This window comes from Nocardia sp. NBC_00511 (assembly GCF_045161165.1).
Lineage (GTDB): Bacteria > Actinomycetota > Actinomycetes > Mycobacteriales > Mycobacteriaceae > Nocardia.
In genome coordinates this window covers 4,709,070-4,766,740 of the sequence record NZ_CP107849.1, presented here as the reverse complement: position 1 = coordinate 4,766,740, position 57,671 = coordinate 4,709,070, and the positions used below count along the sequence as shown (strand labels likewise).

Here is a 57,671-nt window from a genome sequence, read left to right as displayed (position 1 = left end):
GCCGCTGCGCACCTGCTATCCGGCGACCGCCGAGGGGCCGGTTCAGATGGTGATGGATGCCGACGTCGCACGCGTCGAGGTCCAGGTGGTCGACTGCTTCCCCGGTGAGGTGACCGACAAGATCGCCGAATTCGGCGGTCGCGCTTTCGATCTCGCCGCCGACCTGCCGATCCGCGCGCGCATCTACCGGCTGGGCGCGCGCGATGTGGTGCTGGCGCTGGTGGTGCACCACATTTCCCTGGACGGTCAGTCGATCGGCCCGCTCATGCGCGATCTGGTCGGCGCGTACCTGGCCCGCTGCGCCCGCCGCGCCCCCGTCTTCACGCCGCTGCCGGTCGACTACATCGACTACACGCTGTGGAAGCACGAATTCCTGGGCGCCTACGACGACCCGTGCAGCCCCGCCAGCACCCAGCTGCGGTACTGGGCCAACAACCTCGTGGGCCGGCCCGCGCCGCTCGAATTGCCTTACGGCAGAATGTGTTCGGCGCGAGTCGACGCCGCCGGTGCGATGATCCAGCTCGGCTTCGACGCCGACCTGCACGAGGCGCTGCTGTTGCGCGCCCGTCAGGCGGGGGCCAGCCTGTTCATGGTGTTGCAGACCGCGTTCGCGGTGAGCCTCGCGGCCTTCGCGCAGTCGCCCGACGTGACCGTCGCGACCGCGGTGTCCGGTCGTGACGATCCGCAGCTCGCCGATCTGGTCGGCAATCTCGCCGACGACGTGCTCATGCGCATCCGCCTCGACCGCGCCACCGATATGAACGACCTGATCGACCAGGTCCGGCGGGTCGCGCTGGCCGCCTTCGCGCACCCCGACACCCCGAATCCCCGTCTGCAGCGCTGCCTTCCGCAGGATCCGGGCCATCCGCTGTTCCAGGCCACCCTGATCCTGCAGCGCGCCACCGTCGAACCACCCGCCCCCGTGGTGCCGGGCGGCCTGAGCATCGTCGAGATGCCCACCGGCATCGTGCGCGCCAAACACGATCTGGAATTCGGCCTCACCGAGCACTACGACCACACCGGCGCACCGCAGGGCGTCTCCGGCCCGTTCCTGTATCCGACCGCCCGCTTCGACCCGGCCACCGCGCAGCGCTTCGTCGAATCCTTCACCGCCACCGTCGAACTCATCGCCTCCGGCTACACGGGCCCGATCGCCCCGCTGCTCGGCGAACAGCGGCGGCGGGCGCGTCGCGCACTGCGCATGCGCTGAGTGACGGTTCGAATCCTGGCGAGTCCGACCCTTACGGTCGCGGTGCGAGCGGAGTAGGTTCGGTGCCGTGTATGAGGGGTTGGCGCGGGAACCGGGGGATCCGTCCGAACGGGTCGAGTTGCTGCGCAAGGTTGTTCACTGGACCACCGATCCGGTGGTGGACGTGCTCCACCCGATGATCGGCACGGCCACCGTGCCGGTGCTGATCGTCGCGCCGCTGCTGGTGGTGACCAGCGCCTGGGGAATCCGACGGCGACTGCGGGTCTGATCCGGTCCGTTGCGGCGCGTCCACCATGATGGGGGCGTGCCACACATTCCGGACTGGTCGCGACCCTCACGCTGGGGGTTGCGGATTCGCTCGGCCATCGCGGCCGCGCTGACCGTCGGCGCGGTACTGCTGATCGCGGCCGGGGCGCTGCTGGCGCTGCTGAACCGATCACTGCTGCGCGAGGTGGATGCCGCGGCCTCGACCCGAGCCGACGCGATCGCCGGTGAACTGACCCGGACCACGGTGGCCGAGTTGCCCACTTCGCTGTTCGACGCCTCCGGTCAGGTCGCCGTCGTGCAGGTGCTCGACGTCCGCGGCGGCCTGGTGCGCGAATCGAATTCGAACCCGCAACCACTGCTGGACCCGGCGACCGTCGAGGACGGGGTGTCGGGTGTGCGGGCCGTGTCCGGCTACGACGACGACCTGCGGGTGGCCGCGCGCACGGTGACCGCCGGCCCGGACCGCTACACGGTGCTGGTCGCCGCGGACAGCGAATCGGCCGAGCACGCGGTGACCCGGGTGGCCGCGCTGGTGGGATTCGGTGGACCGCTGGTGGTGGCCGCCGCGGCCCTGGCCACCTACCTGCTGGTGGGCCGATCGCTGCGCTCGGTGGAGGAGATCCGCAGCCGGGTGGCGGGCATCGGCGCGGCGGGACTCGCCGAGCGGGTGCCGGTGCCGGTGGCCCGCGACGAGATCGCGCGCCTGGCCGAGACCATGAACGACATGCTCGCCCGCGTCGAAGCCGGGCACGTGGCGCAGCGCCGCTTCGTCGGCGACGCCTCACACGAACTGCGCAGCCCGCTGGCCGCCATCACCGCCGCACTGGAACTGGCCCGGGACCGGCCGCAGGTGCTCGACGCCGAACTGATCGGCGACACCCTGCTGCCCGAGGCCGAACGCATGCGGTACCTGATCGAGGACCTGCTGACGCTGGCCGCCGCCGACGAGAACGGTCTCGAATTGCGCACCGGCGAAGTCGATCTCGACGACCTCGCCGCCGAACAGGCGACCGCGCTGCGCACCCGCGGCGGACTCACCGTGCGCACCGAGATCCATCCGGTCCGGGTGATCGGTGATCGCCCCAAACTGGCTCGGGCACTGCGCAATATCGTCGACAACGCGGCCGCGCACGCCCGCACCGAAGTGTCCGTCACCGTGGTCGCGGCCGGTGAACGCGCCCTGGTCACGGTCGACGACGACGGCCCGGGCATCCCGGTCGCCGACCGCGAGCGGGTCTTCGGCCGCTTCGTGCGGCTCGAGGCCGATCGGGCCCGCGCCACCGGCGGATCCGGTCTGGGGCTGGCCATCGTCGCGGAAATCGCTGGCGCGCACGCCGGTTCGGTGACGATCGGCGAATCACCCCGGGGCGGAGCCAGATTCGTCCTGGACCTGCCCCTCGCCGGTCCCGGCCGGGTCGACCAGCCGATAGCCGACGCCCCGTAGCGTCTCGATGCTGGTGCGCCCGAACGGCACATCGATCTTCTTGCGCAGATACCCGACGTAGACCTCGACCACGTTCTCCGGCCCGTCGTAGTGCGCGTCCCACACATTGCGCAGGATCTCCGACTTGGTGAGCGCGAACCCCTTGTGCCGCAACAGGAATTCCAGCAGCCCGAACTCGCGCGGGGTGAGGGTCAGCACGGCCTCCCCGCGCCGCACCGTGCGCCGGGCCGGGTCCAGCGCCAGATCACCCGACGACAGCAGCACCGGCTGCTGCGGCGCGCGCCGCCGCACCAGCGCCCGCAGCCGCGCGATCAGCACCACGAACGAGAACGGTTTGGTCAGATAGTCGTCCGCGCCCAGATCGAGGGCGTCGGCCTGCTCGTAGTCCCCGTCCTTGGCGGTCAGCATGAGCACCGGCGTCGCCACGTCCCGCGCCCGCAGCCGTCGCAACACCTCGTACCCGCTGAGTTCCGGCAGCATGATGTCCAGCACGATCACGTCGAAGCTGTCCTCGGTCGCCGCCCACAGCCCGTCGGCCCCGGTGTGCGCCAGCTGCACCACGAATCCCTCGAGCTCGAGCCCGCGCCGAATCGTCTGCGCCAGCCGCACCTCGTCCTCGACCACCAGCACCCGCACGGGCACCAGCATGCCACGGCCGCCACGACCGCTCTCAACGTTCTCTCAGCGACGTCGTGGCAATCTCTTTGTCATGCTGTTCTCACCGCTACGACAGGAAGCAGCCACCACGACGAAACGGCCGATCAGGTTCCCCGACCAGATGCTGGCCGGGGTGCTCGTTACCGCCGTGCTGGCCGCGGCGATGCTCGTCCTCACCTGCGTGGTGGCCTGGTATTCCGGCCCGGTGGGACCGGATTCGCCCTGGTTGCAGTGGTTCGTCGAGCATCGCACCGGCCCGCTCACCGCCATCGCGAAGGTGGTCAGCGCCCTCGGCGACACCGTCACGGTGGCGATCTACACGCTGGTGGCCTGCGCCCTGCTGGCCTGGCGCAGGCACTGGGAGCCGGCGGTGCTGATCGCCACCGCGGCGATCGGCGCGGGGCTGCTGGTCTACTTCGGCAAACTGATGATCGGCCGCGACCGGCCACCGGTCGGCTACCGCCTGGTGACCGAGACCAACCACTCGTATCCGTCCGGCCACGCGCTCGGCTCGACCGTCGTGATCGGCGTGCTGGTCGCGGCCGCGCTGCCCGTGCTGTCGCGGGCAGCCCGGATCGCCGCCATCACGTTCGCGGTGGTTTTCGCTCTCGCAGTGGGTGTTTCGCGCCTGTACCTGGGTGTGCACTGGACCACCGACGTGCTCGCGGGCTGGCTGCTCGGAGCCTGCTGGCTCACCCTCTGCCTCACCTTCCGTCCATACCTCCCCCTGGTGACCGCTCGAATCCCACAGCGGCTACTTAGGGCATCTGACGGATAGTGCGCGCAGGCATTTGCTCCGTACCGTCGCTGTGACGGTCGGGCAGCGGTCCCGCAGCCGTCCCGAACCCGGCACGGGTCCTGCTGTATGAAGTGGAATCGGCTATCGGAGCCTGGGAGACGGCAGACCGACAGGAGAACATCGTGAAATTTCGATCCCACGTCGAACCGCCCGAGCCCATGCGGGGATTGGAAGTTCCGCCCGAGGTGGTGGCAGCGCTCGGTGAAGGGGCACGGCCGCCGGTGACGATCACGATCAACGGACACACCTGGCGAAGCCGCGTCGCCCTCATGCGCGGCCGCTACCTGCTGGGCCTCAGCAACGCCAACCGTCAGGCCGCACGCGTCGAGATCGGTGAGGACGTCGAGGTCGAGGTGGAGCTCGATACCCAGCCGCGCGTCATCGTCGAACCCCCGGACTTCGCCGACGCCCTGGACAAGGAACCCCTCGCCCGCGCCGAGTACGACAAACTCGCCCAAAGCCGCAAGCGCGAACACGTGCACGCCATCGAGAGCGCGAAGAAACCCGAAACGCGCCAACAGCGCATCGAGAAGGCCATCGTTACCCTCCGGGGCCAACATCCGTAACACGAAGCGCCGCCCGCGAACTCACCACACGGAGACCCTGGCGACGCGTCCGGACTTCTGGGATGCGCGCCGAGTCATCGACAAGGCGTGAACTCAGAGGTCTGCGCTACTCGACCGAATTCTGACCACGACACCGGCCGCACGAAGCGGGCGTGCCAGAGATTCCATCTCCACCAGAGTCCCTCGAAGTCCAATGCGCGCAAGGTCATCGGCCATGGCTCGCGCCTGTGGAAGCGAGAGCGCCCGAACCTGGCGCAGCACGCGCATCACCGTAACCGGTGTGGTGCTCCCGGCCGCGAGGTCGAGCACGCGGGTGCCGTTGGCAGCCAGAATCGCTGCGCGAACGCCCGATGGCGGCGGCCCGAAATCACACTCGTACCACTCACTTCCACAGTTCTGGCAGGTTCCGTGGAGGTCCCACTCATGTCTGCCACCTGTGAGAACCTCGACCACCGTGGCATCGGCCGGTATTCCACACGTGACGCAGTCCTTCGTGTAGGGAGCAGACTCGATCACGGTGTCCATGTGCCGAACCTAGATCGGGAGCCGACAGGACGCCAACCATCCGGAAATGCCACATGGCGCGCGGTTCGAATGTCGTGGCTTCCGGAGGGCGAGGGATCTACTCTCGCGAGACGACCTGACCTGAGGCAGAAGCGTCGATCACGCACAGTGAAGGTCCGCTTCTGCCTGTGGGTTCAGGCGGCGACTGGATGTTCGATGCCGCCGCACCAGACCCGGGTGACGGCGCGGGTGGCGCCGATATCGGCGATCGGATCACCGTCGAGCAGCACCAGATCCGCGCGCAGCCCCGGCGCGATCACACCGCGGTCGGTGAGCCCGAAGTGCTTGGCGGGCACGACTGTCGCGGAGTTCAGCGCATCCACGGTGGACAGCCCGGAGGCCACCAGCAGTGCCAGCTCGTCGTGCAGGGACGCACCGAAGACCGGGTTCACCGGGATATTGGGATTGGCGTTGGCGTCGGTCCCGGCGATGATCGGGATCCCGGCCGCGTGCATCGCCCCGATGGTGGCGGTCGCGGCGGCGAAGGCATCGGCGAAGCCGCGGGCGGCGGCCATGCCCTCCATCATGACGAGAGTCGGTACCACCACCCGGTTCTCGGCGGCGATGCGCGCGATATCGTGCGGCGGCAACGGCGCTCCCACCGGCACGTGCGTGATGACATCGGCTCCCGCGTCCAGCGCCATGGCGTACCCGCCCGGGCTGGCCGCGTGCGCGATCACCAGCAGATTGTGCGCATGCGCCTCCGCCACAACGGCTTTGGCGGCGTCCGCGTCCGGTCCGCCGTCGCCCGGGGCCTCCATGATCAGCTTGAGGTAGTCCGCGCCCTGCGCGATGCGGTCGGCGACCACCGCCTCGGCCTGTTCGGCGCCGCGAATGATCCAGGTCTCGCCCAGGAAGCTGCCGTGCATGCCGTCCGGCCCGGCGACCGCCCGGCTCGCACTGCGAATATCGGTGGCGCCGAGCGTATTACGCAGTCGGCCCACCACGTCGGGCTCGCAGCCCATGTCGAGGGCGGTGGTGACGCCGTGCTCGGCGAAGCGGGTCAGCACGTCGCCGTCTTCCAGGTGCACATGGGCGTCGATGAGGCCGGGCAACAGGATCGCGCCGCCGCCGTCGATATGCCGTGCGCCGGTGGCGTCGGATCCGATGGTCGGTCCGTCGATCACGACGGTGGTGGGTTCGGTGAGGCGGAGGCCGTCGAAGACCCGGACATGGTCGAGCGCGATCCGGCCTTCGGGTGTACTTGAAGAGGTCACCGCCCCAGCTTCCTCCGTTTGCCGATGTGCGGCAGCACAACTCGCGTCATCGACGGCGTGGCAGCAGTTTGCGCGGTACGTGTTCGGTCATGGCGTCGGCGATCGGCGGGACCACCGGGATGGGCCGGCTCGGCGGTGGCGGGGCCGAGCGGGCGTCGGCGGAGATGCGGATCAGCAGGGCCAGGATCACGTAGTTGGCCAGCAGCGAGGAACCGCCGTAGGACATGAACGGCGTGGTGAGACCGGTCAGCGGAATCAGCTTGGTGACACCGCCGACCACCACGAACAGCTGCCAGCCGATGGAGAACGCGAGCCCGCCGCCGAGCAGCTTGCCGAACGCGTCGCGGGTGGTCAGGGCCGCGCTGAAGCCGCGGATACACAGGATTGAGAACAGGGCCAGCACCGCGGCCAGCCCGATCAGCCCGAGTTCCTCGCCGATGGTGGAGATGATGAAGTCGGTCTTGGAGAACGGCACGTCCTGCGGTCGCCCACTGCCCAATCCGGTGCCCGCCAGCCCGCCGGTGCCCATGCCGAACAGGCCCTGCGAGATCTGATAGCCGTTCGTGTAATAGGTGGCGAACGGATCGCGCCACACCTGCACGCGCACTCGCACGTGCCCGAACAGCTGGTAGGCGATGATCGCGCCGACCGAGAACATGCCCAGGCCGATCAGCAGCCACGACGCCCGACCGGTGGCGATGTACATCATGGCCAGCACGGTCCCGAACACCAGCAGCGAGAAGCCCAGGTTCTTCTCGTAGACCAGCACGATCACCGATACGAACGTCACGCCCAGCAGCGGCGCGAGGTCGCGCAGGCGCGGCAGCGTCATGCCCAGGAAGTTCTTCCCGGCGATGGTGAACAGGTCGCGGTGGGCGACCAGGTAGGCGGCCACGAAGATGATCAGCAGCACCTTGGCGAACTCACCGGGCTGAATCGAGAATCCGCTGAACAGGATCCAGCTCTTACCGCCGTTGACCTCGCTGAAGCGGGACGGCAGCAGTGCCGGGATGAGCAGTGCGACCAGACCGGCCAGCCCGCAGGTGTAGCCGTAGCGGGCGGGCTTGGTGTGGTCGGGCACCAGGATCAGCACCGCCACGAACAGCAGCATGCCCAGCCCGGTCCAGATCAGCTGATGTGACGAGTCCGAGGACGGGATGGCCTTGCCGGCATTGCGGGCGGCCTGCATCTCGGCCCGGTCGATGCGGTCGATGAGCACCAGCCCGATGCCGTTGAGCAGCACCACGCACGGCAGCAGCACCGGATCGGCGGCGGGCGCCCAGCGCCGCACCGCGATATGGGTGACCAGCACGAACACCGTGAAAACGCCGAGGGTGCGGGAGCTTTCACCGTCGAATCCGGTGCCGGTGGCCGACGTCATCGCGAGATAGGCGAAGGCGATCAGGGCCAGGGCGGCCACGCACAGCAGCAGTTCGGCGTTGCGCGGGACCCCTCCTCTCGACTTGGCCTGGGGAGGGCGGTGCCGAAATGCGCTCACACTGCACAGTATCGCGTGCGATACCGGATGAGGAGCCAAAGCAGGATGGCCTCGGCGATGGCTGTGAACACGGTCAAGAATTGGCTGAAGTAACTGGCCAGCACATTCACCATGGTCAGCGACAGGATGTCGGACCAGATGCCCGGCCGGACACCCATATCGACGTGCCCACCAGGCTGGCGATCACCAGCAGCAGACCGCCGAACAGCGCGTGCGCGATGTGATCTTGGGATAGCCGGTGGACATCAGGACACGCCCTCCACCGTGACACATGATCGAATCGGGTGGGTGGCGAACGGTTCCCGATCTTCACGTAATCAGTAGGGCTGGGCCGCGGGCACCTTGGCCGGGGCCAGGGTGGGGGCCAGGGCGCGGGGGAAGGAGATGCGGGTGGGGTCGCCGTCGGAGGTGTAGCGCTCGTCCGGGTGTGCGGCGAGGTAGTCGAGCCAGTAGGTGGAATCGAACTGGACGGGGCTGCGGCCGGAGCGGATTCGGGGAATCGCGGCCGGGTCCACTGCCGTGTAGGGGGAGGACGCCGGGTTCGCGCCGACCAGCAGTACCGAATCGAAGGTGTAGGGCGTGCCGTCCCAGCTGCCGCCGGTGGCGAGCGCGTGGTCGCGGGGGTACACCCCGAGTGGCAGGGCCATCGAGCGGACGGGTGCGTCGGGCACCGCGGTTTTGATGGCACGCAGGTTCTGCACGAATTCGCGTTGCACACCGGCCGCGTCGAGGGTCGAGAGGTTGGCGTGGGTGGCGGTGTGCGCGCCGATCTCGTAGCCGTGCCGGGCCAGCCACGGCAGTGCGCGAGGATCGTCGGCGAACGGATCGTTGTTGACGTAGAAGGTCGCGGTGGCGGTGAAACCCGGGTGCTGCGTGGCGAAGTCCTCGAGCAGCGCCACCGCACAGCCTGGGGCTGGATCGCCGGTGGCGGTCAGGGCGAGCTGGGTGGTGGTGGAATCGTCGAAGGTGAGTACCACCGGGTGCGTGCCCGCGGCCAGATCCATGGTGCCGGTGATGTAGTGCGCCAGCGTGGTGGGCCGGTAGCCCTCCCGATACAGCCGATCGAGCTCGGCGGTGAATTTCGCTGGCGTCTGGTCGTATTCGCTCGCCGGATCGTTCTCGACGCGGTGGTACATGAGGATCGGCACCGAACCGAGTTCATTGGCGGCGACGCTCGCGGGGTCCGGCGGGCGGATCGTGGCCGGCGGGGGAGCGGTGGTGGAGGAGGGGGTGGTCGCCGTCGTGCTCGCACAGGCGGTGGCGGTCGTGCCGAGCAGCAGTGCCGCCATGACCGAACGCATCATGGTCCGCGCCTTCATCGCCGCAACGCTACGCTGCGACAACGGTTTTGAGGTGATCTCCGCGAAACGTGGCGGACATCCGCGACGACCGGCGATAGTGTTGTCGTCGGCTGCGGAGTGGAAGTTGGTGTGTAGGTTGCTCATGCGACTGCGGTCGTTCCGTCGTCAGCGGCTCACCCTGCTGGTGATCGGCGCGGCGGCGCTGGTGATCCTGCTCGTGGTGGTGTTCGTCAGCACCGGCAAGGGGCGCTCGTCCTCGGCGGCCGCCGGACCGCCGGTGCTGGACCTGGTGCAGCCGCCGCCCGCCACCTCCTATCACGACCCGGTCGTGGTGCGCGGCAAGGCAACCGGGGCCGTGCAGGTGGCCATCGGGGCGCTGTCGGTCGCGCCTGCCCCCGACGGGTCCTTCGAGATCAAACTGCCGCGCGGACCGGTCGATACGGCAGTGGTGGCGACCAGCAAGAGCGGCGTCCAGACCACCCATCCGCTGACCGTCGGCCTCGCCCTGCCCCGGATCCGGGCCGTGCACGTCACCGCCTACGCCTGGGCCTACGACCCGATGCGCGACGCCGTCCTGGACCTGGCCCGGCAGGGCCGCATCGACACCGTCGAACTCGATATCAAGGACGAGGACGGCATGGTCGGCTACGACTCGCAGGTGCCGCTCGCCCGCCAAACCGGCGCCGCCACAGCCATTTACGATGCCCCGGCCGCCTTGAAGCAGCTGCACGACATGGGTGTGCGAGTGATCGGCCGGATCGTGGCCTTCCGTGATCCCACCATGGCCGGGTGGGCCTGGCACAACGGGCACCCGGACTGGGTGATCCAGAATCCGTCCGGTCAGCCGTACTCCAGCGGGTACGGCGCGATCGCGTTCACCAACTTCGCGAGCCCCGAAATCCGCGGCTACAACCGGGATCTCGCGGTCGAGGCCGGGCATCTCGGCTTCGACGGCGTCATGTACGACTACATCCGCCGCCCCGACGGGCCGCTGTCGAGCATGCAGTTCCCGGGACTCACCATCTCCCCGTCGGATTCGGTGTCCGGCTTCCTGCACGAGATCCGCGACCCGATCCATGACGCGGGCGCTTCGCTGAGCGCGGCCGTGTTCGGTATCGCGGCCACCCGTCCCGACGAGATCGCCCAGGATATTCCGGCCATGGCGCGCAGCGTCGACGTGCTCGCACCCATGCTCTACCCGTCGCACTGGAACCCCGGCGAGTACGGCGTGGATAGTCCGAACTCTCAGCCGTACGACATCATCTTCCGGTCACTGCAGGACTTCCGGGCCCGCACCGAGGGCACCGGCGTGCAGATCGTCCCGTGGCTGCAGGACTTCAGCCTCGGTGTCTCCTACGGGGACGCGCAGGTGCGCGCCCAGATCGACGCCACCCATGCGGCGGGCTACGACGGGTTCCTACTGTGGAACGCCGCCGTCAGCTACCACGGCGGCGCACTCGACCCGAGCTAACGCCAGAACTGCCAGCCGCGGCGCGACTCCGTCTCGAAGGCAACGGTTTTCAGGGTGGCGGGGTCCGCCTCGGTGGCGTCCAGGACGAGCAGCTTCGTGACCACCTGGGGTACATCGAGACGGGTGCGCAGCCACGGCCAGCCGCCGCCGAGCACCTCGACGAGCGGACCGGGTTCGAGGTCGAGGGCGGCGACGGCACGCAGCAGGGCGAACGGCTCCAGCTCCCAGTGCCGCGCGCACGCGGTGACCAGGGCGGGCAGCTGATCCGCCGGGGTGGTGGCGAGAACGCGCTTCAGCACCGTATCGCCGGAACGGGAGTGCTCGGCCAGGCAGGTGGCCACATAGTCGGGGTCGGAGTGGATTGCGGCGGAGAGGATTTCGCGGGTGTCCTCGAGAACGTGGCGGTCGTCGACAGCCATCCGGAGAATCGCGGCGACTTCCTCTCGGTCCCAGCCGATTCGGCCCCGGTTGCGGCCGAAAGTCTTGCGGCGCGCACCATTGCGGGAGCCGTCATCGCCCGCGGCGTCCAGCACCACCAGGGTTTCGATGGTCTCCGGGAGTCCCAGTGACTTGCGCAGTCGAGGCCAGGCCGGGCGCAGCGCCGCCGCCAGATCGGCGGGTTCGGCCACGGTGAGGGTGAGCGCCTTCATCAGTTCACCCCCGGCGAGCGCCGGATAGCGCGCGCATTCGGCGATCAGCGCTGGCAGCCGGTCGGCGGGCGCGCAGCCCAGGATCTGTTCCAGCGCATAGCGATCCCGCCCACTCGTGCTGACATTGACCACCAGTTGCGCGACGATCCCGAGCTGCGACTGCATGGCGGTGCGCAGCAACCGGCTGTTGCCGGTGTGCACGGCCGGATCGTCGACCTCGGCGCTGAGCGTGTCGTACACCAGCGCCCGATCCCGCGAGCCGATCGCCTGCTCGCGCAGGGTCTGATGCCGCAGCAGGTATTCGCTGACCCGCCGTCGCCGCCCGGGATTGCCTGACACCCAGTACTTTCGGAGCTTCGGCCACACCGCTTTGGCGTCGGCGGCCGTCAGCGGGCCGCTGCCGGATTCCAGGCGCTGCCAGGCCGCGTCGGCCACCACGCCGTCGAGGTCGAAACCGAGCTGCCGGGCGACCTCGATGACACGGGACTGCTCGCGGGTATCGCCCCGGATGGTCTCGGTGAGTGCCGATTCGAACTTCCTTCGAACGTCGGGCCGATGGTCGATGCGGGCGAGAGACTTTGCGACGGTGGGTCTTCCGACGGCCAGATGTACGGCACGGGTGGCGACCGCCGGGTCGGCGAACCAGTCGGGGCTAAGCTCCGGGTCGGCGATCACCTCGGCCATCCGGTCATCGTCCAGCTCGGCGGGGCCGAGGGTGCGCAGGTGGCGGCGGAAGCACCACTGACCGATTTCATCTGCCGCGGCGAGGGTTTCGGGAAGTTCGACGCCCGCGCGGCGCAGCTCGGTGATCTGCTGTCCGAGGCGCACGAATGTGTCGGATTCGTCGCCGCGATCGCCGGGTGTCACGACGCGCCGCGCGCCGGATCCGGTGGCCGGTGACTGACGGGTGACGGCGGTGATCGCCACGGACTCCAGCGAGGGCCCGCTGGAGGTACAGAATGTCAAGTCGCGCAGTGCTTTACGCGGCAGCATGCCGTAGAGGGCGCGCAGCATGGCGAGCGCGTCGTGCGCGCCTTCCACATGCAGTTCGATGGCGGGCCCGCGACCGGCCAGATGCGCGAGGGTGTAGCCGAGCAACGCGGGCAGCCACTCCAGGTCGAGGTAGGCGTCGACGGCGGCGATGAGCGCGGCTTCACTGTCGACCTGATCGGTGAGCGGGGTCCACTGATCGGTGGGAAATCCGGGATCGTCGAGATGGGTGCGGAACAGTCCGGAGTCGAACAGTCCGAGAGCCGTCGCGCCGTCGAAATCCCTTGGCTCACCGGCGATCAGGTGTGCGACGCAGGTGCCGGGCCGGGCATTGGAGGGTGTCTTCATGACGGCGACGGCGAGATTCCGGGCCCGGATGAACTCCAGCGCGAACGCCTCCGGCGGTGCGGGTACCCCGTTCCAGGTGACCAGCGCACCCAGCTCCCGGGTGGTGGATCCCAGTGCGGGGGGCCAGTTTCCGGAGCGTGCGACCACGCCCACCCCGGTGCCGGAGGATTCCAGGTTCACCACGGCCCAGCCGCACAGCAGCTGCGCGAAAGCGGTCATCGATCGGCCCGCCGCCCATCGACCACGTCGAGCAGGGAGATGATCGGGTCGACGGCCGCGAACGGTTTGAACACCGGATAGGTGTTGTCGCCGCGCTTTCCGCAGCCGACCGCCGAGACCGGGAAGTACCGGTTGTGCGGGAAGTGGATGGACAGGGTGGCGTCCACGGCCGGAAACAGTTTGCGCACCAGGCTTCTGGTGGCGTCGGAGCGGTAGGCGATCTGGCCGGGCTGGTACAGGTTGCCCGCGCCGTTGAGGCTGTAGGGGCTGTCGGCCCAGTCCGCGGGCGGGGCGACGATGCCGACCTCGGGCAGGTTGATCAGCGACAGCAGATCGGATTTCGCGATGATGGTCGAAACATGCAGGCGCGGTGGCTCGATCGGCAGATCCATCGGATAGCTGTTGGCGGTGCGCCACAGCTTCGCGATCTGGTCGATCATCATCTTGGTGCGGCCGACGGTCTGCGAATGCTCGACATTGTTGTTTAGGCTGTCCTCGTTGGCCGGCCCCGCGTGCTCGCGCATGATCGCCAAGTACTGCTTGTTGAGTGTGGACGGCACCACGAACCAGATGAAGTCGGCGATCGCCAGGTGCGGGCTGACCTTTGCGGCGATCTCGGCGTCGGCCACGTCCTCCCCGGCCACGTCGATGAACGCCAGGTTGATGGTGCGCCGGGTGGTGAGCGAGGTGAACTTGACGATGATCGGGGTGCGGGCCTGCCAGCCGCTCCAGGCGTGCGACTGCATTTGCTGCTGTGCGAGTGCGGGACCCAGCGGGCGGGGCGGCTGCGGTGCTTGCGGTCCGCCGAGTGGCCGGATGCCGTTCTCGGGGCGCTGCATCTGCTGCCCGTTGTAGCCGCGCTTCTGCGTGTAGCCGATGGCCTGCCGGTTGATGAGTGTGTTCTCCAGTGCGGCAAGCAGTTTGGTGGATTTGCGGGACGGCACGATCGACCATTCGCTGGCCAGCACCGGATCGTTCATCACCGAGTAGATCATCGAGGCGATGAGATGAGTTTTGGACGAGGCGGACTCGCCGACGAAGCCGATCACCGTGGTCGGGTGGTCGAGCTGCTCCTCGTCGATCTCGCAGCCGTTGGGGCAACGCCGGTCCAGGCGGCGCGAATAGTCGCCGACCCGGGTGGCGAAGCCGCCGTTGGGTTGGCGCAGCACCCAGATCCAGGAGCGCCGGGAACTGTCGAACTTGAACTCCGCCAGGCAGTTCAGGCACACGATTCTCATCGCAACACCGTGTACGTCAGCCACAGCACGGTGATCAGGAAGAAGCCCGAGCCGACCCTGGTCGCCACCCGCAACCAATGCCAGGCGCGCGAACCGGCGTACACGTATTGCTGCCAGGCCAGCCCGGCCCGCTGGTGTTTCATAGCCCGACCTCACACAAGACTCGCGACCTCCAGTACCAACCAGGTGAGCAGCAGAAAGACGAGAAATCCCAGCACGATGCCGAGCAGTGCCGCACCGGCGATCACGCCGCCGATGTAGCGCGGATCATCGCGGGTGAGGCCCTGCAGTACGCGTTGCCGGAATTCCAGGCCCGGCCGGACGAAGATGCCCCACAGGCCGCCCGCGGGCAGTTCGACCCCGGGCCGCGGTTCGTGGGGCGGGCCCGGCTGGGCGGTGGTGAGCAGTTGGGTGTGGGCGCGCACCGGCGCTGTCGCGGGTTCCGGCCGCCGCTGCTTGACGGTCGTCGGTTCCTGGTGCGGTTCCGGCTGGGCGACGTGTGCGGTCGCGTGGTGAACGGCGTCGCGGAAGTAGTGCTGGAACTCGGCGGCGGACTGGAACCGCAGCGCCGGATCCTGCGAAAGTGCCTGATCCAGCACCGATCTCAGTGGCGGTGGCAGGGGAGCTGGCGCGTAGACGGTCTCGAGCACCTCGGTGCACACCACCGCGAACGAGTACACGTCGCTGAGGTGGGTGATCCGCCCGTGTCTGAGATATTCAGGGGCCGAATAGTTCTGCGTCCCCACCGCCTGATGCGCGCGCGTCAACCGCTGCATGTTCTCCCGCATCTCCACAGCGATCCCGAAGTCGGCCAGCTTCGCGGTCCCGTCTCGGCAGATCATGATGTTCTCGGGCTTGATATCCCGATGCACCACCTGCTTGGAGTGCGCGTACACCAACCCGCTCAGCGCATCGGTGAGGATCCGCGCGAGCTGCGGCAACACCCAGTTGTCCGGCTCCCGCATGTACTGCCGCAGGTTCTCCCCGTGAATGAACTCCATCACCAAAAACGGTGACCGCCCGCCATTCTCGACGAAAACCCCCGAATCATGCAGCATCACGATATTCGCGCAGTTCATCTGCGCCGCGATCCGAGCCTCCCGCTCGAACCGCTGCCAAGAAACTCTCGCGTCTTCCTCGGCCCCGGCCAAGCTGCCCGCATCGAGCACCTTCACCGCAACCTGCCTGCCCAGCTGTCGATCCCAGCCGTCCCAGACCTCGGCCATCCCGCCTTTACCGACCAGCCCCCGCAGCTCATATCGGCCATTGATCAGCCTCGACAACGCCAGACCTTCCCCCACGGGCAGCCCGCTCTCCCGCCGACCACCCTGGACGACAACGAATCACCGCCGAGTCTACGCGCGCCCCCCACCCCCCGCCCGCGACTTTCCAGTGCCCCACAACACATCCCGCCTGCGATAACGTTCGCCGCCTACCAGGCGATTTGCCCCCACCGGGGTCCCATGGTGTAACTTTTCCCAGGCACTAGGGAAACCGAAGGCAACCATCCGGGGCTATGGCGCAGCTGGTAGCGCACCTCACTGGCAGTGAGGGGGTCAGGGGTTCGAATCCCCTTAGCTCCACCAATCGTGCTGTTGCACGAGCCAAGGCCGGTGATGAACCGACCGTTTCGCGCATAGCGTGCGCCGCATCCTCGCCCGGACTGAGTCAAACGCTACGCACCGTCTGCCGAAGCGAGTAGACTGTGGGCCAGGGCTGATACAGCCCTACACTCCTTATTCCTTATGTCTTAATTTCTATTCCTGAATCGGCTGCCTTACTCGATATTCCTTTCACGGATACTCATTACGCGCCTCGCAACCAGCCTTTGGCGAACTGCACCACGCAATCGCGCCTTTTCCGTAATTCACCCATACAGCCTTACATCATATCCTCTCGCCCCTATGTTTTCTGCGTTCCCGAACTGCCACCTGGCAGTCGATGTCACGGAGACATTCAATGGCCGAGAAATTGAAGGCGCTGTTACTCGTACTAGCGCTGATCTGTGCGGCATTCGCTGCACAGGAGTACCCGCACGAAACGATCACCTTTTTGATCCACGCTGCGTTCGTACTCGCCCTCGAGCTCGTCGTCTCGTACGTCGCCCGGTTATCGAAACCGAAGTCGACGAAAGACTAGACCGAACAGAGGTTGGATGGCTAGTGTGGTCGAAAAGAGTGACCACACTAGCCTTTTCCGATTTCTGGGGGTGCCCCTTGTTCTGCTTTGCAGATCTCACATCCACGGTCGATGGCCGCGAGCGGGATCTCTTCAATCTACTTATCGAACACCGGCCAGATATTCGCGCAGCGGATCACACTTTGCTCCTGGTCCGCCAACCCGCCTCTTTTTCGGAACTTCGCGCGGAGGTCGTACAACTATCCGATGGGGAAATCGCCGAACAAGATCACCACGTCATCGAACGAGCACAGTCTTTCATTGAATCAGCGCCACCGGGAACGCCGCTCGTTGTCGCCTCCTTTCGAACGGTACTTCAGTATCACATCGTGCAAACCCTCGCTGATTGCAAGGTCGAGTACATTGACTTCAGAAATATCTTGCGGGCACAAACTCAAGCCAAGTCCATGGCGGCACTCAAATCGTGGCCAGCTAATTTCCTTTCGTTGCCGGAGGCGATATCGCAGGTCTCGACCGCCCTGCAGAATCGTGGTGGTAGCGTCAAGCAAACCCAGTTGAGACCGGCGCTCACACGCGTTGACACGCGATGGATCAGGGTTCAGGGCCGGAATGCGCCGCAGGATAACCCCAAAATAATTTCGTACCTGGTGTCCGAGGCTGTGGGCAAGGGGATCATCACCGCGACAGGTGACCCTGGAGACCCATTGCTGACACTTGTTTCGAATACATACGCCGCGCCCCTGCAAGCCAAGCCGTCGGTGAATGTAGTCGATGCGTCTCCCTCCATCAACGCAGTGGCGACCTTGGCTCCTCGGAGCAGTAATGATGCTGTGGACAAACGCCTCAGCGATCAGTACATCGACAGGCTGAAGGCGAATAGCCTGGGGCCATTTCAGGAGGTTCGTCTGGCAATTTATGACGAGATCGATAGCCTGATCAGTGCGCATTCCGGAAAGATTGCGGTTCGGGATCTCATTTCTAAGTCGGTCGATAAAGTCCGGGGAGACATCGAAGAGGCCCGAGCCGTCGATACCCAATATTTGATAAGGAGCCTCACCAGGAATCTCCCGTGGGGCGCGGTCCGCGGGTTCATTACGCTGCTCATGACTCGCCAGGCCGTTCTCAACACTGACGACGGCGTCGTGCCCGCGATGTGGACCAATCTTGACAAGATTGTCCTCAAGATGGAGGCCGACTGGCGAGTTCGTCTCGACGCGGACCTTATCACGTTTCTCGTGGATTCCGGATTCAAGATTACTACTTACACCGAAGAGGATCTCAGCGGCGCATTGTTTGACAACCGTCGCATGGTCGAGAATGTCCAAGAATGCATTAGCTTTTTGATCAGATCGGAGATATGTGAAATGGCGGATGACTATTCGTTGCAACGTAAGCGAGATGCCTCCGTCTGAGCGCCGAACACACAGGCTCAGCTGTCGGTAATTGACGGCTGGATTTGTCGCGATTGTCCAACCGTGCTGAGCTCGGAGGCATGGTTGACGATATTGCTCCCGATGACGCAAGGGACCGGTAGCAGCAGCAAGGTCGCCGAAGCCCAGATGAAAAGCCAGGTGCGAGTGATCGCAGCGATGATCACGCAGACCGATCCAGCTACCAGGACCGCGAGCATCCCGAGCAGATAGACGTTGATGCCACGGCCGACTTCGCCCATGCACGGGCTGTCGGGCGCACACGGATCGCAGCCCATCGCTAAGAAGCCGCTGAGCATTGCGAACCAGATCGCGGCGAAGAAGGTCAGGGTGAGGCACACACCAGTGATCCATTTGTCCCACAATGGGATTCGCCGACCAGCGGTCCGTGAGGTCGGTGCTGGGGGGCCTGTGATCGTCATGCGAAGCAGCATTGCCGCTTGACAGTTCCCGCCGGATCCGTAGGACTACCCAGCCCGCAGTAGGTACTGGGGCACCGAGTTATGTTGAGACGCTGGTCAGCAGTGAATGGACGCGTTGCCATGCGTCGGCCGCTATTGCGGGGTCGGTGGTGAGGAACCCGTGTCCGACAGCGGGATAGACGACGACCTCGTGGTCGATGCCGGATTCGGTTAGCGCCGAGGCGATTTCGCGTTGATGGTCGGGTGGGACGACGTGGTCGTGCTCGCCGACGAGGAAGAGGAGCTTGGCGGTGATTGCCGGGGTCAGGGACAGGGTGGGGGTGGGTCGGCTCAGTGAGATGTCGGTTGTCGGGAGCCAGCCGCCGTAGAAGATGGCTACTGCGGCGAGGTCGAACTCGGTTGCCGCGAGGTAGGCGATGTGGCCGCCTACGCTCAGTCCGATCATGCTGATGTGTTCGCTGCCAGACACTTTCAGGTGGTCGATGCAGGCGCGGATGTCGTGGAGGACGGTGGTCCGGGTCATCGACTCCAGGAGTTCGAAGCCGCGTTCTCGGCCGGCTGCGTCTCGGGCGAGCTCTTCGCCTGGCGCGGTCCGATGATGCAGGTCCGGCGCTAGTGCTGTGAATCCGAGTCCGGCCAGCCGGTCGCAGACGTCGCGGACGGCGGCATCGACGCCGAAGAGTTCCATGGCCACCACGACACCGGGGAACGGGCCACCGGCTGCGGGGCGGGCGCGGTAAGCGCCCATCGGTGCACCTTCACCGACCTCGATATCGACTCGTTCGGAGCGGATGGCATACGAGCCGTTCTCGGTCCGGTCCGGCCGGTGTTGGGTGCTGGGTGTGCGCATGAATCCACGCTAATCCCGCCCTAAACTGGTATCCACAGGACAGTTTTCCTAGTAATAGGTACCAGGATGACTCGATCCGCGATCGCGGCCCGAGAGTTGGGGGAGTTGCTGCGTTCGCGGCGTGAACGGCTTCAGCCCGCCGATGTCGGTCTGCCACCGGGTGTTCGGCGCCGCACCCGCGGCCTGCGTCGTGAGGAGGTGGCCCAGCTCGCGGCCATTTCCTCGACGTATTACACGGTGCTGGAACAAGGTCGCGACGTGCGGCCCTCACACCAGGTGCTCGACGCGCTGGCGGTGGCGTTGCGACTCGACGCAACCGAACGTGCCCACATCCACGAGCTGATCCACGGTGCCCCGCCCGCCCGGACCCACTCGATCACCGAATCACTCCCGCCCACTGTCCAGGCGCTCCTCGACCGACTCGACCCGTGCCCGAGCTATGTCACCGGCAGACGCTGGGACGTACTGGCCTCCAACCGATCAGCCCGAGCCCTGTGGGCCGATTGGCCCGCCCGCCCGGTCGAGGACCGCAACCTTCTCTGGTGGATGTTCGCCGACCCCCAGGCCCGAGACGTCATGGTCGACTGGCCCGCCGAAGCCTCCGCGCTACTGGGCCGATTCCGTGCCGCCGCAGCCCGCCACCCAGGCGAGCCGAGCTTCGACGAATTGCTTGAACGCCTTCTCGCCGTGAGCCCGGAAGTGCGGGATTGGTGGCCGAAACACACAAGTCACACCGTTGGGTTCGGGCACCAAACGGCTCCGCCATCCGGTTCTGGGAGAACTCGAATTCCAGCACCTCGTACTGCAACTCGCCGACAATCCCGACCAGAAGCTCGTCACCTTCACAGCCATCGACTCGGACCAGGCCCGCATCACCACACTGCCGAGATGAGGATGAAGCGCTCGAGTAGCGGCAAAACCTTTGGCCCACAGTCTGGGTCGTGTACTCGGGATCGGGATCTCTTGTGGGCCGACAACACTCGTCGAATCAGGTACCGAGCGGGAGCTCTGCGTATTCCGGCATGCGCCGCGGAGTGTGCTGATGATCACTCGGGTAAATTTGCTGGGCCGGATTCGGCGTGCTATTAATCAGCGGTTGTCGCTTGTGAGCGGTTGTTCGTTGAATGGTATTGGATTTTCGGGGGCTTGCTGTCATGACCGTTGTTGGTGCTGTTGCGCCTTCGATCGCGCCGGTGGAACGAGTCGCACGGGGTGGCAGGTTCGAGTTTCTCGATGCGCTGCGTGGGCTCGCGGCCTTGGCGGTGGTGGTTCAGCACTGTTCGGAGCGGTTGTTCCCGGCGTATTTCCGCTTCTCGCAGGCGCATTTCGGGCTGGGGGAGTTCGGGGTGTTCCTGTTCTTCCTGGTGAGTGGGTTCATCATCCCGGCTTCGCTGGAGCGGGGGCGGTCGCTGGGGGCGTTCTGGGTGGGGCGGTTCTTTCGGCTGTATCCGCTGTTCTGGGCCTGTTTGATCGCGGGGATGATCCTGCATTCGGTGGGGCAGTTCGGGCTGACGGCGAGTTTTCTGGAACACCCGGTTCGCAACTTCTTCTTGAACCTGACGATGGTGCATTACTTCATCGGTGGCCCCGACATTCAGGCGATCGGCGCTTCCTGGTCGCTGTCATACGAATTGGCGTTCTACCTGATGTTGTCGTTGCTGCTGATCGGTCGGCTCAATCGGCGATCGGCGCCGCTGGCGGTCCTCGCGCTCGTGCTGATCGTGCCGGGTGCGTTCCTGCCGCCGTCGATGCTCAACGGACATGACGCCAACGCTCTCACCCGCGTGATCGTCGCGGTCGTGACGATCGTGATCGCTGTGGTGTTCGCCGCGATGGCGGCCGACCGGCGTGCGACCGTCGCCGCCGTGGTGATCGCATTCATCACTGTCCCACTGGTTCTCAACCAGCCGGGGGCGTCGGCGATGACCTTCGCGTATTTCGCCACCATGTTCGTCGGCACGGTGATGTATCGGGTCACCTCGGGCGAGATCAGTGCGCTGCGGGGATGGGCCGTGTTCGGGTTCGCGATGTGCATGATTTTCGGGGTCAGCCTGTTCGTCCCGACCATCACGGACCCGTTGACAGGGGTCCTGATCACCTGGGTGAAGCAGCCGGTCACCATCCTGCCCGCCTACCTGCTGTTCGCGGTGGCATTGCTACTGCGCCGCTACTCTTTTCCGCGTCCGCTGCTGTTCCTCGGGCGAATCAGCTACTCGCTCTACCTTGTTCACACGCTGGTGCTCGACAGCCCGCGTTGGACCGTGTCGGTCGCCGGTATCCCCGCGGCCTGGCTCACCCTGTGTACGTGGGTGATCGGTGCGGTGGTGATCGCCGCGGTGACCTACCGGCTGATCGAGAAACCGTGTCACAACCTCGGTCACCGGGTGATGACCGCGATGCGGTGACATAACGTGCGTGCGGCGATGACATCAGTTGTCGGGGCTTCCGCTGGCTGACGTTTCATGCGTCGGAGCAGGTCGCTGAAACCTGTTCTAGCTTGGTGCAATTCATTACCCAGGTCACACCGCTTTCCGGGAAGTTGTTGCGAATTGACAGCAACTCGCTATCGCGACTTCGTGGTCGGGGGCTATCGCTGTGCGGCGCAGACCGTTTGCGAACACTGGTGTTCCAAACTAACGTTGCGCGAAATTGCACGATCCGAGCACGACCGCGAGCACTGTCGCTCAGATAGTTCGCTGCCGGGGAGGAATCGGTTCACCAGCGAGCAGATGTGACGCCACTCGACCGAGTAGGCGTCATGCGAGTCTGTCGGAAAGCTCTTGGGGGCAGTAAATGACAGCGGTTGTCGAAATTCGGACCGCGCCGGAAACTATTCCGGATACCCATCCATCGTTCGCATTTCGCGGCATCGCATTGCTTGCTTCGCTAGTGGGGATAGCGCTCACCGTGACGGCGGGCCGATACGACTACTTCGGCGACGAACTCTATTTCCTTTCCTCCGGACGACGACTCGACTTCACGTACGCGGATCAGGGTGTGGTGGTACCGCTTTCGGCCCACCTGTCCGATCTGGTCGCGCACGGATCGCTGATCGCCCTGCGTTTTCCGGCCGCCATGATGGGCGTCGGCGCGATGGTGGTGGCGGCGCTGATCGCCTACGAACTGCGCGGCGGCCGCCGAGCCCAGCTGCTGGCGGCGGGCACCTACGGCACCTCCGAACTGGTGGCGACCCAGGTGCAGTTGAGCACCTTCGCCTTCGACGCCACGCTGACCGCGGTGATCACCTGGCTGTTCGTACGGTGGGTGCGCACTCGCCAGGACCGGCTCATCATCGTGGCGGGACTTGTTGCGGCACTGGACATGCAGGTCAAGTGGATGATCCCGCTGGTCTGGGCCTGCCTGGGGCTGGCGGTCATCCTGTGTGGTCCGCGCGAGATCCTGCGCCGCCCCGCGCTGTGGGTGGCGACCGGCATCTTGGCGTTGTCGGTGGTGCCGATCCTGTACTGGCAGTCCCAGCACAACTGGCCGCAGCTGGCCATGGGCACCATCATCGGCGCGGAACAAGACGCCACCGGATACGGTCCGATCGGATTCGTGCCGCAGTGGCTCGGCCTCGCCGGTGTGGTGGGCGGCCCGCTGATCGCCATCGGATTCTGGGCGGTGCTGAAGCGGGAATCGTTGCGCCCCTACCGTTTCATTCCGGTCGCGCTGGTGCTGATGACGCTGTTCGTCATCGTCACGCACGGTCGCCCGTACTATCCGACCGGCTTCTTCCCGGCCATGTTCGCGCTCGGTGCGGTCGGCTTCGCGCGGTATCCGCGCAGGCGCTGGATGAACCTGGCGGTGTATCCGCTGGTCGGGGCCACGGTGCTGCTGTTCACCGCCATGCTCACCCTGCTGCCGATGCCGCAGCACTGGCGCACCCAGTCCCACAGCGCCATCGACCTCGGCTTCCAGTCGGCCGCCTTCGGCACCACCAACTGGTCGAAAATGGTCGAGGCGGTCGATACCGGTTACAACACACTGACTCCCGAGGAGAAGTCGCACTCCGCCGTTGTGGCCCAGGGCTATTGGCAGGCGGGCGCGGTCGAACAGCTCGGCGACCGCTACCACCTGCCCCCGGTCTACAGCCCGAGCCGTGGCTTCGGCTTCTTCGGTCCGCCGCCGAACAACGCGACCACGATCGTCTACGTCGGCCTGGACACCGCCGAACCCGACCTGCGCACCCATTTCACCGACGTGCAACGCGTCACCCAGCTCGACGATCCGGTCGGCACGCCCGGCATCGATCGCATGGTCGCCGTCTGGAAATGCAAGGGCCCGAAACAACCCTGGTCGACCATGTGGGATTCGATGACCACCCTGTACTTCGACCTCGGGCTCTGGCGCGACTCCCGCGCCACCACCCGGCCCACGCATTGAGCAGGCACAAGGCGCGAACCGGGAATACCCCCGACCGCGCGGATAATAGGCAAACCCGCTTTGTGATAGACGCGACGAAACACGAATACTGATGGAGCGTAAGGGGTCCGGGATCGGCGAATGATATATCCGGCTCCAGCGTTTGCGGAGCGCCGGATTCCTGCACACACTGGTCGGTGAGTCGGGAATCGGCGAACAGGTCAGAGATCGGAGTACGGCCGTGCGGCGCATCGACGGCACCGGGATGTCGAGTTCCGTGTGATGACGATCTATCTACTGGCCGTGGTCGCGGGACTCGCCGGCCTCGCGCGATTGATCACCGGCAGGTCCGCGTCGCGGGAAAGCCCCTGGGGCGATATCGCTCTGGCGGATATCGCGATGGTGTCCGCGGTCCTGCTCGGATTCGGAGCCGGTGGGCTGGCTGGAACCGCGGCGGGCGCGCCCGGCCTGGTTACCGTGGCGGCCGGGATCGGCGTCGCGGCCGGTGGCCTCTCGGCCGCCCGGGCCTGGATGGTGCCGTACCTGGCTCGGCAGCAAGCATTTTCGTTCTCCGGCCATGATTCCGTGATCGGCCGACTGGCGATGGTGACGGCCCCGATCGAGGTCGGCGGCCGTGGCGAGGTCGTCCTCGAAGGCGTCGACGGCGGCCGGGAAAGCCGTCCGGCGGTGTCCGGTGGATCCCGGCCACTGCCGGTGGGCACGGTCGTCTACGTCGGTGCCCGGTCCGGGCGGGAGTTGCGAGTGATCGCGGTACCCCGGGTGCCCGGACCGAGTTGTGTTCAGCCCGACGGTAATTGACGGAATTTCGGTACGGCACGATCAGAAGTAATGACCGCGGCCTCCGACGGGCCTGCCCACCGCGCCGAGCAGCGCGAGGATCGCGCCGACGACCAGCAGGATGATCCCGATGGTGGTGAGGATCGGAATGCCGAAAATGACTCCGGCAATGAGCAGGATGAGCCCCAATACGATCATGACAGCTCCTCTGTGCGGGCGGTTCCTGACGGTCACGCCGTTCCCTGACCTGTCACGTTCAAACCGCTGACACCGGAATGGTGTCCGCGGCATCAGTTGGGGCGCTGCACCGTTACCAGGTTGATGGCCGCCGGATGGAACCCTCCAGTGTCCTCCCCGACGGGCACGGCGTGACCGTGCGCGCGCAGGTAGTCGTCGAGTTCGGTGCGTTCGGCGTTCCAGCCGTGGCCGGGAAACCATTGCGCCGCATCGGATCGCGGGTCGTTGTAGATGAGGCGGGCCCAGTTGCCGTCCTCCGGCTCGTCCTCGTTCACGGTGGTGATCGCCTCGTACACGTCGGCCGGGAACGGGGTCATCTGCTCGATCCCGACCCGGCTGCCCGGGGCGCTGGCCTTGGCGACGATCTCGAACAGTTCGTCCTGGGCGGCCGGTGAGATGTAGATGAGCAGCCCCTCGATCAGCCAGGCGGTCGGCCTTTCGGCGTCGAAACCGCTGTCCTGCAAGGTGTTCAGCCAGTCCGTGCGCAGGTCGACGGCGACCTCGCGACGGTCGGCGAGGGGGGAGTAGCCCGCGGCGGCGAGCGTCTCGCGCTTGAAGTCCAGCACGGTCGCGCGATCCAGCTCGTACACGGTGACGCCCTCGAAGAAGGGCAGCCGGTAGGCGCGGGAGTCCAGACCGGCGGCCAGGATCACCACCTGCCGGATCCCGCTGTCGCATGCCGCGTGGAAGTAGTCGTCGAAGTACCGGGTGCGCCCGGCCTGATGCTCCCGGAACGGCCGCCCGAACTCCTCGGTGCGCAACGGATGATCCTTCGACAGCTCCGGATCCCCGTCGATCAGCACCGCGAGTTCCCCGCCCGCCGCCCGCACGAAAACCTCCGCCAGCGGATCGACGGCCAGCGCGTCCGGCTCTCGCCCCGCCAGTGTGCGCGCCGCCGCCACGAACAACGCCGTGGAACCCACCCCGGTATCGATTTCCCAGTTGTCATTGTCGCTTCGCATGTCAGCCACGCTATCCACGCCCCACCGGACATCGACACCACCGCGCCCGAGCCCCGCCCGGATCCTCCAAAACAACCCCCACCAGCGATCGATTCCACCGTCGCGCCGAGGTAGTCGGAGCCGGCACCGCACGATTCTTTTCATATCCGATCGGGGGTGCCGGTCCAGGGTGCGGACGGTGTTGCCGAGTATGGCGCGGGACTCTCCGACAGCGGTCCGATGGCAAACACGCCTGAGTGACAGTGGAATTCGGCGGAAATCGGTAATCTACCCAGATCACATCTGGGAGGCGGGCGGATGGCTACCACAGTGGGAACGCGAACGGTTCGAGGCCGGTTACGCAAGGTGTTCGGGGTGCTCACGGCGGTCGCGCTGGTCACGGCGGGCGGCGGCGCGGTCGCCACCGCGGCGCCGGCGTATCAGCCGCTGAAGCGCACGCAGGCAGGCGGTTTCGAGAATCTCTCGGTGCCCTCCAGCATGGGCCCGATTCAGGTCCAGGTGCAGTGGGCGGCGCACGGTGGCAGTTCGGCGCTGTATCTGCTCGACGGTCTGCGCGCGCCCGGCGATCACAGTCAGTGGACCACCGACACCGACGTGCTGCGTCAATTCGTCGGTGACGACGTCACTCTGGTGTTTCCGGTCGGTGGGCACTCCGGGTTCTACAGCGACTGGTATCGGCCCAGTAGCACCAACCATCAGGGGACCACCTACAGGTGGGAGACCTTCCTGACTCGGGAGCTGCCGAACTACCTTGCCGGATACGGTGTTTCGCGCCGCAACAATGCCATCGTCGGGGCGTCGATGGGCGGTGACGCGGCGCTGACCCTGGCGGCGCACCATCGCGATCAGTTCCGCTTCGCCGGATCCTTCTCCGGCTTCGTGCATCCGGACGTCCCGCTCTGGAACGAGGCCATGCGCGCTGCCATGCAGAACGAGGGCAACTTCGACGTCGACGACATGTGGGGTCCCGCGGGCGATGCCGCCTGGAAGTACAACGACGCCACCGATCAGGCCGAGCTGCTGCGCGGTCTGCCGATCTACGTCTCGACCGGCAACGGCGTCCCGGGCCTGCTCGACATCCCGTTCGGGCTCGGCAACACCATCAACGCCATGGGCCTGGAGGCGATGGCGCAGACCGCCACCGCCATGTTCCGCGATCGGGTAGCGGCCCTTGGCATTCCGGCCCGTGTCGACTTCGGTCAGGGCACGCACACCTGGCCGTACTGGCAGCGCGCCATCGGCGTGGCCCGGCCGATGATCCTCGCCGCCCTGGGCACCTCCTGACCGGAGCTGCCCGGGCGGCCCCCGGTGCTATCCGAGGCTGAAGGGCTGACCCCACAGCGTCTGCGTGATGTCCATGACGTTGTCCTGAACGAGAACGGTTGTGTAGGAACGCGCTTCGGCGTATCCCGCGCAACCGTCCAGGGCGATGGTGTGATTCACGTACTGGGTGATGCCCGAGGTGCCGGTGAAGTTGTAGGTCTGAATGGCCTTGGTGGCGACCTTGCCGGGCTTGAGGGTCAGCGACATATTGGGGTCCACGTACGGGCTGAACCCCGAGGAGTTCAGGGTGCCGCCGAAATCGCCGGTGCCGACGGACAATCCGCCACCGCCGCCACCATCTCCGTAGCCGCCGCCACCGCCGCCACCACCCGCTCCGCCGCCGCCTCCACCGCCGCCGTCACCGGTGTCCGGGGTCGCCGGAGCACCGCCGCCGCCGTTGTTGGGCGTGGTCGGTTTGGAGGGCTGACCGCCCGCGTTGCCGCTGCCCTCGGTGGTCACCTTGGAGCCGAGGTCGACCTGGCAGCCGACCATGTATCCGGTCTCGATGCGGCCACCGGTGACGGTCACTCCGGCCGGGGTGGTCACGGTCACCGAGGTCACCGCGGACACCATGGCATTGCGCGAAAGCGGGCTGGCGGCCATCGATCCCGACAGCACGGCCTGCTCGCCACTGCGATTGACCTGCACGACCACGCCGTCGGGACCGGTGAACTGGCCCTGGCCGTCGGGCAGCGCCACCTGGGTGTCGGCCGCCGCCGCGCCCGCTCCGATCGTCGCCGCCGGGGCGGCCGCGATCAGCAGGGTGGGCAGGAAACCGCACGCCGCGACCGCGGCGCTTCTCGAATTACGCACTGTGGCTGTCCTTCTCACCCGACGCTGAACGGCTGGCCGTACAGCGTCACCTCGGTCGAACCCTGCTGATTGGCCACCGTCAAGGTGCTGTAGGCGCGAGCCTGCGCGAAGCCGCCGCATCCGGAGACCTGGATGCCGCGCCCCGCGTACGCGATACCGACGGCGCCCGCCGCGGGATCGAGCTGCTTGGTGTCGAGGGGCACCGCGGTCACGCCGCCGGGCACCAGCTTGATGCTGGGCGCGATCTCGGGCGAGACGGAGTTGGGGGAGACCCACACGTCGCCGCCGAGGGTCAGGCCGCCGCTCAGATCGACCTGGCAGCCCACCAGGTATCCGGTGGTCAGCATGCCCTTGGTGGCATTGCCGATCTTGGCGAAGACGACGCCGGTGACGCTGGCCGTGCGCGACAGACCGTTTCCGGCGATCGAGGGCGCGACGACGGCCTGCTCGCCGGTGCGGGTCAGATCCACCTGCACCCCGCTCGCCGTGGTGAGCGCTTGTTCACCGTCCGGTAGCTGGACGGTTGTATCGGCGTGTGCCACTCCGGATCCGAGCATCAGCGCGGTCAGACCGACACCCGCCCCGGTGATCCATCGGCCAGTTTTCGAAACCACCTGCGGTCGACCCTTCGAAACTCGTACGACTTCCGACTGCAGATGATATTGGTGAGGGTTGATCTCTGCACCCGGCGACGGGTGAGGTCACTGCCGATGCGTCTCAGCTGCGTAAATTCCGGGTATCACCCGGTCGGAAGGGGTGTGCCCGCGATCGGCGGGCGACCGGGCCGCGGAAACCCCTCCATGTATGTCTGAAATGTCCAATTTAAGAGGTTCCTAGGAACTTCCTGTGTGGTGGTTTACCCCGCAATTGCCCTGCATCTGAATGGATTAGACCAATCGCGGGCGGACCCACCTCTCGGACTCAGTGCTGCTGTGTTCCGCCCTGGTATTCGCGCCAGGCCTTCTGGGTGTCGGTCAGCTTGGGCTGCGGCGTCCGATTGCGGAAGTAGTTGGCCACCATCACCAACGGCAGGATGAACGCCTGGAAGAAGATCAGGTACGAACCGCCGTCGAAGAGGAACGCGAGGTAGAACGCGTAGCCCAGGTATACGGCGCCGAAGATGCCGTTGATCGACCGTGACGCGGCGCTCTGGCCGGTGCGGATCAGTGCGAGCCCAACCATGATGGCCCCGCTGAGCGCGAGCAGGCCGACATACCAATTGAACATGGAAATCCCCCCGAAGATAATTGGCCGTACCCCTCCGGTCTGGCCGGGTCGTACCGTAGCACCACCCTCGCGGGTGCGCCCAGCGACTTTTCGGGCCACCAATCATGTCCGATGCGAACCGTTTACGTAGTTTGTTCGGTTGTGGGTGATGGGTGGGTGATGCGGCGGCCGGGTTCGACGGCGCTGCTGCTGAGTGTGAGTGCGATCGTGGCGACGGTACTGGTGTGCACCAGCGTCAGCCCCTGGCTCGAAGAGTCCGGAATCCTGGCCGGGGGATTGGATGTGCACATCTACCGGGAGGGAGCCTGGCAGGCGATGCACGGCAATCCGCTCTACCGCGAACCCATTCTGGGCGGACTGCTCTACACCTACACGCCGTTCTCCGCGCTGGTCTTCGTGCCCGCGCTGGTGGTGCCGGCGCACCGGCTGACCGAGTGCTGGCTGGCGGTGAACATCGGCGTGCTCTACGCGTGTGTGCTGTTGTGCTGGAAGCTGATCGGCTATCGGATCACCACCGCGCTCGCGGGCATCAGCGCGCTGCTGACCCTCACCTGCGTGTTCCTCGAGCCGGTGCGCACCACGCTGTTCTACGGGCAGATCAATCTGGTGCTGATGCTGCTGGTGCTCTGGGATTTCGCGCGGCCGACCGGCAGCCGGATCCGGGGGCTGGGCGTGGGCCTGGCGACCGGCGTCAAGCTGGTGCCGGGCTACTTCATCGCGCAGTATCTGATACTGCGGCAATGGCGTTCGGCCGCGGTCGCGACGGCGGCGCTGCTGGCCTCGGTGGGGCTGGCCTGGCTGGTACTGCCCGGTGATTCGCGGGAGTACTGGCTGTCCACCTTCTTCCACTCCGAGCGCATCGCACCCGATACCGATCCGGCGAACCAGTCCATTCGGGGCGTGCTGGCCCACCTGTCCGGCGGTGCGTCGCCGCTGTGGCTGTGGGTGGTGCTCGCGGGTTCGGTTGCCGCCGTGAGTTTCACGCTCGTCTCCAGGCTCTCGGCGCGCGGCGAACGACTGCTCGCGGTGACCGTCGCGGGCATGACCGCCTGTGCGGTGTCGCCGTTCTCGTGGGGACACCACTGGGTCTGGTTCGTACCGCTGCTGGTGCATTTCGTGCATCGCGCGCAGTCGCATCCGGCGTGGTGGGGTGCGGCGGCGGCGCTGTTCGTGGCGACCGGGGCGTGGACCTATCGGTGGACGGAAAGCTTTGCCTCCGTGGGTATTTTCCTGCTACCCAAGCCCTGGCACAGTGAGCCGCTGCTGGAGAACTCACATGTCGTGGTCTACGGCGTGGCGATGCTGTACGCGATGCTGCGCGCCCGGAGCCGTCGGGTGGTCGCGGAAATCGGGTTGCTCGCGGATGTATAGTTGGCATCAGCAAGTAGTTGTAAGGGCTAAATATATGCGCTGAGAAGGAAACCGATCATGGCAGTCATTGCCCGTGATCCCAACCCCGGCGCCGATCTGGAAAGCGCCGATCTACTCGGCGCGCAACTGGTTCGGCTGCTCCGGGCGATCGGTCGAGCCAAGCACCGGGTGATCAAACACGGTCCCGAAGGACTCGAGCAGCTGGCCTACGCCATGCTGTTCTGCCTCGTCCACGACGGACCGCAACGCACCGGCAAGCTCGCCGAGCAGTTGCACGCCGAGATCTCCACGATCAGCCGCCAGAGTCGAACTCTGGTGCGGCACGGGCTGGTCGAGCGTGGCGCCGATCCCATCGACGGCCGCGCGTGCGTGCTGAAAGCCACGGCCGAAGGCGAACGGGTCTTCGCCGACAATCGCCGACAGCGCAATCTCTGGCTGGCCGGCCTGCTCGCCGATTGGTCCGCGGCCGATCGCGTCACCCTCACCACGCTGCTGCAGCGGCTCTCCGACGACATCGAAAGCGCGGCTGCGGCAACCGATTCGACGAAATAAGGCTTCCAGATGACTACAGCGACACTCGAGGAGTCGCCGGGCGGGCAGGCGGTCGCACCGCCGAAGCTCACCCATCGGCAGATCCTCACCATCCTGTCCGGCCTGCTGCTCGGGATGTTCCTGGCCGCGCTGGACCAGAACATCGTGAGCGTGGCGATCGTCAAGATCGCCAACAGCCTGCACGGGTTCGACCAGCAGGCCTGGGCCACCACCGCGTACCTGATCACGGCCACCATCAGCACCCCGCTCTACGGGAAGCTGGCCGACATCTACGGGCGAAAGACGTTCTACCTCACCGCGATCGCGCTGTTCGTCATCGGCTCCGCGGCCTGCACCTTCGCCACCTCGATGTACGAGCTGGCCGGGTTCCGGGCCTTCCAGGGCCTGGGTGCCGGTGGTCTGATGTCGCTGGCCATGACCATCATCGGCGATATCGTGCCACCGCGTGAAAGGTCCCGCTACCAGGGCTATTTCATGATGGTCTTCGGCATCGCGACGGTGCTCGGGCCGGTGCTCGGCGGCTGGTTCTCCGGCTACGACCACCTCTGGGGCGTCGACGGGTGGCGCTGGGTGTTCCTGGTGAACGTGCCGATCGGCGTGCTCGCGTTGATCGTCGTCGCGCGAGTGCTCAACATGCCGCATCAACGGCAGCAGGTACGGGTCGACTGGGGTGGCGCGGTCGCGCTGGCGATCTGCGTGGTGCCTCTGCTCATCGTCGCCGAACAGGGACGCGGCTGGGGCTGGGGCTCCGGGCGGGCGATCCTCTGCTACGTCATCGGGCTCATCGGCCTGGCGCTGTTCCTGGCCATCGAGTACGTGATGAAGGACGCCGCGCTGATTCCCTTGCGGCTGTTCAAGAATTCCACCTTCACGGTGTGCATCATCGGCGGCTTCATCGTCGGCATCGCCATGTTCGGCGCGATCTCCATGGTGCCGCTGTACATGCAGGTGGTGCGCGGGTTCTCGCCGACCAAGGCGGGTCTGCTGATGCTGCCCATGGTCATGGGGATCATGGTCGGATCGCTGGTGTCCGGGCAGGTCACCAAGCGCACCGGGCGCTACAAGATCCTGCCGGTCGCGGGCACTTTCATCATCGCTGTCGGCGCGGCGCTGTACGCGACCGTGCACTACAACAGTGCGCTGTGGCAGCCACTGGTCTACGGCGGCATCATCGGGCTCGGCCTGGGTGGCTGCATGCAGACGCTGATCATCGCGGTGCAGAATGCCGGGCCGCGTTCGGATATGGGTGTGTCGACGGCGTCGGCGACCTTCTTCCGGCAGGTCGGCGGCACCCTGGGTGTCGCGGTATTCCTGACAATTCTGTTCAACCTGTTGCCGCACAAGATCATCGACGCGTTCGGCGGGCATCTGCCGCCGGGGTTCGACGCCTCCAAACTCTCCAGCGTGCAATCGAATACGGCGGGCATCGCGGCACTGCCCGCGGCCGTGCGCGATCCCATCCTGATCGGGTTCACCAACGCCATGCACGGAGTGTTCTGGGCGGCGGCGGGAGTCGCGGCGGTGGCCTTCGTGGTGCTCGGGTTCATGAAGGAGATCCCGTTGCAGGAGGCGAGCACACCGGCCGGACCGCCTGTCGCACCGGCTGATCCGGAGCAGGTCGCCGAGGCGAAGTGGGCCGAGGATCAGGTGTGGGAGGGGGCCGCGCAGGTCGTCTCCCAGCCGGAACCGGTGCTCGCGGCGGCCGCAGTCGGGCGGCACGGGGCGGAATCGGCGGTCGAGAGTGTCGGCGCGGTGGGTAACGGGCATCTCGCAACTGCCAACGGGCGCATCGCGGTTGCCAATGGTTCCACATCGCACGGCGCTGTCGCCGCCACCGCGAACGGCGCTGTCGCCACCGTTGCCGCAGTCGCCGGTGAGAGTGCCGCGAATGGTTCCGGTGGACACCAGGTCACGGCGGTCGCCGAGCCGTCCGGGCCACGGGCCTCGGTCGGTGGCTGGGTGCAACGCGAGGACGGCACCTCGGTACCGGGTGCGGCATTGACCCTGATCGATCAACGCGGGCACCAGGTTTCGCGCGCCACCGGCGGTGACGACGGGTCCTACCGCATCGACACGCCCGCGCAGGGTGGATATGTGCTGATCGCCTCGGCACCCGGGCATATGCCCGCGGCGCTGAACATTTCGGTCAACGGCGGTGACACCCGGCTGGATCTGACCTTGCAGGGGTCCGGTGAGCTTTCGGGCTCGGTGCGGTCGGCCGGTCGCGGCGAACCGCTGCCGAATGTCACCATCACGCTGACCGATCCGCGTGGTGAGGTGGTCGGCGCGGCCATCTCCGGGGTCGACGGCGGGTACCTCTGCCACGGAATCGGTGCGGGCACCTACACTTTGGTCGCTTCGGGCACGAACCTGCGTCCGGCCGCTTCGGTGCTGGTCATCCCCGGCACCGGGGTGCTGCGCCACGATATCGAGCTCACCCAGATGGTGGCGCTCATCGGCACGGTGTGGGCCGACGGCGCTGTGGTGCCGAACGCGCAGGTCACCCTGCTCGATGAGACCGGTGTCGCGATCGGCGACGTTCGCACCGGGGCCGACGGGCGCTACGAGCTGCCGGATCTGGTGCAGGGCGAGTACACCGTGATCGCTCGCGGATACCCGCCGGTGAGCAGCCGGGTCACCCTGAACGGCGGCGAGGTCGATCATTCGGTGGAGTTGGGCTACCACCTCGACACCGGTGATCGCGAAAACGCCGATGGCGCAACCGATCCGGAACCACCCGCGGAGCGGTCATGACCGGGCTGACAGTCGATATCCGCGGCGCGGAAGGCTGGCCGGTACCCGAGGCGGTGTTGACCGTGACCGATATGGCGGGCCGTCAGCTGGCCCGCGCCGTGGCGGACGTGACGGGGGTGGCGGCCACCGAGCCGCTGCCCCCGGGCACCCACACCGCGGTCGTGACCGCGCCGGGCCACCAGCCAGTGGCCCGGGTCGCCCGCATCTCGGCGGCCGGCACGGGCGCGCTCGGTGAGATCCGTCTGGACCGCGCCCAGGACGCGGTGACCACCCCGCCGCCCGGCCGCTGGACCATCGACCCCGCGCACTCCACCGTCATCGCCACCGCCCGCCACCTCGGCATCGCCGGTATCAAGGCCCGCTTCGCCGAGGTGAGCGGCCACCTCGACGTGGCCCCCGCCTTCGAAGCCACCACCGGCCACGCCGAGATCAAGGCGGCCACCGTCGACACCGGCATCGGCATGCGCGACGACCACCTGCGCTCCGCCGACTTCCTCGACGTCGACCACTTCCCCCTGATCACCTTCCAGGGCAACGGTTTCCGTCGCACCGGCAGCGACACCTGGGTGATGTCGGGCACCCTCGCCCTGCACGGCCGCACCCGCCCCGTGGACCTCGCCATCACCTACGGCGGCTACGGCCCCGACCCCTGGGGTGGCGTCCGCACCGCCTTCCACGGCGAAACCCTGCTGCACCGTGAGGATTTCGCCATCGACTACAACGCCATGGTCCGAGCCGGCATCTCCGCCGTCGGCACCACCGTCCGCATCGAATTGGACATGGAACTGGTCCAGGGCGACCAACTACCCGCCATGTAGCCCGTCGAACGGGCACCGCCCGCACCCACGAGGACCTCACCCCGTGCCCCGGCCCGGCAGCCATTAGGATGCTGGTCGGTTGCTGATGGGTTGTTCGGAAGGTTCTTGGTGGGTGCGCGTGTCTACGCATGAGTTGGTGCTGCCGGTGCCGTCGCTGGGCGATTACATCGAATTCCATCGCAAACGGCTCGGGTTGACCCGGGAGGTGCTGGGGCAGCGGGCATTCCTGTCGGCCCGCCGAGACCTCCTGCACCTCTGCGTCGGTGTGGTCCGGCCCTACCTCCCAGCCTGACCGGTGGTCCGGATCCGGCCATACCGGTCCCGGGCGCGCTATGACGCGGGCAACACAGACCCCATTTAGGGTCAGTTTCCCGGCTTGTCCCAGCTCACGGCATGCGCTTCACTCGTTGACGGCAGAGCCCGGGAGGGATTCGCGGATCATCCTCCGGGATCGACCTCACCGCGGTCATGTGCTTTGACGATGCCGTGGCGGGGACGGCATCGCCATGGCGTATGAGCGCGGGACGACTCGGTGCAGGGGCGTCGATGAAAAATTCGGCACGGTTTCCATCTTTCCGGTCGGCGGCAACAAATATGTCATCACCATGCTTGTCGGTTCGAAATACGGGCCGCAGGCGAATCGAGTTGATCTGCAACGCATTCTCGCGAAGGAGGAAGTAAGTGATTCCGCATTTCATCGGTCATCTGATTTGGGCAGTGAACAACCTCCTGGGCAGGTTGTTCCTTCCGTAGCCCGCCGCCCGGGGCGGCGCTGGCCGCCGCCCCGGGCCGGGTTCGGCGCACGGTGCTAGCGTGCTCGGTAGACCGATCGGTCACCTGGGAGGAGTACGCGCATGGCGCTGAAAGACATTGTGGGCGGGGTCAACAGCGGCATCGTCGCATTGACCAAGCTGCCCGTCATCGGCCCGATCGTGGGTCGTGGACTGGTCGAGATCACCTACGTCGGCCGCAAGTCCGGCAAGACGTTCACCACCCCTGTCGGCTACCGACGCTCCGGCGACAAGATCCTCATCGGGGTCGCCATGCCGGACAAGAAGAGCTGGTGGCGCAACTTCCTGGGCGCGGGCGGCCCGATCACCCTGCGCCTCAACGGAGTTGACCGCACCGGCCACGCCGTCACCAATCGTGACGGCAGCAAGGTGACCGTCGTCGTCACCCTCGACGCGGCCTGAAAAATCCCCGGCCTGCCCCTCGCGGCGGACGCTGCTCCGGCGAGGTGCGTTGCCTAGCGGCTCCGGGCGTGCCAGCCTGGATTGCGAGACGCAACATGCCTGCTGAGCCGCGCCGTTCGAGGCGCGAGCGGTTCGGCCCTTCGAGGAGGTAGCCGTGAGGTTTCGTTCGGGGATCACCGGTGAGCTGGCACTGTGGGTCGGCGTCGAATTCACCGACGCCGACCGGCGGTCCCTGGATGTCGCCTGGCGGCTCGCGGACCCGGCCGCGCACAAGAAGTTCGAGTACGCGCGCCTGTTCCTGGTGACGTTCACCCCGCAGCCGCAGCGCGCCTACCTCGAACTCATCGACGGCCGCGCGGGCACCTCGCTGCGGCTGCCCGAAGATCTGCCCGCGGGCGACTACGCCATCGATGTCGACGCCTACGGCAGCGCGAGCTGGGGCGACGGTAAACTCGACGCCCGCGGTCGCAGCGTGGTCTTCGGCGTCGCGGCCCCGCAAGGCATTCCGGTCGCCACGGATTTGTAGCGCTTCCGCCCCGAGCCTCCCGGATTCGAGGCGACCCACGATTCGGCAGCGGATATGCTGCACGGCGAACCGTCGCGCGGGTACGCGATTCAGGCGGGGGAACGCGTGGGGAAGCGGCCCGGTGGGCCGCACAACGGAAGGGCATAACAGGATATGGGTGGCGTGGCTGTGCGAGGGGCGCAGGAGCGCCGACACAGATCCCGGGGTGGATGGGCCAAGCGCGGAGTCATCGGAGCCGTGGTCGCATTGCTGCCGTTCGGGGTGTCGGTGGTAGCGGCCGGACCCGTTGCGGCGGATACGAATCCGTCCGCGTTCGACTTCTATGTGGACTCCAGCATGGGGTCGGTCAAATCCCGGATCGTGCGGGCGGCGGACGGCAATACCGATCGGGTGGTCTACCTGCTCGACGGCGAGCGCGCCCAGAACGACTACAACGGCTGGGAGATCCACTCCGCCATCCCGGCGGCACTGGCCAAGTTCAATATCAATGTGGTGATGCCGGTCGGCGGCGAGTCCAGCTTCTACGCGGACTGGGACGCCCCGAGCAGCTTCGCGGGCGTCAACCCCGACGCCTCGCTGTTCCCGAGCCGGGACTCCGGCTCCGCGGTGGCGGGCTGGGACGAGACCTCCGGCAAGACCTACACCTACCAGTGGGAATCGTTCCTCACCCGGGACCTGCGCGACGCGCTGCGAGATCGCCTGGGCTTCAGCGATTCCCGCAACGGCATCTTCGGGCTGTCCAGCGGTGGCAGCGCCGCACTGCTGATGGCGGCCTACCATCCCGACCAGTTCGACTATGCCGGTTCGCTTTCGGGCTACCTGTACATGTCCGCGCCGGGCATGCGGGAGGCGCTGCGCGCCGCACTGTTGGCCGCCGGTGGCTACAACATCGATTCGATGGCGGCCGCGGGCAGCGCGAAGTGGGCGCGCATGGACCCCTACGGTTTCGCACCACAGCTGATCGCCAACAACACCCGGCTCTACATCGCGGCGGGCAGCGCGATCCCGGCGCAGCAGGACCTGTCCTCGGCGGACGCGGTGATCCAGGGCATGCCCCTGGAAGGCATCGCGCTGGCCAATACCAAGGCCTTCCAGTCGCGGTTGCAGACCCTGGGCTACGACAATGTCACCTACGACTTCCCGAGCATCGGCGTGCACAACTGGGGCAACTGGGAACAGGTCGCCAACCGGATGCTGCCCGACCTGGCGCAGCACATCGGCAAGCCGCTGCCCGCGGGGCAGCAGCCTCCCGGTCAGCCGCCCGCCGACGGGCAGGGACCGCCGCCGGGTGATCAGCCCGCGGGCGGTCAGGCTCCGCAGAACTGATCGATAGTACGAAGCACACGAAATTCGAAGTACACGAAATTCGAAGTACACAAAACTGATGCCGCCCTCCGCGATCGCGGAGGGCGGCATCAGTTTTCGTTCAGGAGGTCCCTGGTGTCAGGGTTGCTGCCCGGCCGACGGATCGACCCGGATGGGCGCGTCTTTCGACCAACCCCAACGGTTTTCGACCTGCACGTCGAGCGTCGCGGCCGGTGCGTCCACGTACGGTGTGAGCCGGTCCAACTCGCCCCAGTCACGAGTCCAGTCGTGATCGAGGTACGCCGGAACGGCCTGTGAACGCAGCGTCAGGTCGGCCCAGCCCAGCGGCCCGCCCCCGTCCTCGCCCTGCCAGGTCTGCGCCACCTGGGCATTGAGCTTGTCGGGCTGGATCCGCCAGCCCGGCACCTGCGCCACCCCATCCTGGTGATCGAAGGGGTGCTGACACGGGAACGCCAGGCCCACATGGAAATCCGTGAGCACCGGGGTGTCGCGGCCGACCACGGTGTTCAGGGTGGACAGCTTCGGCAGTCGCGGCGGGACGACGGCCAGCCACTGCTGGCCGGTCGGATCGTCGGTGGCGGCGACGAGTCGAATCGCATTGGCCTGCGCCGGGATTCGATCCAGGGCGACCGGCAGGTTCCGCCAGCCCGGAGCGCCGCCGAGGCCCGGCGGCACCAATCCGCCCAGCGGAGTGACGGTGCCGTCGTCGGCGCGATGCGCGAACTCCAGCCGCAACTGCGCTCCGTCCACCCGGTGGCCGTCCGCTTCACCGGCGATTCGACCGGCCACGGTCAACACCAGTACCTGATGCGCGGAATCCTGTCGCGCGGCGGCATCCAGGCGATACCACTGCGTGGTCAGATGCGCGGACTGCGCGGGACCGGTGGCGTAACTGCCCAGCACGGGCGTGCGTTTCGGATCCAGGCCGAACGGCAGTGCGACTGTGCTGCCGTTGATTCCAGCCTCCGGCTTGGGCTTGTCGGCCGCCCCACCCGGCGGCGGTCCGGGCTGTTTGCGCCCGCCACCGCTGCCGCCGCCGGGACCGCCCGGACCTTCGGGGGTCAGGTCGCCGACGCCGTTCGAGGTGAAACCGGAAGCGTCAGTGGACAATCCGTCGGCAGCCGTGCCGGTGTACGGCGTGAGCAGGGAGTCGGCGGTGTCGGTTTCGACCAGCACGTCGTCGGCCATCGCACACGGCTTGCCCTGTAGTGCCCGCAGATTCGACAGTCCGACCGAGTAGGCCGGGTACTGCGAATATGCCGCGATACCCAGCGTCGCCACCTCGAACACGACCAGCGCCGCGGCTGCCACGGTGAGTGGACGCACCGCGAATCGCTCGAAAGAGCCTGTTGCCGAGGCATTTCCGACGCAGTACGGCTCGCGGAAGTACTGCCAGGCCGCGACGACCAGGCACACGCACGCCAGGCCGAACAGGGCCGTGGACACCTGCACGCCGCCCACCGTCGGCGCGAGGTTCGGCCAGGCGACGCCGTAGCCGGAGACGTACCACCAGCCGTTGGATCCGGTGAAGCAGTACGCCACCAGCGCCAGCACCCCTGCCGCGAACAGTGTCCGATAGTGCCGGGCGCGAATCCCGATGCGGCTCACCGCGACCGTGGCCACCGCCGCCAGCGCTGCGGCCAATCCGGCGTACACGCCGAAGTGGTGGGTCCACTTGGTCGGAGTGAACGCCATCAACACCTGCGACATCGCCACCATGGCCAGCAGCCGGGTGACCGGGCCGCGCGCGGTCTCGGGGATGCGCCCGCCCTTGCGCAATGCGATCAGGACGCAGACGGCCAGGCACAGCAGCATGGCGAGGACACCGAAGCGGCGGCTCAGCGACCCGTCCGGGGTCACGTGCAGCAGCGCCGCCCAGCGCACCGGCTCGTCCGGCCATGAATAGTTCGGCCCGACCAGCTTGCGCACGCGCGTGGCTTCGAGGACCGACGCCAGGGTTTGATCGGCGAAAACCACGACCAGCACCAGGGTTCCGGCCGCCGCGACCGGCGCGATGCGGGCGCAGTAGCCGAGTACCCGGCGAGCCTGCCCGGCGGATTCGGTGCGGGTGCGGGTGACCAGCGTCTGGAGCACGCGCCGCGAACCGGCGAAAAGTGCTGCCAGACAGATCAATCCGGAGGGTCCGGCCGCCAGCGAGAGGGCCGCGATCAGCACCGCGACAGCGGCGGGGAGCAGTCGCCGGGTGGCGATCGCGCGTTCGATCGAGCACCAGGTCAGCAGTGCGCCCAGCGCGATCAGTGGTTCCGGGCGCAGGCCGTTGTTGTACGGCAGCCACATGGCCAGGAAAGCCAGCGCCGCGGTCCAGCGCGCCACTGTGCTCGCCCGCACCCGGGAACCCAGGCGCGGCAGCACCTCCCGGCTGATCACCCACCAGCACAGCAGTCCGGCCAGCAGCGCGGGTAGCCGCATCCAGACTCCGGAGTCGGCGATCCGGGTCATCTGCGCCAGCACCTCGTACGGCCAGCCGAACGGAGCTTCCGCCACCCCGAACCAGCGGTAGTAGTTGGCGGTGTACCCGGCATGCCGCGACACCCGCGCCATGGTGAGGATGTAGCCGTCATCAGAAGTGTTGGCCCCGAACACATGCCAGAACGCCATGGTGACCAGCACCAGCGCGTCGGTAGCCGTGAACCGCCACCAGCGGGCGGGCAGGAACCGGCGCGAACGCCGCCCGTCCCCGGAATCGATGAGATACAGGCAGGACAGCGCCACCAGAGTGCACAGCACCGCGCCCGCGATGGCGGCCAGCTTCAGCGCGCTCGGAGTCGACGAGAAGCGCGAGTCGATCGCCGCGTGCAGATGCGCGTCACCGAGCTTGGCGCGATCGAGATCGGTGTAGACGCCGACCACCTGCGGCCGCACATCCTTGTCGACAGTCGTGCGAAATGCGCTGCCGTCCGGCCGCTTCAGACCCGTCAACTCCACAGTGGTGGCAGTCGCGGTGGAATGCACGACCAGCGCCGTGCACCCGCCCGCCGGTGCCAGATTCGGAGTCTTCGCGATCCCGGAGCCGGGACCGATAGCCGTATTCAGGTCCGGCTGAGCACCATTCGCAGGCGGCCGAGGCGCATCAGCTGGCGGCGTCGAGCCGGGTGGGGGTGTCGAGCCTGGCGGGGGAGTTGACCCGGGTGGGGGAGTAGCGCCCGGCGGGGGAGTAGCGCCCGGCTGCCCCGGCGAACCTTGCTGCGGTGTCGACCCCGGCGACGGACTGATACCCGACGTAGGAGGTTGTCCTGCTGATGGATTCGCGCCAGGTGTTGGTTCGGTGGTGGTTCCGGACGGGGTGCTGGTAGGTGGAGTGCCGCCCGAAGCGGATCCGTCCGCAGGCTCGGATGCTGTTCCGACACCGGTGATTTGGAAGATCGAAGCGGTGAGGAGTGGGGTGCCGCGCAGCATGACCGACAGGGTGCGACCGGTTCCCGGGGTGTCTTCGACCTTGGCGACCAAGGCCTGGGCCGCGGCGCCCGGGGCCTGTGTGGGCACGGTGGACAACACGGTGCCGCTGGCCATATCCCGCAGGGCGGTGCACGGCACACTCGCGTCCAAGCTGAGCGGCACGTAGTCCACCAGCGGCGCGGTGACCTGAACTGCCTGTGCCTGTGGCCAATCCAGGCTCGCTCGATCCTGCCGAACCGGCAAAAGCGGTGTTATCACCGCTAACACGACACCGAGCACCCCCGCTATGAGGGCGATCAGTCTGACTTGGAAACTTCCCCCGGAAACTGAACGCACGAACGCCGATGCTAGCCATCGCCTTCGCGAAGTACCGCACCAATTCCGCCGCACCCGTATTCTCGCAGTTCGCCTGGCATATCCGCGGCCTGCTCTACTGTTTGGCCGGAACGTCGGCGGGTAGACGTAGTACGCGCGTAAACGGACTCGGGAGTCGTGATGGCGGAGGTACTCGACAAGGGTGGCGTGGTGCGGACCTTGGTGCCCGCCCGCATCGACCGATTGCCGTGGTCCAGTTTCCACACCCGCATGGTGGTGGCGCTGGGGGTGGCGTGGATTCTCGACGGGCTCGAGATCACCGTGGCCAGTTCGGTCGCCGACACCTTGACCAAACCCGAGACGCTGCACATGTCTTCGACGGCGGTCGGACTGGTGGCGACCGTCTACCTGGTCGGTGAGGTGTTCGGGGCGCTGCTGTTCGGCAACCTCTCCGATCGGCTCGGGCGCCGCAAACTGTTCCTGGTCACGCTGGGCGTCTACCTGGTCGGCAGTGGGCTCACCGCGGCCACCCTGGGCAACGGCGCGGGCTGGGTGGCGTTCCTCTACGCCACCCGGTTCATCGCGGGCATGGGTATCGGCGGCGAGTACGCGGCCATCAATTCCGCCATCGACGAACTGATTCCGGCCCGCTTCCGCGGCCGCGTCGACATCGCGGTGAACGGAACCTATTGGGCCGGTGCGATCATCGGCACGCTGGGCACCTTCATCCTGCTCAACCATATGAGCCTGTCGCTGGGCTGGCGGCTGGGCTTCCTGATCGGTCCGGTGCTGGGCCTGGTGATCCTGCTGGTGCGCCGCAATCTGCCGGAGAGCCCGCGCTGGCAGATCATGCACGGCCGCGCGCACGACGCCGAGGAGTCGATCAGCGAGATCGAACGTGAGGTGGCGGCGACCGGGGTGACGCTGCCGCCGGTGGACGAGTCGAAGGCCATCGAGATCCGGCCCGCCGACCGCATCGGCTATCTCGCGCTGACCCGGGTGCTGTTCCGCGAATACCCGCAGCGGGCGATCCTGGGCGCCAGCCTGATGATCAGCCAGTCGTTCCTCTACAACGCCATCTTCTTCACCTACACGCTGGTGCTGGGCAAGTTCTACGGGGTGCCGTCGTCCTCGACACCCATCTACCTGATCGCGTTCGCGGTCGGAAACCTGGTGGGGCCCTTCGCCATCGGGCACCTCTTCGACACCATCGGCCGCCGCCGGATGATCTCCGGCACCTACATCCTCTCCGGTGTGCTGCTGTCGATCTCGGCGGTGCTGTTCTACGCCGGCTGGCTCAACGCCATCACCCAGACCATCTGCTGGTGCGTCATCTTCTTCTTCGCCTCGGCGGGCGCGAGCTCGGCCTACCTGACGGTGAGCGAGATCTTCCCGCTGGAGGTGCGAGCCAAGGCCATCGCCGTATTCTTCGCCATCGCACAGGGTTTCGGCGCCCTCGGCCCGGTCATCTACGGCGCACTCATCGGCGACGGCGAACACCCGGTGCGCCTGTTCCTGGGCTACCTACTCGGCGCGGCCGTCATGATCGGCGGCGGCCTGGTCGCCTACTTTCTGGCAGTGGACGCTGAGGGCCGCTCACTCGAGGACATCGCCGAACCCCTCGCCTCCACCCGCCGCGGCAAACCCACGCGTGCCGAGGGCGCCCGGTGGCAGGCATAAGCAGAAAGGATGCCCGGCCGGGTCGAGCAGAATTCGGCACTTGCTCAGCTTAAAAGGCCGCCAACTCGGTCGGATCGTTGCAGTCGACGGTGATCGACCCCAGGTGCGGTACAGCCACCCGCAACTAGAACTCGTTGCCGTTGATGTGCGTCGATCTTGACGAAGAAGCCTCGATAGCCTCGGTGCCGACCAGATGTGCTGTGTCGAAGTGCATCTCGGCCGTCCATCACGGCCCGCGACCTCCAGTAGGCCGTCGTCGAGGTCGGCTGGTAATCGAAGCCGATTTCGCCCTGAGCAGCGGCAGTCGCTGGCGTCCTGTGCCTTTGAGGCGCAGGCATCAGAGGCGTGTCGCGGTGCGGACGAGGTCGGCGACGGCTTTGGATCTGCTGTGTGGCGGCCAGGCGATGACGGTCGTGACAGCCGGTGCGTCCGGCACCGGCACTGTCGCGTGATCCTCGCGCAGGTGGGCTCGGAGGGACTCGGGCACGACCGCGCAGGCCCGTCCGAGCGCGATCAGCTGGAACAGCTGGGTGTGGTCGCGCACCTGCGGGCCAGGTCCGTCCGGATAGCCACCGTCCCGTCGGGGCCAGCGCGGCAAGGGCAGATCCGTCAGGGCGTTGACCTCGGCTATCGACATATGAGGTCGGGTGGCTGAGGGGTGCCCAGCGGGTAGGACCACGACCTGCGGTTCGGTGTGCAGGTCCTCGGTGTCCAGTCCGGCCGTCGTGTCGAAGGGCCGCTGGAGCAGAGCAACGTCGGCGCGCCCGTCGCGTAGCAACTTTTCCTGCTCGCCGGGCCCGCACAGCATCACCTCGACGGCGACCGCGCCGGGCTCGGCGGCGTAGGCGTCCAGCAGCTTCGACAACAGTTCGCCGGCCGCTCCGGCTTTCGTGGCCAGCACCACACCGGGCCGCTCGGCAGCTGCGCGGCGGGTGCGGCGCTCGGCGGCTTCGACCGCGTCGAGTGCGGCCCGGGCCTCCCGCAGCAGCACCGACCCGGCGTCGGTCAAGGCGACTTCGCGCGCAGTGCGGTGCAGCAGAACCACTCCGAGCCGCCGTTCGAGCTGCTGGATCGCCCGAGAGAGCGGTGGTTGCGCCATGGCGAGCCGCTGCGCCGCCCGCCCGAAGTGCAACTCCTCCGCGACGGCGACGAAATAGCGCAGCTCCCGTGTCTCCACCGCGTCATCGTATCCGGCGCTGACCACGACCGATACCCGTGCGGTATCGCCGCGCACCCAGCCGGTCTTGGACGCCCCACCCGAATCCGCACGAAGATCGATGGCGTGCGCGACATCGCTTCCCGCGACGGCGTCTCCTCAACGATCCCGTTCACATCAGCAGCGAAATAGCTTTCGTACCAAGGAGTCCAATCATGTCCGAAACCGTCCAGCCGACCGAGTCGGGCGCGCCCGTGGTGGTCCTGGTGCACGGAGCTTTTGCCGACGCCTCCGGGTTCACGGGGGTGATCCGCGAGCTGACGGCCGCCGGGCACCGCGTCGTCGCGGCGCCGAATCCCTTGCGGGGTCTGGCCGGTGATGCGGCGGCGGTCCGCGCGGTCGCCGGTGACATCCACGGCCCCGTCCTGCTGGTGGGGCACTCGTACGGCGGTGCCGTGATCACGCAGGCCGCCGCCGACCTCGACAACGTGGCGGGTCTGGTCTACCTCGCCGCGTTCGGCCTCGACGAGAGCGAAAGCTGCGCCGACGCCATTGCCCCCTTCCCGCCCTCGATGCTGGCCGAGACCATACGGCTGACCTCCTACGAGGCGCACGGCGCCGCGGGCGGCCCGGACATGTACCTCGACGCGGACGGCTTCCACGCGTCGATGTGTGCCGACCTTCCCGCCGAGCTGGCCCTGGCCATGAGCCTCGCCCAAAGGCCGATCGCGGCAGCGGCATTCGCTGAGCAGGCCACGGGTGCCGGTTGGAAGTCCATCCCGTCCTGGTATCAGATCGCCCGGCACGACAACGCCCTCTCCCCTCAGGCACAGCGCTTCATGGCCGAGCGGATGGGCGCAAGCACCGAGGAGGTCGACGGCTCCCACATGGCATTCATCGCCCAGCCGCGCCGCACGGCGGACCTCATCAAGGTGGCGCTGAGCAAAGTCTCTGGTCAGCCGCTTCGTAACGCGAGCAGTGGATGAGGTCGATAGTCGGCCGATGGAATGCCGAACTCGAGTCTGTTCTTGTCGAGCCCGTTGCTGATCGTCACTCGTCCAGCGTCGAAACGGCTCCCGATCACTACATTGGCACATACTGAGCCACCCCTTCTCTGCCCGATCGGTCGGATTCTCCATGCTGCCTCGCGAACGCGGTCGGTTAGGCTGACGGCGCACGTCAAGTGGGGAGGGCATGGGGTGGGGGAGATCGTCGACAGCTCGGATAGGTTGGGGTGGAGGGCGGTTGGCGGGGCGGTCGCTGGGGTGATCGGCGCGGTGGCGGTTGTGGTGGGCGTCGGGTTCGCGGTCTACAGCCGCTGGTTCGCCTCCACGACCTCGGCGAGTTCCGAGAGGCTCGGCCATCCCACCTTCTTCAGCAGTGATTCGTGGGGTATCGACATCGCGGGTCTGCCGAGCCTGCTCGCCGTGACCGCCGTGGGGCTCGGTACCGCCGTGCTGATCGCGCTGGGGTTCGCGGTGCTACGGATCGCGCGGGGCTGGACGAGCTACCGCGGGTACGGATTCTGGTGTGCCGCTGCGGTGGTGGCGACGGTGGTGGTGTGGCCGGCGCTCGTGCTCGGCGACCATGCCGACGAAGTCTGGGACAAGCTCAGACTGGAATATCCGCTGTCGGTGCAGCTTCCGGCGGCGTTGGGTGCGGGCACGCTGATCTTTGCTGGTGCGATCCTGCTGATGCCAACCCTGAAGGCTCCCAACCGGATCCGGCAGCTTCCCCGCCGGGCGGTCGCCGTCGCGGCGGCCGCGGGGGTAGCGCTGTCGGCGGGCACGGTCGTGGTGGCGGTGCGGGCCGGTGACGACGGTCTGCACGTCGATCACATCACGGCCACCCGGGTCGCGGTCCCGGCTCTGCCGAGCGGTTTGGGACCCGAGAAGTATCGATTCGCCATTCCGGCCACCGAAACCAATAGCGGGGCGGCCGATATCGCCGACCTGGTCGCCGCCGGAACCGGATTCATCCTGTCCTCTCCCGAGGGCATCACTGCCTACGACGGCGTCACCGGCGCACCGCGCTGGCACTACCTGCGCACCCACACCAAGGATCGCGGCAACCACGGACTGCTCTACCAGGCCGGATCCCTGCGGCCCCTCGACGGCGGCGCGGTCGTGCTCGCCGAATGGGCGACATTGGGATGGACCGCTTTCGATGCGGTCACCGGCGAAATACTGTGGCAGAAAACCGATTTCACCCGTGACTACACACAGGCCGCCGAACCGGCACTACGCCCGGCGCTCGGCGTGCCCGGGCCATGGCGCGCCGCGGTGCCGCTGATCCTGGTCGACGACAACCGGATTAGGGGCTACGACGCGCGCACCGGTGCGCGGCGCTGGTCCACCGCCATCACCGACTCCGATGCGCGCAGCCACCGCGTCGAGACCGTCGTCACCGACACCGCGATCTACCGCCTCGCCGCCTGCTCCGACGACACCTCGGGCTGGGTCACCCTCACTGTCCTCGATGCTCACTCCGGAGCCATCGTCGCCAGCCGTGAACTCGATCGCCATCCCACCACCGACCGCTACGACCCCTTCGCCCACCTCGAAGCCCTCACCAACTCCGTGCTCGTGACCTGGTCCTTCGACAACCGGCAAGGCAGCGGCACCATCCTGCTGCGCACACCCGCCCAGCTCGCCACGGCCACCCCACTCGATAGGCGGTCACGCCAGATCATCGCCGCCGACCCGGCTGGTCCCGACGTCGTGATCAGCGACTACTGGACCCACGACGGCAGCAGTCCGGACCGGTTCGCGGTCCTGGACACCGAAACCGGTGCCGAGAAATACACACTGGTGGGCATGGAGGGCTGGGGCAAAGACCCCGGCCATGATCTCTTCCTCCCCGATCAGATCATCGAGACGAGCTACTCGGCCGGCCAAGTCTTGCAGGCGTGGAGCCGCGCAGACGGGCGATTGCTGGGTTCGCAGCCCATCGCCCACCCCGGACAGAAATGCTCGAACACGCCCTTGCGTGCGGTGCCGGGCGCGCTGCTCGCCGTCTGCGTCCACAAGACCACCGCGGAACTCGTCGGCTACCCGCGATAGGCCTACGGTTTCGCATGTCCGGGTCCGGCTCGAACCGCGCTCTCCGCGTGGCGTACCCGCGTCGCCGGTCCGGGGCGCTGGAATGGAGCACATGACCAGAAGTGATATCGAAGCGGTCGTTGTGGGTGCGGAGGCGTTGAGTTTGACGCAGGTGGTGGCGGTGGCTCGGGCGGGTGCGCGGGTGGAGTTGTCCGCTGCCGGGCTCGAGCGACTGGCGGAGGTTCGCCACCACATCGACGAGCTGGCGCACAGTGACCGCCCGGTCTACGGGGTGTCCACCGGGTTCGGTGCGCTCGCCCTGCGCCATATTCCGCCGGAGCGGCGAATCGACTTGCAGCGGTCACTGATTCGGTCGCATGCCGCTGGTGCGGGCGCTGCGGTGGAGGCCGAGGTGGTGCGCGCCATGATGCTGCTGCGGCTGCGCACTCTGATGTCCGGTCACACCGGCGTGCGCCCGGAGACCGCGCGGGCGCTGGCGGCTTTGCTCGACAGCGGGCTGATTCCCGTTGTGCCCGAATACGGTTCGCTCGGTTGCTCCGGCGATCTGGCCCCGCTGGCGGCGGTGGCGCTGGCCCTGATGGGCGAGGGTTCGGTGCACGGCGACGACGGTCCCCGCCCGATCGGCCCGGCCCTGCGCGAACTTGGCCTCACCCCGCTGGTTCTCGCCGAGAAGGAGGGGCTCGCGCTCACCAACGGGACCGACGGCATGCTCGGCATGCTGGTGCTGGCCATCGCCGACCTGCATCGCCTCTTCGACCTCGCCGACCTGACCGCCGCCATGAGCGTGGAGGCGCAGCTGGGCACCGACCGGGTCTTCGCCGCCGAATTGCAGGCTCTGCGACCGCATCCCGGCCAGGCGCGGTCCGCGGCGCGGATGCGGGCGGCGCTGGCCGGGTCGGCGATCGTGGCCAGCCACCGCGGCGACGACTGCCCGCGCGTGCAGGACGCCTACTCGCTGCGCTGCGCCCCGCAGGTGCACGGCGCGGCCCGCGACACGCTGACGCACGCAACCACGGTGGCCGAACGCGAATTGGCCGCCGCCATCGACAATCCCGTGGTGCTGGCCGACGGCCGGGTGGAATCCAACGGCAACTTCCACGGTGCGCCCGTCGGTTACGTACTGGACTTCCTGGCCATCGCGATCGCGGACGTGGCGAGCATCGCCGAACGCCGCACCGACCGCATGCTCGACGTGCACCGCTCGCACGGCCTGCCCGCGTTCCTGGCCGCCGACCCCGGCGTGGACTCGGGATACATGATCGCCCAGTACACCCAGGCCGGAGTGGTCTCGGAGCTCAAGCGCTGCGCGGTCCCCGCCTCGGTGGATTCCATTCCGTCGAGCGCCATGCAGGAGGACCACGTATCCATGGGCTGGGCGGCCGCCCGAAAACTGCGGCGTGCGGTGGACGGCCTGACCACCGTGCTGTCCATCGAACTGCTCACCGCCGCAAGGGCTCTGGACTTCCGCGCGCCACTGGCTCCGGCACCCGTGACCGCCGCGGCCCGGGACGTGGTGCGGCAGCGGGTGCCCGGACCCGGACCCGACCGCCACCTGGCACCCGATATCGCAGCCGTCGAGGAACTCGTCCGCACAGGAGTTTTCGACCACCTCGTGCCGGTAGCAACGGACTGAACCGAAAGCCCGGTCGCGATATTCGTCGAATGTTGTTTCGCACCAGGAAAACCGCAGAATGAGAACCCCTCTTTCCCTCATTCGCTTTCCCGATCGCACCACTGCCCCTGCGAGACACCGGAATATGGCAACTGGTGCCGTGTACAGGTCACCGGGCTAACCTGTGCTGGTGGTAGGTTCGTCCCTCGCGGGTGCTGATTCAGGTCCGGGTTCGGCGCGAGAGTTGTTCGCGCAACGGCTTTCCGAACTGTTCGAGGTGGCGGGAAATCCCACCCTCGACCATGTCGTGCGCACCACCAGGGCGCGTTTTCGCGGCACTCGCGGGCTGCCGACCATTCAGCGCATCAGTGATTGGCGTTCCGGCAAGAATGTGCCCGCCCGTTTCGCTTCGCTGGAACCGGTGCTGGCGTCGCTGATCTACCTGGCGCATCCGCGCAAGGACACCGTCGCACCCGGACTGTTGAATCTCGCCGCATGGCAACGGCTCTGGCGGGCGGCGGTGCTGGAGTCCGGGGCCGGTGGCGGTCCAGCGGCGCCGCCCGCACCCGCCTCGCACGAGACACTGCCGCCGCGAGCCAAGCTGACCGACACTCTGCCGCGCGACGTGGACACCCTCATCGGCCGCGACGACGAACTCCAGCGGCTGCTCGCGGTCGCGGGCGCGGAACGGGTGGTGTCCATCCACACCATCGACGGCATGCCCGGAATCGGCAAGACCGCCTTGGCGACCCGGGCCGCGCACCGACTGGCCGACCAGTTCCCCGACGGCCGCTTCTTCGTCAGCCTGCACGCCCACACCGCCGGGCACACCACCGCCAAACCCGCCGACGTCCTGGCCGGACTGCTCACCGATCTCGGGGTGGATCCGCGCAATATCCCGGACTCCCTGGAGAATCGACGCAACCTGTGGCGAGATCAGCTGGCGGGCAAGCGAATCCTGCTGGTCCTCGACGACGCCCACGACCACGCCCAGGTCGAACCGCTGCTGCCGAACGGACCGGACTGCCTGACCCTGATCACCAGCCGCCGTCGCCTGGTGGCACTGGACGGCTCGCAACCCTTCGCGCTGGAGACCCTCGAGCCGGACAAGGCCGCCGACCTGTTCTGCACGCTGGCCCGGCGACGACCCGGCCCCGGCGAACACGCCGCCGTCGCCGCCATCGTCGCGCTGTGCGGCTATCTGCCGCTGGCCATCGTGCTGCTGGCCGCCCGGCTCGCCCACCGCACCACCTGGACCATCGACCGCATGGCGGCGGATCTGGTTGCGGCACAAGACCGCCTGGGCGAACTGGAGGCCGGAGAGCGCGCCGTATACGCCGCCTTCACCATGTCCTACCGGGACCTGCCGCCGGAACGGCAGCGCCTGTTCCGCCGCCTGAGCCTGCACCCCGGCCCCGATATCGATCGCTACGCCACCGCCGTCCTCGACGACATCTCGGTGACCACCGCCCGCCGCGAACTCGACGCACTGTTCACCGATCACCTGCTCGACGAACCGGCGGGCGGCCGCTACCGCATGCACGACCTGCTGCGCGAATACGCCCTCGCACTGGCCGCCGACGATGCGGGCGACGGCCGCCGCGTGGTCGACCGCCTGCTCGACCACTATCAGCACCTGGGCGAACTCGCCGACCGGCAGCTCGCGGGCGGCGGCCACCCGCTGCCCTCCGCCGACACCGAACCCGCTGGCGCACCGCACTTCTCGAATCGGGTGGAGGCCCTGGACTGGCTGCGCGCCGAACGCGGCAACCTGCTCGGCTGCCTGGAATACGCGGCGGCACACCATCAGTCGGCCCGGGTGATCGGGCTGACCAGCATCCTGTCCGGACTGCTGCGCCTGGACGGCCCCTGGCCCCTGGCCATCACCCTGCACCGGCGCGCCGCCACCATCGCCGAGCACAGCGGCGATCAGGTCGGCGCCGCCGACGCCCTCAACGACCTCGGCATGGTCCGCTACGCCACCGGCGACTATCCCGGCACCGCCGACCTGGTGCGGCAGGCGCTGGCCATCTATCAGCAGGTCGGCGATCAGGTCGGGGAGGCGCACGCACTGAGCAGCCTCGGCCGGTTGGGTTACGCGACCGGCGACTATCCGGGCACCGCGGAGCTGGTGCGGCAGGCGCTGGCCATCTACCAGCAGCTCGGCGACCGGCGCGGGGAGGCGTACACGCTGATCGGTCTCGGCGTCGTCCGCTACATGACCGGCGACTACCCCGGCACCGCCAAGCTGGTCCGGCAGGCACTGTCGGTGTTCGAGGAGATCGGCGACCGCTTCGGCGAGGGCTACGCCCGCCACGAACTCGGCGTGGTCCGCTACGCCACCGGCGACTACCCCGGGGCCGCAGACATTCTCGGCCAGGCCCAGGACATCTACGCCGAACTCGGCGACCGCTTCAGCACCCCACACGTACTCGGCGACCTCGCCTCGGTGCGCTTCGCCACCGGCGACTATCCGGGCGCGGAAGAACTACTGCGCCAAGGCCTCGACGGCTACCGCGAGGTCGGCGACCGACTCGGCGCGGCCTACGCGCTCGGCAGACTCGGCCTCCTGCGCCACGCCACCAGCGACCTGCCCGGCGCCGGTGATCGAATGGAGCAGGCGCTCGACATCTTTCGTGATATCGGCGACCGGGTCGGCCAGGCCTACACCCTCGTCGACCTGAGCCTGGTGCGGTATTCGACCGGCGACTACGCCGCCTCCGCCGCCCAGATGGAGCAGGCGCTGGCGGTGTTCCGGGAGATCGGCGACCGCGCGGGCACCGGGTACACGCTGATCATGCTCGGCCTGGTGCGCTACGCGGGCGGCGACTACCGCAGTGCCAGAGAGCTTTTGAAACAGGCGCTGGAAATCTTCGAGGCCATCGGCGACCGGGTCGGGGAGGCCTACGCGCTGTGCTGCCTGGGGCGGCTCGAATACGCCGCCGGTGACCTGCCCGGCGCGGTCGGGCGACTGCGGCGCGCCCTCGACATCTTCGAGGAGATCGGCGACCGAGCGGGGGAGGCGTATGCCCTGAGCACCCTGGGCCGCCTGCGCTTCGCCGCCGAGGACACCGTGGTCACCGAGGAACTGGTGCTGCGCGCCCTCGGCATCTACCGCGAGATCGGCGACCGCTTCGGACAGGGATTCGCCCTGGGCGGCATGGCGATCCTGCGGTATTCGACCGGCGACCACGACGACGCCGTCACCTACGCCGAAGCGGCCCTCGACATCTTCCGCGACATCGGCGACCGGGTCAGCCAGGCCTACACCTTCATCGCGCTGGGTCTGCTGCGCTACACCCGCGGCGATCTCGCCGGAGCCGCCGAACTGGCCGAGCAGGCCCCCGCCATCTTCCGCGAGATCGGCGACCGTCTCGGTGAGGCCTACGCGTTCCTCGGCCTGGGCCTGATGCGTTACAAGACAGGCGATTACGTGGGCGCGGTCAACCTGGTGCAGCAGATCCTCGCCATCTTCCGCGAACTCGGCGAACGGCCCGGCCAGGCCGAGATGCTGGAGCGGATCACCGCGCTGTGGCCGGAATTCTCCGAACCGCAGGACGCGGTGGTGTCCTACATCGACGCCATCCGGCTGGTGCGCGAGGTACAGGTGCGGTGGAAGAAGCGCCGGGTCTGGCGCGACCTGCCGGTACCCGATGCCACCCGCTGACGGCTACACCCGCGGGTGCTCGCGCAGCCAATCCCGGTGCAGGCGGCCCAGTTCCGTCTCCGGCTCGGCATCGAAGATCCACTCCCGGGTGATCCGATGCCAGTTCGCGGTGGCGTGCAACTGGCCCAGCGTGCCGCAGGTCCAGAAGTCGGCGCGCCGCGAGAACAGATGCTCGGGCGGCAGCTGCTGCGCGCGCATGCCGTCGAACTCCGAGAGCTGCGGGTCGATGGCGTGCAGGAACGCGCCACAGGCCAATTCCGGTGTGATGGGCAGGTTCTCGTCGACCAATCGCCACTCCGCGGCCGAGAGCACGTAGTTGTAGCACTCCTGCGGCGTCACCACCGCGCGATCGGTGATGACGCCGCGCTCCACCATCAACCCGTACAGGTCGTCGAGCCGGTCCTCGGCCGCCGCCCGCAGGCACGCCGCCTCGAATGCGATGTGCTCGTGGGCCATTCGCTTGTAGAGCCCGAAATCCAGGAACACCACGCGGCCGTCCGGAGCCAGCAGCACATTGCCCGGATGCGGGTCACCGCAGAACTCGGCGAACTCGAACAGCGAGCCGACATAGAACCGGTAGACGATCTCACCGATGCGATCGCGCTCCGCGTCCGGCAGCGTGCGCATGGCGTCGAAATCCTGCCCCGCCACGAACTCGGTGACCAGCACCCGGCGACTGCTCAGCTCCGGAAATGCCTGCGGCACAGCGATGAACGGATGATCGGTGTACAGCTCGGCGACGTGCCGCTGGGTGCGCGCCTCGGTCGCGTAGTCGATCTCCTGCTCGAAACTGGTGCGCAGCTCCTCGAGGATGCCCACGGTGAAACCGGGCAGCACCCCCTGCAACATCACCCGCAGCAGGCCCAGACTGCTCAGATCCGCACGCACCGCGCGATCGATGCCCGGGTACTGCACCTTCACCGCCACCACGGTGCCGTCGGCCAGCACCGCCCGGTACACCTGGCCGATCGAGGCCGCCGCCACCGGCACCGGATCGAAATCAGCGAACAACTCGCCCAGCGGTTTTCCGAAATCCTCCTCCACCACCTGCCGCATGGCTGCGAAGTCCACCGCGGTGGCACTGTCGAAAAGCACTGCGAGCCTGCGCTGGAACACCTCACGCTGGGCGGGCGGCACCAGATCCACGTCGAGCAGCGACAGCAGCTGCCCCAATTTCATGATCAGGCCCTTCAATTCGCCGAACACGCCGACCAGCTGCTCGGCCAGCGCCAGCACCTGCTCGTCCTCCAGCCGGGCCCGCACCTCGGCGGAACGTCCGATCATCGACAGCCGGGTACGCCGCTTGCGCACCGCCTGCGCGGCCACCACCGCCCCGAGTTTGGACACCCGCGCCACCCGCGAGGTCGAGACGGGTTTCGTTCCAGCCATCACACATCCCACTTCACTGCCCGTAGAAACTCTCGCAGCACACCGGCGAATTCACCGGCGGCCAAACGACATTCGCGAACCGCGCGGCGACCCGCGACACCCCAGATCAGCCGCGCCTCACCGCTGCCCTCGACCACCAGGACGTCCCACGGATCGAACGAATCCAGGCCCGGGCGCACGAAGAACGGCCAGTAGCGCGCGCCGTCCGCGGCGATCTGCCCGTCGGAGCGGCCGTCCTCGGCGAAGAGGGCGTCGGTGACGTAGCGCGCCAGCGACTCCGCCGGGCAGGCCATCAATTCCGGTGCGTAGCGGGCGGTCTCGGCACGCAGCACCCGGTCGGCGGTCGCCGCGACAGCGCCGAGCGCGGTTTCCGGTTCGAAGCGGCCCACCGGCTCCCCGCCGCACCACCATCGCACGCGCCCGAACATCCAGTGCCCTGATTCCACATCCCCGACCGGCGCTGGATCGAGCTCGTACTCGATCGCGAAGCGGTCACGATCTCCGAGCAGCATCATCGCACCTTTTGCCGACCTTCACCGTTCGCACGGTAGGAAGTCGGCGGGGCCGGCACGCGGCACCGCAGCGCGGATATCCACGAGAACGGCAGGTGGTCAAGCATTTCCGGACCGGAAAACCGACCTCCGAACCGGAACGCTCACGAGCTCCGGTGCGCGACCGCCCAATCCGCCAGCGCCGACAGCGGATCCAGCAGGCTCTCACCCCGCGTGGTCAGGCTGTACTCCACGGCGGGCGGCACCGTCGGGAACACCTCGCGCCGCACCAGGCCGTCGGCTTCCAGCCCGCGCAGCGTGCGGGTGAGCATGCGCTGGCTGATTCCCTCGATCGCGCGCTGTAACTCGTTGTACCGGTACGGCCGCCGGGCCAGCAGCGCCAGCACCAGCAGCGTCCACTTGTCCCCGATCCGTTGCAGCACCTCGGTGACCGGGCAGAGCGCGTACTCGTCGACCGGCACCGGAGACGGCAGCTCGGTCGCCACGATCGAGGGCACACGCGTGTACGTACCGGACATGAAAGTGCCTTCTTTCGGGATGCCCGCCCGCCGCCGACGATGAGACCCGACGACCGGAGCGATGGAGGTGTGATGGCAAAGACCATTGTGATCAGTGGCGGAACCGACGGCATGGGACGAGCGTTCTCGCTGGCCCGGGCGGCGCTGGGGGACACCGTGATCGCGCTCGGTAGCGATCCGGCGAAGGGCGAGGCGCTGGCGCGAGCCGCGCGGGTGCACTTCCTGCCCGCGGACCTGAGCGTGGTCAGCGAGAACGAACGGGTGATCGCTGAGATCGAGACCGCGCACGACACCGTCGACGCCCTGCTGCTGTTCGCCAACCGGGTCTCCGCCCGCCGCGTCACGACCATCGACGGTTTCGAACGAACCTTCGCGCTCTACTACCTGAGCCGATACCTGCTGTCGCACCGGCTGACCCCGCTGCTGCGGCGGGCCGAGCGCCCGGTGATCGTGAACATCGGCGGCGTCGGCGTCCGCAAGGGTGCGATCGACTGGACGGATCCGCAACTGGCAGACGGTTACAGCGCCGTGCGCGCACAGTTGCAAGCCGGACGTGCCAACGACCTACTGGGCGTCGCGTACGCCGAATCCGGCGGTGTGCCGTATGTGCTCTACCACCCGGGATTCACCCGCAGCGGTGACCTGTCGCAGCTGAAGCCGCTGGTCCGCTGGATGATTCGCGGCCTCGCCCGGCTCTCGGCCCAACCGGTTGCTGCCGCCATCGAGCCGCTGCACGCCTTCGTGGACTACTCGTCCACCGCGCCGCTGCGTGCCGTCGATCGCGGCCGCGACCTCGAATTGTCGCTACCCACACTGGATCCCGGCGACGCCCACCGCCTGGCGGACCTCACCGCGAACCTGCTGCGCCCCACCGGTCCTCGACCCGCGCCAGACGCCAGTAGGTGAGCGCGACCGCCCACACCACGACGAACAGCCCGACGATCACGAAACCGACGTTGTTCAAATCGATTCCGGCGATCCACGCGGTGATCGGATCACTGAGGTCGAGCTTGTCGTGCAGGATCCCCACCAGTTCGATGGTGCCGATCAGGAACGCCACCGCGATCGACAGACCGGTGATGGTCAGGTTGTAGTACACCTTGCGCACCGGATTGGAGAACGCCCAGTGGTAGGCGAAATTCATGAAGGTGCCGTCGAGCGTGTCGAACAGGCTCATCCCCGCCGCGAACAGCAGCGGCAGGCAGATGATGGCGTACCAGGGCAGTCCGGCGGCCGCGCCGGAGCCGGCCATCACCATCAGGGTGACCTCGGTGGCGGTGTCGAAGCCGATTCCGAACAGCAGGCCCACCGGGTACATCTGGCCCGGCCGGGTCACCGAGCGCGTCAACCGCCCCAGCATCCGATTGAGGAAACCGCGGCTGTCGAGATGCTTCTCCAGCTCGTGCTCGTCGAACTCGCCGTGGCGCATGGCCTTGAACACCCGCCAGATCCCGGCGAGCGCAACCAGATTCAGCGCGGCGATCAGATACAGGAAGGTCCCCGACGCCACCGTGCCCAGCAGACCCAGATCCTTGCGGACCACCGAATCGTCATCGGTCAGCGTGGTCGCCAGCCGGGCCCCCGCCGCGATGCCCGCGGCCAGCAGCACCACCACCGTCGAATGTCCCAGCGCGAACCAGAAACCCACCGATACCGGTCGCTTGCCGTCGGCCATCAGCTTTCGGGTGGTGTTGTCGATGGCGGCGATATGGTCCGCGTCGAAGGCGTGCCGCATGCCCAGCGTGTACGCAGTGATGCCCAGCCCCAGGCCGAACACCTGGGTGCCGACGGTGTAGTGGTGCGGTATCACCAGCGCGAGCAGGATGCCGAAGGCGATCACATGCAGCACGGCGATCGCGGCGAGTAGTCCGCCGGTGCGAATCCAGTCGCGGCGCTCCCAGCGCAGCACGGGCACGGCGGTATCGGTGACGGTCATTATCGGATCGGCCTTCCAGCACCTCGTGGAAACGGGTCAAGCTGCCGTGGCCGGTCTCCTGGCTGACGGGTCCAGCATCGACGCACCTGGCCTTCCGGTATCACTGATCCCGTGGCCTGCCCGCTGGCTGCGGGCCGGACGATGCGCCGACTTCCCGATCACAGTGGCGAGGGCCGCTCCGGTTTCGACACCGGAATTCCCGTACACCACGGCGTTCCACACGCTAGATGCCGATTGTCGAATCGGACAAATGGGGTCTCAGTCGAAGTCCTGGGCCTGCGCCACCAGGTCGAAGAACGACCACACACCGCCTCGCTGATACGACTCCGGGGATTCGGAACCGCCCAGGAACGGGTAGGGCGTGGCGATGTAGACCTCGTTCTCGGCCAGGGGGCCGATGAGCCGCCGGATCTTGGTGACCTGATCGGGTTGCAGCACATAGGTGATGACGCTCGGGTCGAAGAGCACCTCGGTGACGAACTCGCCGACCTCGGTGAACGGGCCGTAGGTCTTCACGCCCGGGCTGTAGGGGTCGAGCAGGCCGTACTCGCCGGTGCGGGTGCTCATCAGGAAGGCGTGACCCAGGTCCGAATAGCCGACGACGGTGTCGAACTGCGGGTAGTGCTCGGCCCACGCGGGCATCACGCGATCGAAACGCTGCGAGGGGATCAATCGGAAGGAAACGCTGGTCACCGGATTCATCCAACCAGAGCGGGCGGGACCGGCTCTCGACAGGCCGCGCGCGGGCGGGTAAAGATCGATGCAGCATTCGAAGTGGAGGCGTTTCGGTGACCGATCAGTGGCGCGAAGTCGCGAACAAGGTACGCAACTGGGGCCGCTGGGGGGAGGACGATCAGCTCGGCAC

Annotated in this window: 51 protein-coding genes, 1 tRNA gene, 2 pseudogenes and 1 riboswitch (2 of these 55 cut by a window edge); of the genes and pseudogenes, 30 read left to right on the top strand and 24 right to left on the bottom strand. The window is 67.3% G+C overall.

The genetic code is table 11. The features are described from left to right. The 3 genes from OG300_RS22355 to OG300_RS22345 form a co-directional block, all read left to right on the top strand. Positions 1–1,210 carry the 3' portion of a condensation domain-containing protein gene (locus tag OG300_RS22355; protein WP_405484574.1) on the top strand. It extends 173 nt beyond the left edge of the window, so only the last 1,210 of its 1,383 coding nucleotides appear in the window; the start codon falls outside the window, past its left edge; its stop codon occupies positions 1,208–1,210. A 67-nt stretch (positions 1,211–1,277) separates the two neighbouring features. Further along, the gene (locus OG300_RS22350; RefSeq protein WP_405484572.1) at positions 1,278–1,478 is read left to right on the top strand and encodes a hypothetical protein; all 201 of its coding nucleotides are present in this window, start codon (positions 1,278–1,280) and stop codon (positions 1,476–1,478) included. A gap of 36 nt (positions 1,479–1,514) precedes the next feature. After that, entirely contained in the window at positions 1,515–2,921 is a 1,407-nt protein-coding gene (locus OG300_RS22345; RefSeq protein ID WP_405484570.1) for a sensor histidine kinase, read from the top strand. Here the strand turns inward: OG300_RS22345 and OG300_RS22340 are convergent. After that, positions 2,835–3,557: a response regulator transcription factor gene (locus OG300_RS22340; protein ID WP_405498631.1), complete on the bottom strand. Its 723-nt coding sequence runs from the start codon at positions 3,555–3,557 to the stop codon at positions 2,835–2,837. The two genes, OG300_RS22345 and OG300_RS22340, sit on opposite strands and share 87 nt — an antisense overlap. Positions 3,558–3,630: 73 nt before the next feature. Here OG300_RS22340 and OG300_RS22335 point away from each other — a divergent pair, with 73 nt between their 5' ends. Then, complete coding sequence (locus OG300_RS22335; RefSeq protein WP_405484568.1) at positions 3,631–4,356, top strand: phosphatase PAP2 family protein; 726 nt, start codon at positions 3,631–3,633, stop codon at positions 4,354–4,356. Positions 4,357–4,499: 143 nt separating this feature from the next. Then, positions 4,500–4,943, top strand: a complete 444-nt coding sequence (locus OG300_RS22330; protein WP_405484566.1) for a YdeI/OmpD-associated family protein — start codon at positions 4,500–4,502, stop codon at positions 4,941–4,943. 93 nt (positions 4,944–5,036) lie between these two features. On the opposite strand, the gene OG300_RS22325 is transcribed toward OG300_RS22330, so the two are convergent. From OG300_RS22325 to OG300_RS22310, 4 genes are all read right to left on the bottom strand, one after another. Further along, the gene (locus tag OG300_RS22325) at positions 5,037–5,468 is read right to left on the bottom strand and encodes a hypothetical protein (protein ID WP_405484564.1); all 432 of its coding nucleotides are present in this window, start codon (positions 5,466–5,468) and stop codon (positions 5,037–5,039) included. Between the two features lie 173 nt (positions 5,469–5,641). Beyond that, a complete protein-coding gene (locus OG300_RS22320; protein ID WP_405484562.1) occupies positions 5,642–6,724 on the bottom strand; it encodes an amidohydrolase family protein in 1,083 nt (360 codons plus the stop codon). A 46-nt stretch (positions 6,725–6,770) separates the two neighbouring features. Then, positions 6,771–8,222 carry an FtsW/RodA/SpoVE family cell cycle protein gene (locus OG300_RS22315; protein WP_405484560.1) on the bottom strand — a complete coding sequence of 484 codons (1,452 nt, stop codon included), beginning with the start codon at positions 8,220–8,222 and terminating at the stop codon, positions 6,771–6,773. 317 nt (positions 8,223–8,539) lie between these two features. After that, a complete protein-coding gene (locus tag OG300_RS22310) occupies positions 8,540–9,541 on the bottom strand; it encodes a polysaccharide deacetylase family protein (protein ID WP_405484558.1) in 1,002 nt (333 codons plus the stop codon). Between the two features lie 124 nt (positions 9,542–9,665). Here OG300_RS22310 and OG300_RS22305 point away from each other — a divergent pair, with 124 nt between their 5' ends. Further along, complete coding sequence (locus OG300_RS22305; RefSeq protein ID WP_405484556.1) at positions 9,666–10,994, top strand: putative glycoside hydrolase; 1,329 nt, start codon at positions 9,666–9,668, stop codon at positions 10,992–10,994. On the opposite strand, the gene OG300_RS22300 is transcribed toward OG300_RS22305, so the two are convergent. Genes OG300_RS22300 through OG300_RS22285 form a run of 4 tightly spaced genes read right to left on the bottom strand, consistent with a single transcriptional unit; the run spans position 10,991 to position 15,722 of the window. Beyond that, complete coding sequence (locus OG300_RS22300; protein ID WP_405484554.1) at positions 10,991–13,201, bottom strand: hypothetical protein; 2,211 nt, start codon at positions 13,199–13,201, stop codon at positions 10,991–10,993. The genes OG300_RS22305 and OG300_RS22300 overlap by 4 nt on opposite strands. Beyond that, positions 13,198–14,439: a hypothetical protein gene (locus OG300_RS22295; RefSeq protein ID WP_405484552.1), complete on the bottom strand. Its 1,242-nt coding sequence runs from the start codon at positions 14,437–14,439 to the stop codon at positions 13,198–13,200. Before OG300_RS22295 ends, OG300_RS22300 begins: the two co-directional genes overlap by 4 nt. Then, a complete protein-coding gene (locus tag OG300_RS22290) occupies positions 14,436–14,582 on the bottom strand; it encodes a hypothetical protein (protein ID WP_405484550.1) in 147 nt (48 codons plus the stop codon). Before OG300_RS22290 ends, OG300_RS22295 begins: the two co-directional genes overlap by 4 nt. 9 nt (positions 14,583–14,591) lie before the next feature. Beyond that, on the bottom strand, positions 14,592–15,722 hold the full coding sequence (locus tag OG300_RS22285; RefSeq protein ID WP_405484548.1) for a protein kinase domain-containing protein: 1,131 nt from the start codon (positions 15,720–15,722) through the stop codon (positions 14,592–14,594). Between the two features lie 227 nt (positions 15,723–15,949). Between OG300_RS22285 and OG300_RS22280 the strand changes: the two genes are divergently transcribed. The 3 genes from OG300_RS22280 (at position 15,950) to OG300_RS22270 (ending at position 17,990) form a co-directional block, all read left to right on the top strand. After that, positions 15,950–16,025 (top strand) — tRNA-Ala (locus tag OG300_RS22280). A 373-nt stretch (positions 16,026–16,398) separates the two neighbouring features. Further along, complete coding sequence (locus OG300_RS22275; RefSeq protein WP_405484547.1) at positions 16,399–16,578, top strand: hypothetical protein; 180 nt, start codon at positions 16,399–16,401, stop codon at positions 16,576–16,578. 38 nt (positions 16,579–16,616) lie between these two features. Then, a complete protein-coding gene (locus OG300_RS22270) occupies positions 16,617–17,990 on the top strand; it encodes a hypothetical protein (RefSeq protein WP_405484545.1) in 1,374 nt (457 codons plus the stop codon). Between the two features lie 17 nt (positions 17,991–18,007). Here OG300_RS22270 and OG300_RS22265 read toward each other — a convergent pair whose 3' ends face one another. Both OG300_RS22265 and OG300_RS22260 read right to left on the bottom strand, forming a co-directional pair. Then, on the bottom strand, positions 18,008–18,349 hold the full coding sequence (locus OG300_RS22265; protein WP_405484543.1) for a hypothetical protein: 342 nt from the start codon (positions 18,347–18,349) through the stop codon (positions 18,008–18,010). 160 nt (positions 18,350–18,509) lie between these two features. Continuing rightward, complete coding sequence (locus OG300_RS22260) at positions 18,510–19,280, bottom strand: dienelactone hydrolase family protein (protein ID WP_405484541.1); 771 nt, start codon at positions 19,278–19,280, stop codon at positions 18,510–18,512. Positions 19,281–19,346: 66 nt separating this feature from the next. Between OG300_RS22260 and OG300_RS22255 the strand changes: the two are divergent. From OG300_RS22255 to OG300_RS22235, 5 genes and pseudogenes are all read left to right on the top strand, one after another. Continuing rightward, a pseudogene (locus OG300_RS22255) lies at positions 19,347–20,015 on the top strand (helix-turn-helix transcriptional regulator); the annotation flags it as partial. 1 nt (position 20,016) lies between these two features. Next, positions 20,017–20,172 carry a hypothetical protein gene (locus tag OG300_RS22250; RefSeq protein WP_405484539.1) on the top strand — a complete coding sequence of 52 codons (156 nt, stop codon included), beginning with the start codon at positions 20,017–20,019 and terminating at the stop codon, positions 20,170–20,172. A 301-nt stretch (positions 20,173–20,473) separates the two neighbouring features. Next, positions 20,474–21,685 carry an acyltransferase family protein gene (locus OG300_RS22245; RefSeq protein ID WP_405484537.1) on the top strand — a complete coding sequence of 404 codons (1,212 nt, stop codon included), beginning with the start codon at positions 20,474–20,476 and terminating at the stop codon, positions 21,683–21,685. Between the two features lie 502 nt (positions 21,686–22,187). Further along, positions 22,188–23,663, top strand: a complete 1,476-nt coding sequence (locus OG300_RS22240; protein ID WP_405484535.1) for an ArnT family glycosyltransferase — start codon at positions 22,188–22,190, stop codon at positions 23,661–23,663. A 261-nt stretch (positions 23,664–23,924) separates the two neighbouring features. Continuing rightward, a complete protein-coding gene (locus tag OG300_RS22235; RefSeq protein ID WP_405484533.1) occupies positions 23,925–24,461 on the top strand; it encodes an NfeD family protein in 537 nt (178 codons plus the stop codon). A 21-nt stretch (positions 24,462–24,482) separates the two neighbouring features. Here the strand turns inward: OG300_RS22235 and OG300_RS22230 are convergent, their stop codons facing one another. Both OG300_RS22230 and OG300_RS22225 read right to left on the bottom strand, forming a co-directional pair. Continuing rightward, positions 24,483–24,638, bottom strand: a complete 156-nt coding sequence (locus OG300_RS22230; protein WP_405484531.1) for a DUF6131 family protein — start codon at positions 24,636–24,638, stop codon at positions 24,483–24,485. Between the two features lie 92 nt (positions 24,639–24,730). Further along, positions 24,731–25,639: an SAM-dependent methyltransferase gene (locus OG300_RS22225; RefSeq protein ID WP_405484529.1), complete on the bottom strand. Its 909-nt coding sequence runs from the start codon at positions 25,637–25,639 to the stop codon at positions 24,731–24,733. A 297-nt stretch (positions 25,640–25,936) separates the two neighbouring features. Between OG300_RS22225 and OG300_RS22220 the strand changes: the two genes are divergently transcribed. Continuing rightward, entirely contained in the window at positions 25,937–26,923 is a 987-nt protein-coding gene (locus OG300_RS22220) for an alpha/beta hydrolase (RefSeq protein ID WP_405484527.1), read from the top strand. Positions 26,924–26,950: 27 nt separating this feature from the next. Here the strand turns inward: OG300_RS22220 and OG300_RS22215 are convergent, their stop codons facing one another. The 3 genes from OG300_RS22215 to OG300_RS22205 all read right to left on the bottom strand — a co-directional run bounded on the left by OG300_RS22215 (position 26,951) and on the right by OG300_RS22205 (position 29,002). Next, positions 26,951–27,775, bottom strand: a complete 825-nt coding sequence (locus OG300_RS22215; RefSeq protein WP_405484525.1) for an MspA family porin — start codon at positions 27,773–27,775, stop codon at positions 26,951–26,953. A 14-nt stretch (positions 27,776–27,789) separates the two neighbouring features. After that, complete coding sequence (locus OG300_RS22210) at positions 27,790–28,389, bottom strand: MspA family porin (protein WP_405484523.1); 600 nt, start codon at positions 28,387–28,389, stop codon at positions 27,790–27,792. A gap of 307 nt (positions 28,390–28,696) precedes the next feature. After that, positions 28,697–29,002: a hypothetical protein gene (locus OG300_RS22205; RefSeq protein WP_405484521.1), complete on the bottom strand. Its 306-nt coding sequence runs from the start codon at positions 29,000–29,002 to the stop codon at positions 28,697–28,699. 141 nt (positions 29,003–29,143) lie between these two features. On the opposite strand from OG300_RS22205, the gene OG300_RS22200 reads away from it, so the two are divergent. The 8 genes from OG300_RS22200 (at position 29,144) to OG300_RS22165 (ending at position 37,542) form a co-directional block, all read left to right on the top strand. Then, the gene (locus OG300_RS22200) at positions 29,144–30,373 is read left to right on the top strand and encodes a glycosyltransferase 87 family protein (protein WP_405484519.1); all 1,230 of its coding nucleotides are present in this window, start codon (positions 29,144–29,146) and stop codon (positions 30,371–30,373) included. Positions 30,374–30,430: 57 nt separating this feature from the next. Continuing rightward, positions 30,431–30,925, top strand: a complete 495-nt coding sequence (locus OG300_RS22195; protein ID WP_405484517.1) for a MarR family winged helix-turn-helix transcriptional regulator — start codon at positions 30,431–30,433, stop codon at positions 30,923–30,925. 9 nt (positions 30,926–30,934) lie between these two features. Continuing rightward, on the top strand, positions 30,935–33,679 hold the full coding sequence (locus OG300_RS22190; protein WP_405484515.1) for an MFS transporter: 2,745 nt from the start codon (positions 30,935–30,937) through the stop codon (positions 33,677–33,679). Beyond that, positions 33,676–34,497, top strand: a complete 822-nt coding sequence (locus OG300_RS22185; protein ID WP_405484513.1) for a YceI family protein — start codon at positions 33,676–33,678, stop codon at positions 34,495–34,497. The genes OG300_RS22190 and OG300_RS22185 overlap by 4 nt, the downstream gene beginning before the upstream one ends. 118 nt (positions 34,498–34,615) lie before the next feature. Further along, positions 34,616–34,789, top strand: a complete 174-nt coding sequence (locus OG300_RS22180; protein WP_405484511.1) for a hypothetical protein — start codon at positions 34,616–34,618, stop codon at positions 34,787–34,789. Between the two features lie 562 nt (positions 34,790–35,351). Further along, positions 35,352–35,690, top strand: a complete 339-nt coding sequence (locus OG300_RS22175; RefSeq protein WP_405484509.1) for a nitroreductase/quinone reductase family protein — start codon at positions 35,352–35,354, stop codon at positions 35,688–35,690. 154 nt (positions 35,691–35,844) lie between these two features. Further along, the gene (locus tag OG300_RS22170) at positions 35,845–36,216 is read left to right on the top strand and encodes a hypothetical protein (protein ID WP_405484507.1); all 372 of its coding nucleotides are present in this window, start codon (positions 35,845–35,847) and stop codon (positions 36,214–36,216) included. Between the two features lie 153 nt (positions 36,217–36,369). Beyond that, positions 36,370–37,542, top strand: a complete 1,173-nt coding sequence (locus tag OG300_RS22165) for an alpha/beta hydrolase (protein WP_405484505.1) — start codon at positions 36,370–36,372, stop codon at positions 37,540–37,542. Positions 37,543–37,659: 117 nt separating this feature from the next. Here the strand turns inward: OG300_RS22165 and OG300_RS22160 are convergent, their stop codons facing one another. After that, positions 37,660–40,515: an arabinosyltransferase domain-containing protein gene (locus OG300_RS22160; RefSeq protein WP_405498630.1), complete on the bottom strand. Its 2,856-nt coding sequence runs from the start codon at positions 40,513–40,515 to the stop codon at positions 37,660–37,662. Positions 40,516–40,968: 453 nt separating this feature from the next. Next, positions 40,969–41,217 (bottom strand): annotated as a pseudogene (locus tag OG300_RS22155) (indolylacetylinositol arabinosyltransferase); the annotation flags it as partial. 237 nt (positions 41,218–41,454) lie between these two features. On the opposite strand from OG300_RS22155, the gene OG300_RS22150 reads away from it, so the two are divergent. Further along, the gene (locus tag OG300_RS22150; RefSeq protein ID WP_405484503.1) at positions 41,455–42,954 is read left to right on the top strand and encodes an MFS transporter; all 1,500 of its coding nucleotides are present in this window, start codon (positions 41,455–41,457) and stop codon (positions 42,952–42,954) included. 337 nt (positions 42,955–43,291) lie between these two features. Here OG300_RS22150 and OG300_RS22145 read toward each other — a convergent pair whose 3' ends face one another. Then, complete coding sequence (locus OG300_RS22145) at positions 43,292–44,131, bottom strand: LysR family transcriptional regulator (RefSeq protein ID WP_405484501.1); 840 nt, start codon at positions 44,129–44,131, stop codon at positions 43,292–43,294. 194 nt (positions 44,132–44,325) lie between these two features. On the opposite strand from OG300_RS22145, the gene OG300_RS22140 reads away from it, so the two are divergent. The 4 genes from OG300_RS22140 (at position 44,326) to OG300_RS22125 (ending at position 52,451) form a co-directional block, all read left to right on the top strand. Continuing rightward, positions 44,326–45,096: an alpha/beta fold hydrolase gene (locus tag OG300_RS22140; protein WP_405484499.1), complete on the top strand. Its 771-nt coding sequence runs from the start codon at positions 44,326–44,328 to the stop codon at positions 45,094–45,096. 291 nt (positions 45,097–45,387) lie between these two features. Next, a complete protein-coding gene (locus OG300_RS22135) occupies positions 45,388–47,172 on the top strand; it encodes a PQQ-binding-like beta-propeller repeat protein (protein ID WP_405484497.1) in 1,785 nt (594 codons plus the stop codon). Between the two features lie 91 nt (positions 47,173–47,263). Further along, on the top strand, positions 47,264–48,805 hold the full coding sequence (hutH, locus tag OG300_RS22130) for a histidine ammonia-lyase (RefSeq protein ID WP_405484495.1): 1,542 nt from the start codon (positions 47,264–47,266) through the stop codon (positions 48,803–48,805). A 169-nt stretch (positions 48,806–48,974) separates the two neighbouring features. Continuing rightward, on the top strand, positions 48,975–52,451 hold the full coding sequence (locus OG300_RS22125) for a tetratricopeptide repeat protein (RefSeq protein WP_405484493.1): 3,477 nt from the start codon (positions 48,975–48,977) through the stop codon (positions 52,449–52,451). Positions 52,452–52,454: 3 nt separating this feature from the next. On the opposite strand, the gene OG300_RS22120 is transcribed toward OG300_RS22125, so the two are convergent. From OG300_RS22120 to OG300_RS22110, 3 genes are all read right to left on the bottom strand, one after another. Beyond that, the gene (locus tag OG300_RS22120) at positions 52,455–53,840 is read right to left on the bottom strand and encodes an ABC1 kinase family protein (protein ID WP_405484491.1); all 1,386 of its coding nucleotides are present in this window, start codon (positions 53,838–53,840) and stop codon (positions 52,455–52,457) included. Further along, positions 53,840–54,355, bottom strand: coding sequence for an Imm42 family immunity protein (locus tag OG300_RS22115; protein WP_405484489.1), 516 nt, complete (start codon positions 54,353–54,355; stop codon positions 53,840–53,842). The genes OG300_RS22120 and OG300_RS22115 overlap by 1 nt, the downstream gene beginning before the upstream one ends. Positions 54,356–54,495: 140 nt before the next feature. Continuing rightward, positions 54,496–54,870: a winged helix-turn-helix transcriptional regulator gene (locus OG300_RS22110; protein ID WP_405484487.1), complete on the bottom strand. Its 375-nt coding sequence runs from the start codon at positions 54,868–54,870 to the stop codon at positions 54,496–54,498. A gap of 72 nt (positions 54,871–54,942) precedes the next feature. On the opposite strand from OG300_RS22110, the gene OG300_RS22105 reads away from it, so the two are divergent. Then, on the top strand, positions 54,943–55,776 hold the full coding sequence (locus tag OG300_RS22105) for an SDR family NAD(P)-dependent oxidoreductase (RefSeq protein WP_405484485.1): 834 nt from the start codon (positions 54,943–54,945) through the stop codon (positions 55,774–55,776). Here the strand turns inward: OG300_RS22105 and OG300_RS22100 are convergent. Both OG300_RS22100 and OG300_RS22095 read right to left on the bottom strand, forming a co-directional pair. Beyond that, the gene (locus tag OG300_RS22100) at positions 55,718–56,806 is read right to left on the bottom strand and encodes a HoxN/HupN/NixA family nickel/cobalt transporter (RefSeq protein ID WP_405484483.1); all 1,089 of its coding nucleotides are present in this window, start codon (positions 56,804–56,806) and stop codon (positions 55,718–55,720) included. The two genes, OG300_RS22105 and OG300_RS22100, sit on opposite strands and share 59 nt — an antisense overlap. A 30-nt stretch (positions 56,807–56,836) precedes the next feature. Further along, a riboswitch (cobalamin riboswitch) is annotated at positions 56,837–57,032 on the bottom strand. A gap of 32 nt (positions 57,033–57,064) precedes the next feature. Next, positions 57,065–57,499: a T6SS immunity protein Tdi1 domain-containing protein gene (locus OG300_RS22095; protein WP_405484481.1), complete on the bottom strand. Its 435-nt coding sequence runs from the start codon at positions 57,497–57,499 to the stop codon at positions 57,065–57,067. A gap of 95 nt (positions 57,500–57,594) precedes the next feature. Here OG300_RS22095 and OG300_RS22090 point away from each other — a divergent pair, with 95 nt between their 5' ends. After that, on the top strand, positions 57,595–57,671 hold the 5' portion of the coding sequence (locus OG300_RS22090; protein ID WP_405484479.1) for a cyclase family protein. Its footprint extends 907 nt past the window's final position; the window shows 77 of its 984 coding nt (coding positions 1–77); the start codon lies at positions 57,595–57,597; its stop codon lies off the right edge, out of view.

What these genes read in the sequence shown, in the direction of transcription:
- OG300_RS22260 (WP_405484541.1), bottom strand. Translation starts at nt 19,280, where the DNA reads ATGCGCACACCCAGCACCCAACACCGGCCGGACCGGACCGAGAACGGC.
- OG300_RS22300 (WP_405484554.1), bottom strand. Translation starts at nt 13,201, where the DNA reads ATGACCGCTTTCGCGCAGCTGCTGTGCGGCTGGGCCGTGGTGAACCTG.
- OG300_RS22230 (WP_405484531.1), bottom strand. Translation starts at nt 24,638, where the DNA reads ATGATCGTATTGGGGCTCATCCTGCTCATTGCCGGAGTCATTTTCGGC.
- OG300_RS22220 (WP_405484527.1), top strand. Translation starts at nt 25,937, where the DNA reads ATGGCTACCACAGTGGGAACGCGAACGGTTCGAGGCCGGTTACGCAAG.
- OG300_RS22190 (WP_405484515.1), top strand. Translation starts at nt 30,935, where the DNA reads ATGACTACAGCGACACTCGAGGAGTCGCCGGGCGGGCAGGCGGTCGCA.
- OG300_RS22100 (WP_405484483.1), bottom strand. Translation starts at nt 56,806, where the DNA reads ATGACCGTCACCGATACCGCCGTGCCCGTGCTGCGCTGGGAGCGCCGC.
- OG300_RS22225 (WP_405484529.1), bottom strand. Translation starts at nt 25,639, where the DNA reads ATGCGAAGCGACAATGACAACTGGGAAATCGATACCGGGGTGGGTTCC.
- OG300_RS22305 (WP_405484556.1), top strand. Translation starts at nt 9,666, where the DNA reads ATGCGACTGCGGTCGTTCCGTCGTCAGCGGCTCACCCTGCTGGTGATC.
- OG300_RS22295 (WP_405484552.1), bottom strand. Translation starts at nt 14,439, where the DNA reads ATGAGAATCGTGTGCCTGAACTGCCTGGCGGAGTTCAAGTTCGACAGT.
- OG300_RS22150 (WP_405484503.1), top strand. Translation starts at nt 41,455, where the DNA reads ATGGCGGAGGTACTCGACAAGGGTGGCGTGGTGCGGACCTTGGTGCCC.
- OG300_RS22120 (WP_405484491.1), bottom strand. Translation starts at nt 53,840, where the DNA reads ATGGCTGGAACGAAACCCGTCTCGACCTCGCGGGTGGCGCGGGTGTCC.
- OG300_RS22115 (WP_405484489.1), bottom strand. Translation starts at nt 54,355, where the DNA reads ATGATGCTGCTCGGAGATCGTGACCGCTTCGCGATCGAGTACGAGCTC.
- OG300_RS22110 (WP_405484487.1), bottom strand. Translation starts at nt 54,870, where the DNA reads ATGTCCGGTACGTACACGCGTGTGCCCTCGATCGTGGCGACCGAGCTG.
- OG300_RS22235 (WP_405484533.1), top strand. Translation starts at nt 23,925, where the DNA reads ATGACGATCTATCTACTGGCCGTGGTCGCGGGACTCGCCGGCCTCGCG.
- OG300_RS22175 (WP_405484509.1), top strand. Translation starts at nt 35,352, where the DNA reads ATGGCGCTGAAAGACATTGTGGGCGGGGTCAACAGCGGCATCGTCGCA.
- OG300_RS22105 (WP_405484485.1), top strand. Translation starts at nt 54,943, where the DNA reads ATGGCAAAGACCATTGTGATCAGTGGCGGAACCGACGGCATGGGACGA.
- OG300_RS22275 (WP_405484547.1), top strand. Translation starts at nt 16,399, where the DNA reads ATGGCCGAGAAATTGAAGGCGCTGTTACTCGTACTAGCGCTGATCTGT.
- hutH (WP_405484495.1), top strand. Translation starts at nt 47,264, where the DNA reads ATGACCAGAAGTGATATCGAAGCGGTCGTTGTGGGTGCGGAGGCGTTG.
- OG300_RS22140 (WP_405484499.1), top strand. Translation starts at nt 44,326, where the DNA reads ATGTCCGAAACCGTCCAGCCGACCGAGTCGGGCGCGCCCGTGGTGGTC.
- OG300_RS22165 (WP_405484505.1), top strand. Translation starts at nt 36,370, where the DNA reads ATGGGTGGCGTGGCTGTGCGAGGGGCGCAGGAGCGCCGACACAGATCC.
- OG300_RS22195 (WP_405484517.1), top strand. Translation starts at nt 30,431, where the DNA reads ATGGCAGTCATTGCCCGTGATCCCAACCCCGGCGCCGATCTGGAAAGC.
- OG300_RS22335 (WP_405484568.1), top strand. Translation starts at nt 3,631, where the DNA reads ATGCTGTTCTCACCGCTACGACAGGAAGCAGCCACCACGACGAAACGG.
- OG300_RS22310 (WP_405484558.1), bottom strand. Translation starts at nt 9,541, where the DNA reads ATGAAGGCGCGGACCATGATGCGTTCGGTCATGGCGGCACTGCTGCTC.
- OG300_RS22325 (WP_405484564.1), bottom strand. Translation starts at nt 5,468, where the DNA reads ATGGACACCGTGATCGAGTCTGCTCCCTACACGAAGGACTGCGTCACG.
- OG300_RS22290 (WP_405484550.1), bottom strand. Translation starts at nt 14,582, where the DNA reads ATGAAACACCAGCGGGCCGGGCTGGCCTGGCAGCAATACGTGTACGCC.
- OG300_RS22205 (WP_405484521.1), bottom strand. Translation starts at nt 29,002, where the DNA reads ATGTTCAATTGGTATGTCGGCCTGCTCGCGCTCAGCGGGGCCATCATG.
- OG300_RS22185 (WP_405484513.1), top strand. Translation starts at nt 33,676, where the DNA reads ATGACCGGGCTGACAGTCGATATCCGCGGCGCGGAAGGCTGGCCGGTA.